This window comes from Sphingobacterium sp. HSC-15S19 (genome assembly GCF_050433745.1).
GTDB lineage: Bacteria > Bacteroidota > Bacteroidia > Sphingobacteriales > Sphingobacteriaceae > Sphingobacterium > Sphingobacterium siyangense.
This window is the reverse complement of record NZ_JBNPWQ010000016.1, coordinates 56,580-114,250: the sequence shown is the minus strand read 5'-3', so window position 1 is coordinate 114,250 and position 57,671 is coordinate 56,580. Positions and strand designations below refer to the sequence as shown.

The window sequence follows — 57,671 nt, the reverse complement described above, 5'->3', positions numbered from 1 at the left end:
GGTTTGGATACTGTTTGGGCGGAAAGGTTCAATTTTATCAATAAAGCTGACTGTCGAGAATTAAAATATCTTGATCTAAACAGCCCAATGGATATTGGAGTGGATTTCGGTAATATGATATCTTTGGTTATTGGACAACATGAAGTTCCTAAAAATATTTATAGACTTTTAAAATTCATGTATGTCATTCCTAAAGAATGGATACCAGAATTGGCAGCAAAATTTAAAGAATATTTTGAGCCACATCGAAATAAGACAATCTACTATTATTATGACCGCTCTGGAAATAACTATCAAAAACAGGGTGTCGATCACGCATCTGAGTTGGCGCATGCTATTGAATTTAATATCGATGATAATGGCAAAGAAGTGCCGTCTGGATGGCGCGTAATAGCAATGTCTAAGACACAAGGTGTAATCCCACAACAGGAAGAACATTCTTTTATGCAGAAAATAATGTCTGGCGCCGTTCAAGGATTACCAACATTGCTAATTGATTTTTGGCAATGCAAGGAAATACGGCTAAGTATGGAACTTACCCGAACAGTCTACGTGACAAACAAAGCCGGAGTAAAGCAGATCAAAAAGAAAAAGACTTCTGAAAAGCTTCCTGCTGAAAAATTGCCAACTGAATCGACCAACCCTTCAGATGCTGCAAAATATATTCTGATGCGCCCTTTGTGGCGGGATATAGCAAAACGTTATAACACATCGAACGTTGGCACGGCTTCCGTCAGAAAATAGGAAATCATTGTCCTTTAATTGGGCTTTACATTGTGGCATATTTGCTTCATGACAGTATACGAAGCCATTAAACAAATGCGTGATCTATCCAAAAAAGGTGAACCTTTCTCGTTCACCTTTGCATCGTATTCCAAAACCAAGGATACCAGCGACGGCAATATCCATGTTTACAGAGCACTTTTAAGGAAAAGGGATTCAGACGCTAATAATCAATATGCAGATTGTCAGGAATCCTATACCAACTTAGATACAGGTGAACCCCGTCGCTTCTGGCAATGCTGTCTACTGGTTTTTAATGGTCAAACCCTAACAATTTCATAACAATGTCCGCAAGCATCGATAAAATAGGTAAAAATTCTGCCGCAATTAAACTTGGAACCGGAAAGGTTTATATGGTTAGCTGTGAATCATACACGAATAGGCATAGTCACTTTTCGGATTTCCAAAACGATTGGGAATCGTACGCATCGTATGTGCAGGGTAAAAAGATAGTTCCATACGGACCTAACGATAATTTGCCACAGGTCATTAGAGATGTAATGGGAACGAACCATATTGCCCCCGGAATTATCGAGCGGCGTAACGGGTTGATCTACGGACAAGGACCCTTGCCTTATGAAACTGTGATCGAAGACGGGAAGCCTGTAAGAAAGTATACTTTCGACAAAGAAATCGATGATTGGTGGAAATCTTTTGATTCCCGTAAGTTTATCGAAATGTCAATGACTGAGTTTGCGCACATGAAAGGTGTATTTGTTCGTAGGCACCAGTCCAAAGGATGGCGTATAGGTAGGCAAAACAGGATCAATGAGTTAGTAGTCGTACCTTCAATTAATGCTAGACTTGCATTCCCCGAAGAGGGCAAAGAACTTCGACTGGAAAATGTACCCGCGATCTATACCGGAGACTTTCCGAACCTGTGTACTACTACGGGAATTACCACCTATCCGATTTACAAAAGTTCAGATCCGTTTAAACATGAGGTTGCGATGAATTATCACAACAGCTACACGTTTGCTTATAACTTTTACTCGATGCCCTCATTTATGGGGACCCTTAAATGGCTTATGCGCTCGTCTGAAACACCAGATATAATCGAATATTTGACCATTAACGGAATTTCAGCTGCTTGGCATATCCATTCACCTGCCGAATATTGGGACAATAAGAAAATTGAGCTATATAAAGAACATTCGGGCAAGCCGGAAGAATTCATAAACCAAAAACTGGACGAACTCAAAGATGAACTTTTCGAATCTATCGCCCGCGCGTTGACTGGTAAAAAGAATGCTGGTAAATTCATTGAAACGGTTGATTTCTTAGATCCTTCTGGAAACCGATGTGAATGGAAAATAGAACCTCTGGATCAAAAGATCAAAGATTTTATTGAAGCCCAGGTGAAAGTTTCCGATACTGCCGTCCATGCTGCTATGTCGGGCATGAACCTTCACCCCTCTTTGGCCAATGTCATGGTCCAGGGTAAACTGTCCAGTGGATCAGAAATGTTGTACGCGTTGAAATTGTTCCTTGCCACAGATGTCAGCATCCCAGAAGAAATAATTTTTGAACCCGTCAACCAAGCGATTGCGGCGAATTGGCCCGGTAAGAATATTAAAATTGGGTTTTATCGTGATCCCGTCAGCTCGGAACAGGAGACCAAACCAAACGAACGCCTTAAAAATTCAGCATAATGAAAAGAAAGTCAACAATAGAAAAAATGGCATTGGCTGCATTCAATAATGATCAAGAATTACTAAATAAATTCAAATCACGAAGCCTGACTGATCTAAAAACAAAGGAAAATGAAATAATTCATTTTGAAAATAATCAAGAACAAGCGAAATATTGGTTAGACATGGCTGATTCTACAGCTGGAACAATGACGTCAATAAACTGCTTGAGAATGGCTGTGATGATAAAATCTAGATCTAATAACAGGTAATTATGAGCGAACTATTAATAAAAGACGGTAAAACACTTGCTAAACTGACAGGTTCGTGGTATGAAAACAATCTTTTTTCCCGGATCGAGACAGATCTTGAAAACGAAACTTTTGAACTCGGTAAAATAATCGGACAGAACATCATCGATCATGCTGTCACAGTAGTAGCCAAACCAAATCCTACTGAGGTCGAAAAAGAATCTTTGCGATTGATACAAGTTTCTATCGGTCTAATGGCTGTATACCGTTACTTCCAGTCAAATCTAGTCAGCCATGAAGGCAATGGACGTAAAATGAAGATTGATAACCAGAACGAAAAGATGGCCTGGGAATGGATGATCGAACGGGACGACAATTCGCACCTGCTCAAAGCACAGCGCGCCCAGGATAGATTGATCGAACATCTGGAAAAAAACAATGTGGAAAGCTTCAACGACAGTGAAGAGCGAAAAGATTTAAAATCGCTATTCCTGAACAATACCCGAAAGTTTGAATACTATTTTCCCATCGATCTGTCTGGAAGATTTTATCACGTTGTCAGTCCATTGATTCGGGAAATTCAAGATACCTATATCGCAGATGCGTTCGAAGAAGATTATCTGCCGTTTTTAGCGCGATTTCAAAAAGATGAACTGAACGAGTCCGATAAATTGCTCATTGGCTTTGTATGTCGTGCAGAAGCGCTATACACCATTGCGCTAGCCTGTAGGCGCTTTTCACTTACGGTACTGCCACAGACGGTAGTTAAGAAGATCAAAGCAGCTATACAGACAACAGAAGCGACCAAGGAAGCTGCAGCAAAGGAAATAGACCGTTACATCTATGAACTGGAAAAAGATGCGTGTGAGCATCTAAATAAACTCAAACGGCAGCGCTACAAGTCAAGCCCAGAATACACAAAGCGGACATTGCTTCCCAAAAACGATCCAAGACAAAAATTCGCGAGAACATAACATGCATACATTATTTATCGAAGAAAAAAACAAGACAATCCAGATTGCGGACTGTTGGGATGAACTTAATCCCGATCAACTTGCGTTTGTCTTCCAGCACGCATTACTCGTAACGGAAGGTAAACTGGATTATACACAGTTTTGTATCCTTGTTTTCAAATATCTAACTGGTTTACAAATAGGTGCGCAATATGTTGCAAAGGAAAAATTGAACTTAAATACAAAGATCAATGAACAGATCTATATGCTGGCAACAAGTTTATGTGGCTGGGCATTTTACGAATCCGACAAGGGTTTGGAACTGGATTACAATTCTTTCGCGAATCCATTTAGAACGATTAAGCTATCTAAATCAATCGAACTATATGGTCCTGCAGACCTGATTGGAGACTTAATTTTCAAAGAATTTAGGTATGCGATAGATCAGAAGGATTATTATGTTGCTGCAATTAAGGAATCCAATTTCGACGAAGCGGAAATGCACTTAAATTACTTTATCGCATGCCTTTACCGTAGGAAAGATGGAAAAAAGAGGAAACCGTTAAATACCGATGATTTGGACGCACTCGCTAAGGATGTGGAAGGTATACCGATGTGGCAGAAACAATGGATTCTAACTTGGTTTTCCTTTTGTATAAGCTATATCAAGACGGTACCCTTTGATATCGAAGGTGCAGAGGTTGAATTGGAATTACTTTTTCCAGAATCAGAAGTAGAATCGATCAAGGGTCTTGGATGGTCAGGCATCTTGATTGATATCACCAAATCACAGGTATTTGGGACGTTAGAACAATGTGATAACTATTCGCTATTCCGTGTGCTGTTATTCTGGTATAAAACCCACCTTGAAAACTTAAAAGAAAAAGCTAGAAACCAATGATACTATTATCCAAATTTGAAGAATTGGCAGAGACCTTCAAAACCCTTTTGGGGCTTGAAGAATATTTTGTCACCAGTACGGCCGAACAAACGCAAAACCTTTTACAAGATCGATCTGGAACCGCTCTTGTTTGCGTTATTCCTTCCACTTTTTTTGAAGGACCAAATGCCGATAGCGCGAAATCGATGGAAGAATCTATCATTTATGTTGTGCAAAAAGAACGGGACGGTCAGGCGCATTCAAATCAGCTACAACAGTATAAGGAAACGCAGGCTGATATTATTAAAATTAAGGATAAACTGTTTGGTACAGACGAGGAAGAATGTAAAACCTTTCCTTTCATCGAAATCAGAACGATGATGATAGATCCCGAATACAATATCTTTGGTGGATGGATCGGATATTCAATTAAATTTAAATTTTAGTACCTTTGGATATGGGAACATTAAAGAAACTAAAACGCAGTAAGTCAATAACTATTGGCGACATATCTAAAGTTATACTAACCATTGATAAGCTTAAAAAAAATGGAGTTTTGAAAACAACTAACCTAGGCTATTTTGAAATATTCCCAGAGATTATCGAAAATAATCAACATAAGCAGGCTTTTTGTAAAAACCTCTACTTTTATGCACGCCAAACCCAACTTATCAAAAAAGGTGAAACGTTAGATCTTATCAATATCGAAGACAATTCACTGATCGCGCTAATCACTGCAGAAGGAACAACTTTCCTCGAATCCGAACAGAAATAAGCTTAATTAAATAGCAATAGAAAAGCCTTGAAATTTCAAGGCTTTTTCTGTTTTCCGGCCGACTTAAAACCAAAAACTACCGATTTTACAGCCTATTTCGGAATAAAAAACATATAAAACACTGAAAAACAATAAAATATAAGGATTTTGAAAAACAAATCTTTGTTTGACACACAACTCTGCCCGGACCACTCAGAGCCTTTTTTGCACTTGCACGGGCCCTTTGGAGGGTGAAATATGAGAAATCCCCCTTAAAAGCCCCTTAAGGGCTGTTTTTGCTATAAATACCGCCTTAACGGCGTCAACAAGCCACTATCCCGCTCTACAGCCGATTTCATGTCCTTTACTACCGACCAAGTGCTGCCTAATTTCGAACATGGATAATAACATCGAACTAAGGTTCATTGGTGATACACTGCGAGACGAAGCACAGCGGCTTCTAAAGAACCAGGCTTTGGCTATGACCAAAGAACTGAAATTCCATACCTCAGACATCATCGACGATCGTAAAGCAGAGGTAAAGAATACGGGTCCGGTGAATGCAACACTGGAACTGGCTTTCACACCCTACACGAGACAGCTTGATATCAAGAAAGAGCGGAATGGTAAGCTTAAGAGCTATCGCATTTATAACCGCTTTGTATGGGGACATTACTATGCTATTGCATACCGCTTAATGTATGACCTTACCGATGAAGTCCGTAACAATATCCGCGCATCATTTAATACCCCTTAAGAATGGCCAGCAAACTTACACAAGAAGACTTGGTGTTAAACATAATCGTGAACGGCAATACTGCTAAATCAGAGATCGGTAAGGTGAGCCGTGAACTGGTTGATAGCAAGAAGAAACTGGAAGCCGTCAACGACGAAATGAAAAAGCTTGAACGGAACAATCAGACCGGATCAGTCCGATATCAAGAACTGACAGCACAGGCCGACGCCTTGAACCAGTCAATAGCTGAACAGAAACAGCGGCTATCCCAATTGAACGCCAGCCTTAAGCTAGAAGAAAAGTCAACGACTGAGTTAACCAAAGCTTATCGAAACCTTAAGATTCAGCGAGATATGGCCGAACCGCATTCGGATAACTGGAAGGCTCTCGACGAACAGATGAAGGCTATTCGTGACCGTCTAAAGGAAATCAATGCGGGATCGGAAGAGACAGGAAATTTTATTACCAATCTAACCTCGAAGTATACGAAGCTTGCTGGGGCGCTAATAGCTGGTGCTGCTGGTCTTACGGCCGCGTGGTCCGGTATCACTAGAGCGACAGACCGCTATGCTGAATTCGATGATAAACTATCCGATGTCATGAAGACCACGGGGCTGACCAAAGATGCTGTAAAAGGTCTGAACGCGGAACTTGAAAAGATAGATACCCGAACCAGCCAGGATGATTTGCTTGGTCTCGGGCGTATTGCTGGTAAGCTGGGGTATACTGATGTTAATGAGATTGCCGGGTTCGTTCGCGCCAATAACGAATTGGTTGTAGCATTAAACGAAGACCTGGGCGGTGATGTTGAAGAAACTGTCAACCAAGTAGGTAAGCTGATTGATATATTCAAGTTGAAGGATATCTACAGTACAGAAGATGCTTTCCGTAAAGTTGGTAGTGCCATCAATGAGCTGGGTGCCGCTGGCACGGCCAATGAAGGATATATGGTTGGTCTCGCTGGACGACTTGCTGGTATTGCTCCTCTTGCTGGCGTTTCGATTGATAAAATCTTTGGTTTAGCGGCGACCCTCGATCAGCTAAAACAATCAGAAGAAGTTGCAGGAACTGCAATTTCGAAGTTGTGGATCAATATGGCTGGAGATGCTAAGACTTACAGCAAATACGCTGGAATGAATGTGAAGGAATTCCAAACCTTACTCGAAAAAGATTTCATGGGTGCCTTTCTTAAAGTACTACAGGGCGTTAAAAACTCATCCTCGGGTATTAACGAATTGGCCGCCACACTTGGAGATCTTGGACAAGAAGGCGGGCATGTTGTTCAGGTTTTAGGGTCATTGTCTAATAACATTGACATGCTTCAAAGTTCAATGTCACTGTCGAACCAAGCAATGGCGGAAGGCACCAGTCTAACAAAGGAGTATAACGTTAAGAATGAAAATGCCGCCGCACAGTTGGACAAAGCGCGTAAAGAGGTAAACAAGTTCTGGCGGGAATTAGGCGAAAAGCTTTGGCCTGTTTTAGTATCTGGAAATAGCCTGTTAACTATATTCCTTCGTTCTTTGATGGTGATAATCAACTTCATTGCTGAACACTATCGAATTATTACAATGGTGGCTACAGCATATTTCGCCTATAACACTGTGATCGCCCTAAGCAACACCAATCTTGCTGCAAATATTGTGCTGGTGAAATTAAAGGCTGCATGGGATAGAATCGCAACTGCTGCAACTTTGTTATGGGCTGCAGCTACTGAATTACTAGCCGGACGAATAGTAGGTGCAAATATAGCATTGAACTTATTTTTCAGAACAATAACCGTTCACCCTCTTGGATTATTGGTTGCTGCAATCAGCGCGATTGTTGCTGGTTTGGTATTATATGGTGACAATCTTAGGGGTATTGTAAAAACTCATGGTGTTCTAGAAAATGCCATGAAAAAAGCGCAGGACAATACCATTAATCAGACCACACAGATTGATTCCCTTAACAGAATCATGACAGACAATACTGTTGCTCAAAACAAACGACTTGCGGCGATGGAACAGCTTAAACAGATCATGCCGGGCGTGTTAGATAGTTATACCCAAGAAGAATTATTAATAGGCAAAGCTACCCGCGCAATCAAAGAGTATTCACAGGCGTTGGTTTTGAAATCACAGATTCAGGCGGCTGGTGATGAACTGGAAGAATTGGCCAAATTGGAACGAAAAATTGCAAAAGGTGAATTGGGATTTTGGACTGAAACATATCGAGAGATTAGAAAACAAATCGTCGGACTACCTGCATCAACCGTTTTTAATGCAGAAGATAATCTGCAGTCTTTGAAAAATATAGCCCAAGGGCGAAAACTGCTAACAGATTCTATACTAGCAAATACAGAAAAACTAAATAGCCTTACTGCTACTAAAACCGGAGGTAATACGGTTACGGGTGGCACCGTAACGCCTGAAGATAAAGAAGCAAAAAAAGCAGCAGAGAAAGCTGCCCGTGAAGCGAAAAAAGCGCGTTTAAAAGAGTTGGAAGAAGCAAAGAAAGCCTATCAATTACAGCTTCAAGCGGCAGGATTATTCCAGAGAGACCGCAAGCAAATGACTTCTGATGAACTGTCTAAACTAGCAGATATTGAAGCGGATTATCAGCAAAAAACGAATGAAATAAATCGAAAATATAACCATTCGCAACAGGAAACCACGAAGGTAGCACTATCAGAATTAATAAAACGGGAAGCAGCTCAGAAGAAATTCCGGGAAAAGCTTGTAGACAAATCAGATCCTTTGCTACAACAGGAAAATGAAGCTTATCAAGAAAGGCTTAAGCAAGCGGGTCTTTTTGGTTTGAAAAGAGAGGAAATGACGGCAGAACAAATTCAATCTGTCGAAATTCTCGAAAATAATCATCAAGCCAATCTTAATAAAATCGACGCCGATGCACTGGCTAAACGGACAGATCAGGTATTAGAAGCTAATAAATCTTTAATTACCGATCTTAAAATTCAGCACATTGATGAATTAAATTCGATCACAAGTTTATCACAGGCAAAAGAAGTTCTTTCTGAAAAACTCAACGCAAAGGAACTGAGCAAAGTAACCAATCTAGCACAGGCTAAAAAGCTGATCCGCAATCAGCAGGAACTTTCAGAACAGGAAGCCACACGCAAGCATCTTGAAGAATTGTTGGACATCCTGCAAGAAACAATGCGTACAGGACAATTAGAGGGCGTTAACCTATCGGATGCCCTTCTTTCCGACGAAGAAAAGAAAGCCCTGTCTAAAAAAATACAGGAATTAAAACTTGAAATCGCGGCTTTAAAAGGTTTAGATAAAACCGACGAATTTAAAACCGACACGAAGGGCAAGACCGATATCCTCGGTATGACTTTCGATGATTGGCAAAACCTCTTTACCAATATCGGCACCAGTGAAGAAAAGCTGCAGCGCATGTTTAATGCCGTTACTGCCGGAACCGATATCTGGAAGCAATATAACTCCTTCGTTGCTGCAGGTGAAAACGCCAAGCTGCAACAGGATGAACAGGCCAACAAGAAGAAGAAAGATAATCTGGACAAACGCTTAAAAAGCGGAAGCATAAGCCAGGAAGCTTACAACGCCCAGATCGAAAAGTTGGATAAAGATCTTGAAAAGAAAAAGTCTGTCATCGCTTACAATCAAGCGAAACGCGAAAAGAGCGTCGGTTTGATGACGGCAATCATCAATACAGCTACAGGGATCACTAAAGCGTTTCCGAATCCGGTCCTTATGGCGCTTGTTGCTGCAATGGGTGCTTTACAGGTCGCTACGATCATAAAAACACCTTTGCCAGTCATAGAAGGCCGCGAAGATGGTGGTTATATCGATGTTCGTCGTAAACAGGACAATAAACCGTTCAGGGCTAAAAATAGACCAAGTATGCGCGGATTTATAGACAAGCCAACTATTTTGGTGTCGGAAGGGGGTACCGAATGGGTGGCAAATAACGATCTTGTCAATAATCCCGTCACGGCTCCGGTTATATCCTGGCTTGATTCAGTTCAACGCAACGGAAATATCAATCCGTCGATGTTGTCATCGGTTATCCAATCGTCGATCACGGGTCGAGCAACAGGCGGCACATTCAGCGGTTCAACGCTCAATATTCCTGCTCCGGCGCCATTTGTTTATGACGATTCGAATATGGTAGCGGTAATAACGAAGCTTAACAATAAGCTCGATAATCTTAAAGCAGAAGTGGTTCTTTTAGGCAAAGGTGGCTTTGTTGAACAGTTCGAGGATCTTCAACGCGACCAGTCTAACGGATCACTCTAATGTCCTTTAAAACAGCATAGCACGAAGGTAATTTCGTGCTATGCTTGAAATTAAGGTCAAAAAATTAAACGTCGATCTTCCGTCGGATATCAGTATTGCAATGACGGTCGAAAATCCTATGATGGTAGAAGAAAGACTCCCTATCCCCTACAGTCTTGCTTTTGATTTGCCGATGACCCCTAGGAACCTGCAGATATTTGGTTATCCAAATCGTATAGGGGCGCATCTGGGCGATAATCTTTTCAAAACGTATTCCTGCCAGATCTATTTTCAGGGAATATTAATACATGATGGAACGGTTAACCTTGTAAGCTGTGAAAACACAATTAAGGTCAATTTTAAGGGCGTTGACTTTAATGAGAACTTAGATGTCGCTATGTTTTCCAAAGATGTTGGAGAAGTCCAATTTGCGGGCAATGAAGGCATCTATGACTTCGATAATACCCAATCTTATTTCAATTCGTATAAAAATTGGGCAACTGGATTAGCCTATAATACAAACCCAAATTATATTGCCGCTCCGATACACGTTCGTACAACCAATAACGAGTATAGGTATTATCAAGACGAAATCAGATCCTATTACGACCGCGTAACGGGTCTTACTTATCGATCGTCTTTAACAAATCCCCCAATATTGGAATTGCAAAAGCAATATCTAAATTGTTTCAACCCTTCGTTACAAAACTTCTATTTCAAAGATTCAAGCAATAGCGATCAGGCACACGGAATTATATTCCCAATTTTTCGGATGAAATATCTTATTGATAAGCTTATTGGCTCCAATCTGATCGAATCACCTTTTGAAACAACCGCTTTGCGCGACATATTGATTCCGACATTTTATCTTAAGAATCTCTTTGTTACGTGGAGTGAACCCAAACCGATTACAAGTAGCCCATTGGGTGAATTGCCTGCTTATCTGACGTTATCCGAATGCTTGCCTAACATCAATGCAAATAAGTTCCTGCAGATGATCCTTAATCTATTCTGCCTTACGCTGGTGGCTCACAAAGGGAAATTTATCGTCAAGGAAAATAAAGAAGTGTTTGCCCAGCCTGTTAAAGCAGACTGGTCAACTAAGCTGCAGGGTGTTTTCAATAAATCAAAACAGGATGCTCAGTATTATGATTATGGCTTCGAAGATCCAAAATACTATGCAGAGGAAAATGTAACGTTTACCGAAGTAGCTACCCATGAAGCCATGCAAGCCAAGGAATTCAATCTGACTGACCATGATGATTCGTATTCGGAAACATTTCTGATTACGTCAACGCAGGAAATTTTTATTAAAAGCGCCTACTACCAATACTACATTGTCCAAAACGTGGAAGGCTATGAACTTGTAATCGGATATGACTTCAAGGGGTATAAAAAACCAAAAGCAAAAACAGAATCTGGGGAGAAAAACAAGTTTAACGCAAAGTCAGATATCAAGCAGCTATACCTATCGCCCGCTGTCTACTGGAATAGCCTAAACGACGATCCGCTATCAAAGAAATTTTGGCTGGTGCCTAAATGGGACCCGGAAAACATGCAAGACATTGCTGTTCGGAACGTACGGCAGACTTATCTATCATTGTTGGTTTATTCGGGAAATCGCACTATTGGAACTAAGACCTATCCGTTTTTAAGCCCCTACGGAAATGCAAACATTTCGCTTTCTTGGGACGGTCCAGACGGTTTGATCGAGCAATATCATAAAGAATTCAAGAACTGGATCGAAAAGCCCCGCTTAAAAGGATCTGGCGTTTTCCTGTTGACAGCGTTGGAACTGAACAGGCTTTCGATTACGGACAAAGTTCACCTGGACGGGCGTAATTTCTACATTGAAAAGCTGCAGTATACCATAAGACGTGACCGAATAGATCCTGTTGTCGCTGATCTGATCGAGGTTTAGACCTGTCCTTTACCAATCTGCCATATAAAAGCATTTTTGCCTAACTGAAACTAATATGAATGAGTTAATTAAAATCCTGTTCGCACCATTGATCCAAGCGCTATCGAAGTATTATCGGCAGACAATCACAGGTATAATGATAATATTGATTTTTTGGCTGATCGACAGTAATCGACAGGATACAAAAGATAATAACGACGGTTGCAAAGAAGATCTGAAGGAAGCCCGGAAGGAAATTTCAGAACTAAATAAAATCCTTTTACAGAATGTGCTTAATGATAAAGAACTAAAAAATCAGACAGCTAAAAACGATTCAATTGTAAGAAAACAGTCCGCACAGGACATTAAACAAGTAATGCCATGAGATACTTTTTATTATGTGTCGTAATTGTGATAGTCGGTATTATCGCATTTACTTTCTACCAGGAAAACAGGTCGCTAAAAGCGGAATATAAACAAATGAGTGACTTAAAAGACAGTGTAAATGCCTATAACACTATCGTCGGGACCACGCACGATAGTTTGGGCCAAAAAACAATTATTCGGTACATTCCAATCGAAACCAACCGAAATATTGGGGACTTCGTTTCCAAAAGCGTAGCGGACACCCTACAGGCAGCGTTAAAAATTGCACTAAAGGATGTCAAGTCGTGGAAATCATTCGCTATTACCCTGCAGGATTCATTGAAAGGAACGCGGTACCAAGATCATAAGGGCGCACAATGGGCGCAATTAAAAGACAAAACATTTGATATCCGCTACAATATCGATTCCAATCTTTGGATACCGAAAGTCACGATAAAACCCGAATTGCTGACGTATCGATCACGTAAATCAATATTCCATCCCTACAAATATTATTCGGCCATCATTGTTTCCGATGATCGGGCGCAGATCAGTTTGGTTCAGGACGTCACAAAGGTTAAACAGCCTTCACGCTGGGGCATTGGCGCTTTTGGCGGACCGATCATGACGCCAAACGGATTTTCCTATGGTATTGGTTTGGGTGTGACGTATGACTTAATATCCTTTTAGTATGCTCTCTATTCGATCAAAACCGGACACCTTAAATTATTCGTTGAGCTTACCCCCTATCGAAGTCGCTTCGACACAAGCCCAGGTCACGGTCAAGCTATTGGATGGGACAACGGAAATCATCGAGGAAAATTACAGCCCTTTAAATCATTTCACTTATTTGGTTTTGAAGTATTCCCTGTTGATCGATGATCTGCTAACAATAGACAGACCTAAAGACGATCTGGTTACAATTCACGAACAGGGATGCCGAACATTTACAGTCAGCATAACCGATGCTGACATGACGGTAAATATCGCTTTTAAAGTATTAAAAGGATTCTACTATAGACAGCCTATTGATCTGGAATTCATCACGTCAACAAACTGGCTAAATATTGCGATCCTTCCCCAGACGGTAAGAACACACCAGCCAGTTTACTTAACTGCTTATCCAGGTGAATCGGTTACGGTTAAGGTCTATTGTTTGTTTGAAGACAATACAACGGCGTTGTTAAGCTATGCCACTCTACAAGCTTTGAAGCTGCAGACGGTAGATGTGTCTGCCTATTTGGTTCAGCGCAATTCCACAAAGAAGCTAAAACAGTACACTGTTTACGCGGTCAATTCTGCTAACAAGATCATACTAAGAAAACAGGTTTTTGTCGTCGAACAATACAACCATGTTGTCGATGAATTTTTCGTTTTTCAAAACCGTCTGGGTGGTTTTGACAGCTTGGTGATGTCTGGTGAACAGAAAGAAACGTTCAAAAATGAAACTTCCACGGCGATCATGCAGGAAGAATACGTCGTGGAATACGCCGGAACCCTTTCACGATCTGTAAAAAAGAATACTGGCTATATCCAGTCACGCCAACACCGACAGTTATTGATCGATTTCATTTTCAGTAAACAGCGGTACCATCTGCTTGATGGTGCTTTCCGTGCTATCAATCTGAAAGATCCGGCTATCGATCCGACAAAGAATGCTTTGAACGACTTCGATATCGAATTCTCCTATCAGGACACTATGCTTGCCTATCCATATATAGTGCAAGCCCCTAACTTTTTAAAACTTTAAAACTTTACAATAATGAGCGACAATATTTTAGAGCCTACAATCAATGGACTTCCCCCTATAACCGACTGGCAGAAGGTATTTTTAGTTCTTCAACAGGCAAACGAAGCATTTTGGAGAGGTGCCACAATGAAAGATTTCGGTAAACAGATTATTGGTGATATCGAAATTCAGGGAGCAGATTTTTATGACTTACCAGTCGCCACTTCCTCCACGCCGGTTGCTCTTCCTATTCCTACGGTCTCAAATAAATTTGGCTTTTTGGCAAATGGCAAATATAGTCAGCAATCCGGAGGAACTTTAGAATATAGCGCCACACAATGGGGATTGGTTCTATTTGATGGTACTAAATGGGTAAAAAGATTTACCTTAGATATGCCGACAGTTCAGGGGGTAGACGTCGTAGTACAAGGAAGTAGTAATTTGCCAACGTCTAAAGCTGTATATGATTTTGTTCCTTTGGACAATACTGGGGTAAACATTTATGATAGAGACAGCCCGGATAATGTGCCCAATAGAGGTATAAACAACGCTACTGGTGATATAGTTACTTCAACAGGCGCTATATTGTCATATCCAATAACAGTTACCGAAAATACACAATACGCATGTCTAAACTTTGGTGTTGCTAGAAGCATACAGTTTCAGAACTCTAGTGGTGCAAAATTATCTTTCATAGTTACTAATGGTGTTTTCACAACGCCAGCTGGATGTACAAGATTACAATTTAGTGCAAAGCTTTCTAGCGAATCATCAATGCCTGCAGGTATAGGTATAGCTAAAGGCACTTCAACAGAGAAGATAACTAAAGCTAGATCAGGATTTAAGCTTTTAGCCGATTCTTTAGTGGCGGGCGCTACATTAGATGGTAATAAGATTTTAAGTAACCAAGACATTAGGGTATTAAACAATGATTTATCTAAAGTTAAATCGACAAATCTTTTTGATAGAAATAGTACTTTAATTGAGGATAATAAAGCCGTGAATGCTTCCGGTGATATAGGTACCTTCAGCGGTTATAAATTATCACATCCCATAGCTGTAGAACCTAACAGTTTAGTAGGTTTTTCAGGGCTTACACCTGGGACAAGGAATGTTCAGTTTCAGGATAAAAATGGTTTAAAAGTTGGGTATTTCAGTGGAACAAGTGCTTTTTCGTCTATATTTACGCCGGCCAACTGTTACAGAATGCAGTTTACTATTAAGTTTGCTACAGAAACAGATATACCACCTATAGAGGTATTTACTTACAATCCTGTTACAACATTAGCTTTTGAGGGCAAAATTGTTGTTCCTTTAGGAGATAGCATAACAGTAGCCAACAATTATGCTACATACCGTAATTTCCTAAGGGATATCACAAAGGCATCAGATGTTAAAATGAAAGGATTATCAGGCCAATCATTTGCAGGGCAACTTCAATCTGATGATGTTATTCAGTCAGTAATTGATGAAAATCCAAGTTTAGTTCTGATACATGGTGTTAACGATCATAGGACCTCACGGCCTATTGGTGCACTCTCTGATACAGCAGGTTCGGCAACATATTTAGGAGGGTTGAAAAAAATTGTAGAAAGACTTATAGCTCATAATAAAAATGTAAAAATAATTTTTTGCACCCCTATCCCTTATGGACGTGTAACAAGTAGCCCATCATCCGATGAGCCTAATTCCCTTGGATTACGAAGTCTAGATTATGCTAATGCCATGAGAAATTTAGCTGATATGTATTCAATACCAGTGGTAGACTTTTCAAGAAATCTTCCATTCAGGCCAAGCGTTGAAGGATCGTCTGAAAGGGTTTATACGTCTGATGGAGTACACCCAATAGACACAGGTTACAGACCTATGACTAATCTAGTAGGTAAAGGTATAAATGCTTGGTTTTAATTTTATGATAAAGATATATTAGATAAAATATATAAGAACAGTCTCCCAAACCATTTTTTTTAAAAGAAAGCTGGAGGGTGGACCTAAACCACCCTCATTTTAGGTATATCACTAAATTCTTCATTGACCTTAAGCGCTAGATCTAGATTATCATCATCATCCAAATGGGCATACGTCATCGTCGTTTCGATTTTCGTATGCCCTAAGATTTTCATAAGTGCTAGTATATTCCCCCCGAATTTCATAAATAGATGTCCAAAAGTATGTCGGCCCGCGTGGCTACTGACCTTTTTATTGATCTGGCACAACTTCATCAGAACTTTCAGCGTACGGTTATACTCCTGTTCAGTTGGAAGATCGAAGAATTTACCCTTATTATTTGAAATGAACTTTTTCGCTATTGGGATCAACGGTATTGTAATAGTCTTAGGTTTATTCTCCGAATTCTTGACCATTAAAAACTGTAGGAAATTATCGGATACCATCCACTGATATGTAGAGTTATATAAATCGGATATTCTGAATCCAGTAAAACAACAAAACAAGAATGCTTTTAGAACTTGATAGTCCTGTGAACCCAATACCCCCTCATCAAGCTTATTGATTAGTCTTACAACCTCCTCTTTTCTCAGATAGACCGCTTCTTTTTTGTGGTATGGGTTTTTAACTTCTTTAGGGCCGAACTCCGGCACATATACACCATGTTGCTCATTCGCTATTGTCAAGTAGGCTTTAATATCTTTTATGCGTGTCCAGACGGTATTGTCGGAAATTGACTTCTTTACAACTTTACCGTCCTGTTTGATCTCCGACTTTAGATAATTGCGATAATCAGTGAACCATTTCTTATCGACCTGGGAGAATTCAGTCAGAGGTCGAAAATCAATTATAGAATTGATCGTACTTAGATGGTTCATGTAAGTACGTTTGACTATTTCTTTGCTTTGGTATCTTTCTTTCCTTGACAATCTCATAAAGGCAACAAGTGAACGCGATGCATCATAGTAAAGCAATTCCCGTTCGATCATTTCATTAGTCAGCATTCGATTCTGTAGACGGAAACGCTTAGCAATTTCATTGATTCGGGATATCTGGTCCCGAATTATCATATTATAATCATTTACGTCCTCGACGTTTTTATAGCGCTGGCGCAATTCATTTTTACCAAAATCAATTTTTGCGTGCGGCCATTCCAAATTAATATTGAATTGCTTACGATCTGCTTTTTTGCCTTTGACCGATATATAGGACTCTATGTAAAGAGCCGACATACCATTTTGCTGAATTCGTGCTGTCCAAGTAAACAGCTTTAAAGAAATTTTGAACATTTGTCCGGGTGATGATATAGGTTTACTCATAACCGAAAATCCTGTATACACGTTGTCTACAAATTTTTCGGCTTGTTAACTAAATCACCCGTGTCAAGGTGTGGTTTTACGTTCCCAAAAGGGCATTTTACTAATAAAGGGCCTTATGATATATAATCTTAAGACCCTTTTAGTACCCGGAGCCGGAGTCGAACCGGCACGGTTTCCCACTGGTGTTTGAGACCAGCGCGTCTACCAATTCCGCCATCCGGGCATATCCGTTTGGGATGATGCAAAAGTAGGTTTTTTATTGAAAAGGAGAAAACTTTTTGAACAAATTTTCAATGAAAACCAATATAGAACTGAAATTCAGTCGAATAATTTTTCATTAGTTACTCAAAAAACTTGCTTTAACCGTGATATTAGCTGTTTTTTTTCTTGAGGTTGTATTAAATGCACCGCCAGAAGAGTACTCTTCGTTGTCGTTTTGTCCTGTTATCTGAAAAATTCCGAGATCGGCCTTTACCAGATTACCTAATCCGGCATTCGATTCCTTTGCAATATTTTCTGCACGTTGATGTGCATTTTTTGAAGCCTGTGAAATAAGTTCTAATTTCAGATCCTCTAGCTTGGAGTAATAATAATTGGGGGTGCTGGAGCTAAGTTCTATCCCTTTGGAAATTAATGTCGATATTTCTCGTGACGCATTGTCCACTTTATTTAAGTCTTTGGATTCGACACTTACGGCCTGCGATAATGTATAACCGGAAAAAGTATTATAACCATTCCCCTTTCCATCTGTATGATATTCGAAATCTTTGGCAATATTAACGGCCTCGAAACGGATTTCGTCGGCTTTAACCCCTTGTTGCACTAAAAAATCCCGCACCAAATCACGATCTGTGGCCAGTTGTGCTGAAGCAGCACTCAATTCATAATTCTTTCGGCTAAAAGTAGCACTCCATTTGACTAGATCAGATTCGAAATCTTTTTTGGCATTACCATTAACAGTGATTGTCTGCGTCGATTTAAACTTATAACGATAAGCTGTACCCAATATCCAGGTGCCAAGCAAGAGCACAGCGCCCATTATAATCGAAATAATAACAGCGGATGATGATTTCATAACCAGTTTTTTATGTTTACGTAACAATGAATATACCAAAAAATCGATGTTTATTTATTTTTTATGAATAAATTGCGACAAAAAGGTTTAAAATATGAATAAGAAAAGTATCTGTATTCCATTTTGTTTTCTGGCAGCATTCGCTGCCCATGCACAAAAGAAACCATTGGATCATACGGTATATGATAGTTGGCAAAGCGTATCATCGCCCTATATCAGTAAATCGGGAAAATTTGTCCTGTTCCAGGTCGTTCCACAAGAAGGCGATAATAAGCTTTTTCTAAAAACCAAAGAAAACAAAGAACTCATTCAAATTCCCCGTGGATATAATGGAAAACTGACAGATACCGAAAACCATCTGCTAAGTTTGGTCAAAGCGCCATTTGCCGTAACCCGAGAAGCCAAAATCAAAAAGAAGAAAGCCGAAGAACTCCCAAAAGATTCATTGGCGATCTACAATTTAACAACTTCATCCCTTGTCAAATTTGCGCAGGTAAAATCCTACAAAATTGCCGATCAAAACAACAATTTCGTCTCTTTTCTTTTCGACAAGGAAATAAATGAGAAATCTGAAACAAAAGCGGTTAATGATGCCACATCAGCAAAGAAAAGCAGCGATAAAAAGAAAAAAACGGTTGCAACGCTTGCTTTATATGATTTAAATTCCGGTGATTCGGTACAATTTTCATCCGTAGATCAATACGAATGGAATAAAAACGGATCAAAAATTGTTTTTTCAAAAAAAACGGATTCGAAAGATAGCCTGTCAAAAGAATCTGGAGTCTACCTCTACGAAATAGCAACTAAAAAGCTTAAAAAAATATCAAATGGAAAAGGCAATTATAAAAATTTCAAATTTGATGAATCAGGCAATCAGCTCGCTTATCTAGGGGATCTCTCCAATGAAAAGGCATTGCTGAAAAATTATAATTTATATTACTATTCAAATGGTATAGATACAGCCCAATATCTTGCAACAAAAACCAGCAATGGTATACCTAAAAACTGGGCTGTTAGCGGGGATGGGGATATCCGTTTCAGCAAAAATGGAGAGAAGTTATTTTTCGGCATAGCACCAATACCGCGTGTTAAAGACACCACTTTGGTTGATTTTGAGCATGCTAAAGTAGACGTTTGGAACTGGCAAGACGATTATTTACAACCCATGCAGTTGGTAAATTTAAAGAAAGACCTTGCAAGAAACTTCTTAGCGGTCACTTACCCCAAATACAACCGTAACATTATCCCCCTGACGGATCAAACATTCAACTCCACCGCACTTACACCGGACGGAAATGAAGAGTATATCTTAGCGCGTACTGATTTTGGCAAGCGCATCGCAAGCCAATGGGAAGGTAGAACAAGAGATGACATCTATCTGGTTTCGACAAAAACAGGAAATAAAGAGTTAATCCTTTCAGACTTTTCGGGAAATGCAATCTTAAGTCCTGACGCAAAATACATCGTATATTTCGACCAAGATAAAGGAACCTGGAATTCCTATCAGGTTAGTTCAAAGAAAAAGACAGTTCTAAACGACGGTATACCTGCGTCCTTTGCGGACGAAGAAAATGATATGCCTACCTCAGCACAAGGATACGGCATGGCAGCATGGAGCCCAGACTTTAAAGGGATTTACGTCAATTCGAGATATGATATCTGGTATTTTAACTTGGACGGTTCCAGCAAATCCATCTTGACGAACGGCTATGGAGCTGCATCACAGACAACTTTCCGCTACTTGCCTTTAAAAAGAGAAGAGGATCGCGAACAAGCCACTACACTTGACTATAAAAAGGGTGGTTTTCTAACGTCTTTTGACAATAAAACCAAAGAGTCTGGTTTCTACCAGTTCAAGGGACAGCATAGCGATCCTAAAAGTCTTTTGGTAGAGGCAAAAGCGTTCAAGAATATCAGCTCTTCTGCAGATCAACAAACGATCCTGTACAGTAAAGAGGATTATATGAATTCACCGAATATCTATACCAATACCATCAAGTTCAAAGACGAATTACAGCTATCCAATATTAACCCCCAACAGGCTAATTACAATTGGGGTACAGCAGAACTTGTTCATTGGACAACGCCTGAAGGAAATCAGGCTGAGGGAATTCTTTATAAACCAGAAAATTTTGATCCTGCAAAAAAATATCCCATTATAGCTTATTTCTATGAAAAGCTTTCCGATGGATTATATACATATCAACCTCCTGCTCCTACGCCATCACGTTTGAACATCCCCTATTTTGTAAGTAACGAATACCTTGTATTTGCACCAAATATAAGCTACAAAACAGGTCACCCTGGTCAATCAGCTGAAGAATACATCAATTCGGGGATGAAATACCTCGCTCAGAATGCATGGGTTGATAGTACGAAGATGGGAATACAGGGTCAAAGTTGGGGCGGCTATCAAGTTGCTCACCTCATTACACGGACCAATATGTATGCTGCAGCTTGGACTGGTGCTCCTGTTGTCAACATGACATCTGCCTATGGCGGAATACGCTGGCAGACCGGTATGTCGCGTCAATTCCAATACGAACATACACAGAGCCGCATCGGAAAAACGCTATGGGAAGCTCCGGAACTGTACATCGAAAATTCACCTTTATTCCATTTAGATAAAGTTAAAACTCCTGTTGTCATTATGGCCAATGACAATGACGGGGCCGTGCCATGGTATCAAGGCATTGAAATGTTTACTGCATTGCGCCGATTAAACAAACCCGTATGGATGCTGAATTATAATGGTGATGAGCATAACCTCATACTCCGACAAAACCGCAAGGATATACAAATTCGCGAGCAGCAATTCTTCGATCATTTCCTAAAAGGTGCCCCCGCCCCTGCCTGGATGAAGAAAGGAGTACCTGCCACCGAAAAAGGAATAGACTGGGGATTTGAATTATAACACAAAACAATAAAAAAGGTGTGATTTATATAAATCACACCTTTTTTATTAGCTAAAAACCATAATTTTTGAATTATTTCACAAAAAACATCAAAAAAAATTTCAGTTTTCAATAAAAACACAATATTTTTGAAAAACAAAATCAACAAAACTGTAATTTAACTACAAAATACAAATGTCGAACCTAAGATTCAAAGCAGTAGAAGCAGCAGGCTCACGCCAAATTGCTTCATTTGAAAAAGTTGAAACTAAAAAAGCAACTGACATCTACGGAAAGAATGTTTTTTCCGTAAACAAAATGAAAGACTACCTTCCTAAAAATTCATACAAGGAGTTAGTTGCATCCATTGAAGAGGGACAGATTATTTCAAGAGATTTGGCGGAACACATTTCACAGGCCATGAAAACTTGGGCACTTAACCACGGCGTTTCTCACTACACACACTGGTTTCAACCGCTAACAGGTTCGACTGCTGAAAAACATGATGCTTTTTTTGAGCCAGACGAAAACGGTGAAGCAATTGAAAAATTTACAGCTGACGCATTAGTTCAACAAGAGCCCGATGCATCTTCTTTCCCAAATGGTGGTATCCGTAACACCTTCGAAGCTAGAGGTTATACAGCTTGGGATCCATCTTCTCCTGCCTTCATTTACGAAACAGGCGCTGGTAAAACATTATGTATTCCAACAGTTTTTGTTTCCTATACTGGTGAATCATTAGACTATAAAGCTCCTTTATTGAAAGCGATCAACGCAGTAGATAAAGCTGCAACAGATGTTGCTCAATATTTTGATAAATCGGTCACTAAAGTAAACGCTTCTCTTGGTATCGAACAAGAGTATTTCTTGGTTGACCTTTCCTTATATAATGCTCGCCCAGATCTTCAGTTAACTGGCCGTACGTTATTTGGCCATATGTCGGCAAAAGGCCAACAATTGGAAGACCACTATTTTGGTGCGATTCCAGAGCGTGTATTAGCTTACATGGTGGATTTGGAAAATGAAGCTTTAAAATTAGGTATTCCTTTAAAGACTCGTCACAACGAAGTTGCACCTTCTCAATTTGAATGTGCTCCAATGTACGAAGAAATCAACTTGGCTATCGATCACAACCAATTGTTGATGAATGTCATGGAACAAGTTGCTTTAAGACACAACTTCAAAGTATTGTTGCATGAAAAACCATACTCCGGTGTCAACGGATCTGGTAAACACAACAACTGGTCTTTAATCACAAATACCGGTGTAAATTTATTATCTCCTGGAAAAACGCCTAAAAACAATTTGATGTTCTTGACTTTCTTTGTCAACACCATTAAAGCTGTTTATGAATATGCTGATTTGATGCGCGCTTCTATCGCTAGTGCAAGCAACGATCACCGCCTAGGTGCAAATGAGGCTCCACCAGCAATTATTTCAATTTTCTTAGGCTCTCAATTGGATGAGCTTTTGGAAGAAGTTGAATCTGCTCGTGTTGCTAAAAAAGTAAAAGCAGAGGCAAACTTATGGCATGGTATCCCTAAAGTTCCTGAGTTAAAATTGGACAATACAGACCGGAACCGTACCTCACCATTTGCTTTTACTGGTAACAAGTTTGAATTCCGTGCTGTTGGTTCTTCTGCAAACTCTGCTTTACCGATGACTGTGTTGAATGCAATCGTTGCAGCACAATTGATCGAGTTCAAAACGGAAGTAGATAAACAAATCAAAAAAGGCATTAAAAAGGATCTTGCGATCTTAAATGTTGTCCGCAAATACATCAAAGATTCAAAAGCAATCCGTTTCGAAGGCAATGGATATAGCGAAGAGTGGGAAAAAGAAGCTGAGGCACGTGGTCTTTCTAACATCAAATCTACGCCTAAAGCATTAGATGTTTATGTAAAAGAAGAATCTTTAGCCCTGTTTGAATCACTAGGTATTTATACTAAACGTGAATCAGAAGCTCGCCACGAAATCTTGCTTGAAAACTTCTATAAAAAATTACAAATTGAGGCGCGTGTCATCGAAGAGATGGTTAACAACCAAATTGCTCCTGCATGTTTCATTTATCAAAACGAATTGATTGAAAATGTCAAAGGATTGAAAGACCTTGGTCTAGCGCAGGCGGCGTTCAGCTCTCAATTGAACTTTGTAGAACGTATTTCAACACACGTAAATACCATTCTGGAGCAAGCTGAAGCAATGCGTCAGGAACGTAAAAAAGCAAACCAAATTGATGACGTACGTGAAAGATCAATCGCTTACGATGAATCGGTTAAACCATATTTCGATGTGATCCGTTATCATGTCAACAAATTGGAGAAAATTGTTGATGACAAAAAATGGCCTCTTCCAAAATTGAGAGAGATCTTATTTTTAAGTTAAGATAACTTCCCTAAAACAAAAAGAGCCTGCGATATCGCAGGCTCTTTTTGTTTTAGGGAAACCTTCGCTATCTCTCGCTCCTTCTCTCCCCATACAACAGTAGCTCCTATTTTTTTAATCGATTATCTTCATCATTATTACCAGCCTTCTTATTGACTGACTTAATATTCATATTACCAAAACGATAAGAAACTGACAATCGGATAACCCGACTATCATATCCATTTCGTATACGATAGTATCCATTTTCCTGATAACTCGACAATCTGCGCTGACCTCTTGTATTCAACACATCATTTACAGCCAACTTCACATTCAATTTTTTGTCGAGAAATGTTTTTCCAGCCCCTAGATCGATACCATAGTAAGACTGAAAACTAAATACCCCATAAACTGCTGGCGAAAAATAATTGGCTGTCAGCTCCAGATTTGTTGTTTCCCCAATTCGAATATCATGATTGGAACTTACCTGGAAAGATAACTTTTCCAATTGGCGTTGCGCTCCGGAGTGCTCATCAAAACTAAACTTATTATAAAAAGCGCTGGCATTGTTAGAAATACTCCACCATTTAAAAAGCTTAACTGGTATATTGACATTCATGTTGTAATAATCAAAATAAGCCAGGTTTCGGTCTGTCTGTGCAATAGCTTTGGTCTCCGAATTGCTTTCTATGACCTGGGTGATGGCATCGTTGGTCCTCTTGTAGCCCAAACTCAATAAATAGCGATCTTTAAAAGTATAATTTACTTCATACGAATTAGTATATTGTGGATTTAAATAAGGGTTGCCATACTGATACGTGTATTGATCCAAATAATACACAAAGGGATTCAATGACCCATAATCAGGGCGGTCAATACGCCTGCTATAACTCGCACCAAGCTTGTGATTATCATTAATCTGTTGCTGTACAAATATTGATGGGAAAAAATCGGTATAGGTCCGTTTTGTTTGTTGCCCTAGCGTAACTGAATTTCCCAGGGAGCTCGTATTTTCAACACGCAGTCCAGTTTGTACCGAAAACTTTCCGAACGATTTATTTAGGCTGAAATAAGCTGCAGCTATATTTTCATTATACAAAAACTGATTACTTTGACCATTATTTGGCACAAACTCGCCTTGCTGATCCTGATCTTCATACAACAAATTATTATCTGTTTTTACGCGGCTATATTTTAGGCCCGCCTCAAGTTTCGTCGTTTTATTAAAAGGATGCGCAAAATCGGTTTTAAAAACTAATATTTTTGTCTTAGAAAGCATATCATTCCGGAAAATATTCGGTGATTTAAATTCCGCCCAATTTGCGTCCAAAAAACGGTTTCCAACAGTGCTATTGTCATTATTTTTCGAATATGAATAATCCCCATTAATGGTCAATTCAGTCCCTAAGGTATCAAATGTCTTTTTATAGTTAAGATTATAAGTGAGGTAATGGTATTTAAAATCTGACAAATTGCTTCCTAATACAATCGAATCAAGCTTTCCTTTTTGAGAGGCGATCAGATTGCTTCCCTCGCGTGTTGAATGGCCATTACTTACGTTACCGTTAACCACAAATCCAATAACCTCCTCTTTCCCCAGGTTAAAATCTGCCGCAAATTTGAAATTATGGCCTCGATAACGGAATTTCGAATAAGAATCCGAATTAAAAAAAGTCGTCCCGGTTTTGGTATCTACAGCCCTATCGATATCTAAATCATTAAATCCTAAGGCATTTGCGTAGTTATAAGAAGAAAATAAGTTTACCCAATTGTTACGATGGTTTATTAGAAAGCCACCATCCGCCTTTGTATATTTACCTTGCCCTAAATTGAGGTTTAAACTAACATTACTTCCAAATTGCGTATTCTTCTTTGTCTTAATATTAATGATTCCTGCATTCCCTGCGGCATCATATTTTGCGGGTGGATTGGTCAGTACTTCGATCGACGCTATTGCATTGGAAGCCGTATTTTCCAATAATCGCGATATTTCATCAGCAGAAAGATAAGTAGGCTTACCATCAATCATGATAATCACATTACTTTTTCCACGTAGATTGATCTTTTTGTTGTCTAAAGTTACTCCCGGAACCTTTTGCAGGAGCTCCAATGCGTTATTCCCTGTTGCCAAAATACTGTTTTCGACATTGAGGACAACTTTATCGAGATGACTTTCAATCAATGGCTTCTTACCGATCACCTGTGCCTCACTCAACACTTTACTTTCCATTTGTAAACGAATCGTATCCAGCACCTTGAGATCTCCCGTACTTACAACCATTTCAGCAGAACGATAAATAGCATACCCTACCGTGGACACCTGTAGGCTATACTTGCCCTCGGGAATCGCAGATAACACAATTTCTCCATTTTCGTTGGATAAAGTTCCTTTTAACAAGATATCATTGGGCTTCCGAAATAGTGAAATATTTGCAGCCACAATAGGCTGGTTGTCTTGTCCAACAACGACTGTACGTAATCTTCCGCCGTCAGACTGTGCTGAAACGGGTCCGGCAATAGAAAACAGGAATAAAATAAGAGAAAATAAGAGCAATTTAATTTTTTGTGGTTTCATAATGTAATTTCTTTAGGCTATCGATTAGATAGTCAACTTCATAATAATGACAACAAACCTCGTGTATTCATTACACGTTGACTAGTAGAAATAGATAGATCGTCCGATTCACTCGGTAGACAACCAAATAACATCGGTAAACCATATCCCTCACTGATCGATGCTAAAGCTGATACAATCATCCCAGCTAATCTTGAATCTCCAAAAAGCACAGCGCAAGAAAAGCACATCGAATCAAAATAAAAATTCAAAAAATAAACAAAAATCAAAACAAATAAATTGTATACAAAAAATATTAAGCATAATATTTGTATTTTTACACAGAAAATTAGTAAACTGATTAATGAGCACTGTATCATTGAAGAAAAGATTCTACCGTATTTATATCCTTATGATACGATTTATGCATGGCGAGCATTCTGGAGACGCATTACGTAATGTTTCCATCAGCATCTTGCCAAGTTTAGCGATCTACTTATTGGGAGCGCAAGCGAGCACGGCAATTGGAATCGGTGTCGGATCGTTATTAACAACACTCACAGATCCTCCTGGAAACAGAAAGGATAAACTTTCTTCTGCTCTCGTATGTATTCCCACCTTTTTCGTTGCATCATTGTTTACAGCGATTGTATTTCCGTATCATTGGCCCTTGGTTATATTGCTAGCGGCGGCCGGTTTTATATGTACGTTATACGGTATTTTTGGAGCTCGTTATGCTGCAATTGGAAACATGACATTGATTCTCATGAGTTTTGTGATCGGAATGGCCCCGCAACACCCCCTTGCAGTTAGTTTACAGATTACAACAGGATCCATTATATATTACTTTTTTAGCCTTTTACAGGCCTATATACAACCTTATCGCTCGCTAAAACATGCGATGGCCAATGGTTTTCATGGATTATCCCAATTTCTATTGATACGATCCCAGTCTTACGATCCCGATATTCCTTTGAATATAACGTACAGTCGCGTAGGCAAAATTCATGGCCAGATCAGCGAACAGCAGGAACAAATCAGGTCCCTTCTTTTTCGAGAAAAAAAAATCATAAGCCAACAGTGGCATAAAAGCAATTATTGGCTCAGTCAAGTTTATGGGTTAATTGACCTCCATGAGTTAATTATTGCACTTGATCACGACTATGATGCGATTCGCAAAAACCTTGCAGACACGGGCAGCCTCCCTTTAATCCGTCAAACAATCAAATTATTAGCTTTAGAAATTGATAGCTTTTCACAACCTAACAAGAGGTTTCGGTATGCACATCAATTATATCACAATAACTTTAAAATTAATGCCCTCTTACAGGATTTAAAAGAAATTCAAGAAGAGCAGGCCGGTCAAGCAAAAAGTATATTATATTCGATCATAAGCAACATCGAAGCAATTATTGAAGTGCTCAACCGAATTCAGGTGGCTTTTTATCAAAATCAGGAAATCCAGGATAAGATTGACAGCAGTGAGTACCAACAATTTATCAATCGACCTTTGCGCAATCTTGCTGATCTAAAAAGTAAACTCCATCTGAATAACCCGCTTTTTCGATTTGCCGTTCGGATGGCTCTTCTTTTTGGAACAGGCGCATTGATCGGTATTTTATTTTTAGATTTTAAATATACCTATTGGATCTTACTGACGATCGCTATTGTTGCCAGACCAGCATTTTCAATGACAAAAAAGCGTAATATAGAGCGTATTGTAGGCACATTCTCGGGTATAATCGTTGGCATATTCTGCTTAATTGCTATTCATTTTCTCCCGGCTCTTCTTACCATAGCTGCATTAGGTCTTTTCGGATTCTTTTTATTCAATCGATCTAATTATATGGTCAGTGTCATCTTTATTACCTTGGGAATTGTGATTGCACTCAATTTGTTTGAAGGCAATATCAATCTCATTTTAGGCAGCCGAATGCTTTTTACACTTATTGGAGCATTCTTGGCTATAGCAGGTTATTTCTTGATCCCTGTACGCCAGAGCACAGGCATGGTTCAGCTGGCAAAAGAGGTATCTCTTTACAACGAACATTATTTCCAGATCATCAATAACCGTCTGTCGGACGAGAGACAAAGTTCGTTTGATATACGGCTGGCTCGCAAAAAAGCGCAGACTGCCATGGCCCTGTTTTCAGACGCTATCAATCAAATGAAAAAAGAACCCGAACACAAATGGATGGATTGGTCACATATACACCATTTTCAGGCACTCTCTTATCAGGTCAACTCCCATTTGGTGGGTCTTTCGCTATCGTTAAGCAAAAAGACGAATCGCCACCTGACGTATGATATCCATAGTAGAATTGATGCACTTAAACCTCTTTTAACAGATTTAAATCAAATTGCAGAACGGATCAACTTAAAGAAATCATAATACCCGATTGGCAGTTACTTATCAAGTTTCATCGAACAATATGCGATCCGATCCGTATGTTATTCAAAATTCCTTTAACTAAAAAACAGCTTTTCTTTTGCTTTAATAAAAAAAGAGTTTATATTTGTATCGTCTTCGAAAGAAGATTTCTAATCAACACCTCCCTTAATCAGTAGGTCTTGATTTATAAAGAAGTGGCGAGAGACTGGCTCAATGACCCACTGGCAACCTTCAATTTGTTTGAAAAGGTGCCAATTCCTGTCCAAAACAATATCGTTTTGGAGCATATAAATAACATAAGACAATGATTATTAAACTACTGAAGTCCATTAAAAATTCAGGTTCAACACAAGTGAGCCGCACGATAAGCGAAAGTGTAAGCCATCATACAACTGTATTGATGCGAATGCGTATGCATATGCACTTCCACGCTTGTTAAGAATCATTTCCTTTTTCTTGGATAAAGATTTAACAGACCCTTCAAGGAGGTGTGTATGCTTCTCTTTTTACTTAGCAATTTCTTTTTGAACCCTTAAAATCTGATATATTATGTCTTCAAACAAAAATTTAAAATTCGAAACTCTTCAGGTTCACGCTGGCCAAGTCGCTGACCCTACTACGGGATCTAGAGCAGTTCCTATATATCAAACAACATCTTTTGTATTTGAAAATGCCGAACACGGCGCAAACTTATTTGCATTAAAGCAGTTCGGCAATATTTATACACGGATTATGAATCCTACCACGGATGTTTTCGAACAACGTATTGCGGCACTGGAAGGTGGAGTCGCGGCTGTTGCTGTCGCATCTGGCCAGGCGGCACAGTTTATTGCATTAAATAATATCTTGGAAAGTGGTGACAATTTTGTTGCCGGATCCAACTTATACGGCGGTACATTCAACCAGTTTAAAGTTTCTTTTAAACGTCTGGGCATCGAAGCTCGATTTGCAACGGACGCCGAGGCAGATAAAATTGAAGCCCTCATTGATGATAAAACAAAGGCCATCTATGTTGAAACAATTGGAAACCCAAGTTTCAATATTCCAGACTTTGAGAAAATTGCTGCAGTAGCAAAAAAATATGACTTACCGTTAATCGTCGATAATACTTTTGGAGCTGGGGGATATTTATTTAAACCTTTGGAGTATGGTGCGAATGTGGTGGTTGAATCGGCTACTAAATGGATCGGTGGACATGGTACAAGCATAGGTGGTGTCATCGTCGACGGCGGAAACTACAATTGGGGCAATGGAAAATACCCTCAATTTTCCGAACCATCTGAAGGCTATCATGGCTTAGTTTTTTCCGAAGTTTTCGGTGAAGGCGGACCGTTTGGAAATATTCAATTTGCCATTCGGGCACGTGTGGAAGGGCTTCGGGATTTCGGACCAGCACTCTCCCCTTTCAATTCATTCTTATTACTACAAGGACTTGAAACCCTGTCTTTGCGGGTGCAACGCCATGTAGACAACACTTTAGAGATAGCTAAATGGCTTGAGGCGCATCCACAGGTAGAAAAAGTAAACTATCCGGGCTTAAAAAGCTCTCCGAGCTTCGCTAACGCACAAAAATACCTTAAAAATGGCTATGGTGCAGTGCTTTCTTTCCAACTCAAAGGTGACGCAGCACAAAAGGCCAATAGCTTTATCGACAACTTAGAATTGATCAGTCACCTGGCCAATGTTGGCGATACGAAGTCATTGATTATCCATCCAGCAGCGACTACTCACCAACAATTGAGTGATGAAGATCAAGCCAATGCTGGAGTATTCAAAGGTTTATTACGTCTTTCTGTAGGAATAGAACATATTGATGACATCAAAGCTGATTTACAACAAGCTTTTGATAAAATTAAATAATCAGATTTTTTCGGCTTAAACTTAAACGTAAAATGAGTAAGCATATTTATCTGCACCCGGAGCCTTTTGTATTTGAAAATGGAAGAGAGCTTACTGATTTACAAATCAGTTATGAAACATTTGGCAAACCCAACGCTGATCGCAGTAATGTGATCTGGGTTTGCCATGCACTAACGGCCAATGCAGATGTACTGGATTGGTGGTCAGGTCTTTTTGGAACAGGTGAATTATTTGATTCAAACGATTATTATATTATCTGCGCCAATGTCATAGGATCAGCATATAATAGCAGTAATCCGCTATCTGTAAACCCAGCTACTGGACAGCCTTACTACCTATCTTTTCCTGAATTTACAGTAAGAGATTTGATCAAAGCACATCAATTTCTTGCAGACCACCTGGATATCAAACAAATAGAGCTCCTTATTGGGGGCTCATTGGGCGGTCAACAAGCATTGGAATGGGCCGTATCACGCAGTATAGCCATCAACCATCTAATCGTCGTTGGAACAAATGCCGTCCATTCACCATGGGGTATTGCATTCAATGAAAGTCAACGTCTTGCCATTACTACTGATCGAACCTTTTATGCGAATCATCCCGATGGCGGAGCTAAGGGTTTAAAAGTTGCACGCGCTATGGCACTGTTGTCTTACCGCAACTATACAACGTATGCCAACACACAAAAGGAGGATGATAACGAAAAACTCGATCATTATAAAGCATCCTCCTATCAAAACTATCAGGGTGAAAAATTGGTAAAACGCTATAATGCGTACAGCTATTACTTCCTAACCAAAGCAATGGACAGCCATAATTTAGGTCGTGGAAGAAAATCTATCGAATCCGCTTTAGCGAGCATCGACTGTCCAACTTTAGTGCTGAGCGTCAATACAGATTTGTTGTTTCCTCCACAAGAGCAACAATTCATCGCTCAACATATTCCGAATGCCCACTATCAGGAGATCGAATCTACTTATGGCCACGATGGGTTTTTGATCGAAACAAAAAAACTCACGAAAATCATCAGCAGCTTTCTGCGGGAACAAAAAGAATACATCAACGAATTAGTATAAGAGAATAAATAATATATAAGAGAATTTAAGAAGAGATATGAGTAATAAATTAACAATAGGGATGTTTGGGTTTGGTGTAGTAGGCCAAGGTCTTTACGATATCATCAAAACCAAAAATCTTAATCTGGAAATCAAAAAATTTGTCATTAAAAACGGAGATAAAAAGCGCTCGCTACCAGCAGATCTATTTTCTACCGATGCCGAAACAATTTTAGGTGACCCAGAAATTAATACTGTTGTCGAACTAATAGATGATGCCGAAGCAGCCTATCAACTAACTGTTCGTGCCTTGAAATCGGGAAAAAATGTGGTATCTGCCAATAAAAAAATGATTGCCAGCCATTTGGAAGAGCTGGTTGATATTCAACATGAATACGGCACCAGTTTATTGTACGAAGGTGCCGTTTGCGGAAGTATTCCCATTATACGGAATTTAGAAGAGTACTATGACAATGAATTACTTCATTCTGTCAGCGGTATTTTTAATGGATCTTCCAACTATATTTTATCTAAAGTTTTCAATGAAAACCAGCAATATACAGATGCTTTAAAGAAAGCGCAAGAACTTGGTTTTGCAGAGACAGATCCTACCCTTGATGTAGGTGGATTTGACCCAAAATTTAAAGTATGTATTGTTGCTTCCCATGCGTACGGGATCTATGTCAAACCAGACGATGTCTTTAATATTGGTATTGACAAATTGGGACAGCAAGATATTCGTTTTGCTAAAGAAAAGAACCTCAAGATCAAATTGATACCAACAGCAAAAGAAATCGACGGCAACAAAGTTGTACTTTATGTATTACCACGCCTAGTAGGCAAAGACAGCATGCTCTATAATGTAGAAAATGAGAACAATGGTGTATTGGTAAAAGCGGCCTTTGCAGACGAACAATTTTTCTATGGTAAAGGAGCCGGTGGCCACCCTACGGGTTCTGCTGTACTATCGGATATCGCTGCCCTGCGCTATGGATACCGTTATGAATATAAAAAACATTTAGAATCCAGCACATTAAATTATAGCCAAGATTATTTAATTAAGGTTTATTTGAGATACACCGATGATACGCTGATTGAAAAGTTAAATTTCAGTGAAATCACAGAACGATATTACGCACCAGATTTCAAATATGTCATAGGACATATTAATCTTCAACAAATCGCAGCTCACAAAGCCGATTTGGATCAAGAGGGCAATTTTATTGCTGAAATCGCGTAGGCAATCAACAAACCAACCTACCTTGAAAATAGCCCCGAATGGGGCTATTTTTTTATTGCTTAAATTTAGTTGCCTTTCAACTTGACATCTAAAATCCCACCTTCTACCAGGCGTTCAAAAGGAAGCTGCCAACCTTTCCACAGGCGGTTATTCAACCGAACCTGATCAACAATATAACTATTGGGTTGCTCCTTCTTCACCTGAATGATAAATTTATTTTTTCTTAATTTCTCCGGTAATTGTATCGTTACCCGATCGAAAAGTGGCGAGCCAATCTGAAGCGCGGGCTTCTCGGTGGTGAGACTTCGCACATCGAATAGACCGATACTCGACAAGACATACCATGCTCCAAGCTGTCCTTGGTCTTCGTCTTGTCCGTAGCCATAGCCATGTATTGCATCATTACCATAAAACTCATTGCAAATTGCCCGTACCCATTTCTGACTTAAATCAGGTCTACCAGAAAAATAGAACAGCCAGGAGATATGCAGGTTCGGTTGATTACCATGATTATAAAGACTTTCAATCCCTGCGAAAGCGTCAATTTGTGTACCGCCTCCAAACACATTCTTCTGCGACACCGTAAAAATACTATCCAACCGTTGATTAAACAGGTCCTTTCCAACCAGTTTAACCAATTCCTGTGGGACATGCGGAACATAGAAGGTATACTGCCAAGCATTTCCCTCCTGAAATCCACGCCATGGTTCATACGGGTTAAAGTTTGAAATAAATCGTCCAGTACTATCCTTTGGTCGCATAAACTTCGTCGTGGTATCGTACAGATTGCGCCATCCATCGGATAATTCCTGAAATTTAATGTAGTCTTTTTGATGCCCCAATGATTTTGCAAATTGTGCGGCGGCAGCAGCAGAAAAAGCATATTCCAAGGTATGCGAAGCACCAAAAGGAGATCCATTGGTCATTAATTCGGGACTACCATTATCATCTTTTATATAGGGTGAATAGCCCTTGCGAACGAAAACTCCTACATCTAATTTTCCTGCCCCAGGCAGGCGGTCCTTCGCTTCCAATTCATTTTTACGCACCGCAGCATAGGCAAGATTCAGATCATAGTCACGAATACCCACATTATACGCCGATGCAATTGCCAAACCTGTGAAATTAGTTCCCACACCGGAAACGTATTTACTGTTGGCAATACCGTCTCCTAACCAACCTGCATCGCGATAAACCAACAATTGACTCTGAATCCAGTCGTTGTAATAGTCCGGATAAGCAATGGACCACAACTGTGTCAAATTCCAAAATGCACCCCAGATCGCATCGGTATTATAATGATGATGAATAGGTTGCCCTTGTTTATTTAAGGTAATCTGCCCTACCGAGCCATCATTTTTGGGATATGCACCATTGACGTCGCTTGCAAGCCCACGACCAAGTAAAGCATGATACAATCCAGTATAAAATTTAATGCGGTCGTCCACTTTGCCCCCTTCCACCAAAATTCTTCCCAGTTCACTATTCCAGGTTTGCAAGGCATTTTTCTTTGCCGCATCAAACGACATATCTTTTGCTTCTTTAAGCAAATTCAGCTGCGCATTTTCCACAGATGTATAAGACAAACCGGTCTTGACTTCGATAGATTCCCCTACCTGGGTATCAAATTTCAGGAACAAGCCAGCCCCTTTTCCCTTTATACGACTATGTTGATCGAAAGTCGTGGAATCTCTAAATGTCCCAAAAGATTTAGGCTGTTTGTTTATCTCCGCGAAGAAAAACATCTTAACTTGAGCACCCTGCTGATATTTTTGTACGTATACAGGGTTGGTAACCACATATCCCCAGACGTGCTGTTTGTCATAATTCACTTCAGCATCAACGACCGGACCACTTTCCCCCATAACATGGCCAATATCGAAAATAAGGTTGGCTTCTTCAGTTTTTGGAAAAGTATACCGATGAAAACCGACGCGCTTGGTCGCAGTGAGCTCCGCAAGTATATTATAATCTTTTAACTTGACGCGGTAATAGCCAGAAGTAGCAAACTCATCTTTCTTATCGAAAGCAGAACGATAGCCGCTTTGTGGACGATCAAGGTGACCAGGGGTTGTCTTCAATTTTCCAACGGATGGTGCAAATACCACTCCACCTACCTGGAATTCGTGAAAATTAGCGAATCCTTCTATTGACCCATGCCTATCATCGTACCCCACAGCTTCCCAGCCTGACTTGTTCCCATAGCTTCCATTTGTGCTCGGAGCGAGCTTAGCCATTCCAAAAGGCACTGCTGCTGGTGTATAAAAGAAATACCGGCTATGGACGGATCCGATATTAGGTTTTACAAAAACGGTCAAATCTGTTTTCTGCTGTGCAAAAACAGCTGCCGTACTAACAAATAAACTACAAAAATAATAAATGATACGCTTTACCATTGTTCTCAATTAGGTTCTACAGCAAACTTACAAAAAAATAGAGTATGTATAAACATGAACTCCATTTTCTTACTCAATTTAACTACGAAAAAAGAGGGCCCACAACACCTAAATTTGTAAAATTTTAAATACTAATCAAATAAAGCGTTATCAAAGCTTAAATACTGACATTTTTCCATAACTTTGATTGTACATACATACTAAAATATAACCAGTAAATAAATTCAAAAAAAATACACATCAGACGGCTGATCTTCGATCAAAACCCTGAAGTAGATGAAAATTAACCCTGAAATAGATACAAATTATTGACAGATACACTTGTCAAGCCTAATTAATTACAATAAAACCACAATGAAAAAAAACACCCCATTTTTTAGTCTAATACTTCTGTTACTGGGAACCCAACTATCAGCACAACAAACAAAACCCGACGGTATAACTCAACTTAAGTTGGCAAAAAGCATTCTAGCGGATCAAAACTTAAAATATGTCGACAGTCTTGCCCGCGAGGTCATCAAAGAAGGTTTCAATGCTGGAAGTGGCTACTCACAGATTTGGGCCAGGGATCTCAATACATTTATTGAAACCGCCTTGGAAGAGCGGTCCCAAGCGGACATTAGGGGGGCCATTTTAGTATTCTTTCAGATGCAACAGCCCAATGGTGAAATGGTAGACGGCTATGTCCTTAAGAAGGATTTTACCTGGCACGATGACACACCTTATTATTCAGAAAATGCGCCCGGCCATGTTGGATTTAAAAATACAGTAGAAACAGACCAGGAAACGTCACTCATCCAACTGCTCGGTAAATATATCCGGAACACAAAGGATTACAGTATCCTGGAGGAGAATATTGGTGGAATTTCCGTCAAAGATCGAATCCAACTCATGTTGGATTATTTGAAAAGAGAACGGTTCAACCACAAGTATCAATTGCTTTGGGGTGCGATGACCGCAGATTGGGGAGATGTACAACCCAACGATAGCTTTGGTTGTGACTGGAATGAGCTCTCCAATGAGGCGATCGATATTTATGATAATGCGATGTTTATTATTGCATTGCAGACATTGATTGATATTCAGCCCAACTCTCCGAAGGTGACAGAATGGAAGGGATTAAAAAAGAGTCTCGAAACAAACAGTAGACGTCATTTATGGGATAAAAAAAAACAAAAATTCATCCCTCATATCTACCCTAAGACATCTCCTATCCCAAAAGGATTTGATGAAAATACGATTCATTATCATGGGGGCACCGCCATCGCGATAGAAGCCGGGTTACTTTCCCTTTCAGAAATAAAAACAGTTAATACGCAAATGCTGGAAAACGTGCGGTTATCTGGCATGCCGAGTATTGGATTGACCTTATACCCGACCTATCCGGTTGGATTTTTCATCGGAGGAATGGCTCAGCCTTACCAATACCAAAATGGTGGTGATTGGACTTGGTTCGGCGGACGGATGATCCAGCAACTCGTTTCAAACGGTTTTTATCAAGAAGCCTATGCAGAACTTCAACCGATGATCGATCGGGTTGTGAAAAACAAAGGATTTTACGAATGGTATGGTCAAAATAACGTCCCTAGCGGATCAGGAAAATTCAAAGGTTCAGCAGGAGTGCTCAGTAAAGCAATAGCGCTCTTAGAAAACTGGGCAGAAACTACCGTAGAAAAGAATCATTAAAAGAAAAGAATAAATAAATGAGCTATTCACACATCCTATTATCCATTCAAAAAGGATGTGTGAATCACTTAATAATCTCTTCTGCTTTCAACAGTATAGGTAAAACTTTCCGCACGGTAGAACCCTAAATTATATTCAATTGGCTTTCCAGATTGGTCAAATACAAACCGCTTGCGGGACAAAATAGGATCACCGATATTAATCTCCAATTTATCCGCTATAAATTTATTTGCAGCCATTGCATCCAGTTCTTCCTGAGAAAGATCTGCAACGACATGATAATCGGCTTCTAAGATTTCATATAGAGGCCGCTTAAAATCTTCATCGCCGTTTAAACCTATACGTGGATGGAAATAAGAGATAAAATAAACAAATGGGTCATCTTTCTTTCCTCTCAGACGTTCTAGTTTTAACAGCTTCTGATCCTCATCTACATTAAAAAACTTCGAAACAGCTTTATCCGGAACAACCCAGCTGACGTGAAGTTCAAAATTCTTCACCTCAATCCCACGATTTTTCATCTCTTGTGAGAAACTCAACCAATTTTTGGATTTTGAACTGAATTTAGAACTAGCCACCTTCGTTCCTATCCCCTTCTTTCTAATTAGCAGCTCCTCATATACCAGTTTATTGATCGCTAAACGCAAAGTAGAACGGGAAATTGCCAATCTTTTTGCTAATTCAATTTCATTGGGTAATAATTTCCCCTCTATATATTCAGGCTGCTTAATTAATTCGCGTAACAAATTCTCAGCTTGTATATGCAGCGGAACAGGACTTTTATGATCTATTTTTAAATTCATCATTTGGATTGCTTGTGCTAAAATAAGATTTTTTGCATAATTAAAAAAATAGACATATGTTTGTATGTATATACATACTAATATAAACCGCAGATGTCAAAGAGATTTATCATCATTTTATGTATCGTTTCACTTGGAGGACTCCTTTTCGGTTTCGATATGGCTGTAATTGCCGGTGCTTTGCCGTTGGTGAAGCAATTTTTCGGGCTATCTCCTGCTCAAGAGGGCGTTTTTGTCAGTTCAGCTTTGCTAGGCTGTATTGTTGGTGTATTTTTCACAGGACCATTAACAGATAAATACGGCCGAAAACCAGCCTTTGTTACTGCGGCCCTGCTTTTTTTATTCTCAGCAATTGGCTGTGGATTCAGTCCTTCTTACAGCATATTGATTGCGAGTAGAAGCATTGGGGGCCTGGGTGTTGGGATAGCCTCAATTGTTGTGCCCTTATATCTCGCGGAAATATCGCCAAGCAAATTTAGAGGAAGATCAGTCACCTGTTACCAGCTCGCTATTACATTCGGTATCTTATTTGCCTATATCAGCAATTACCTGATTCTTGAATATACCTCCGCCCAGCAAAATGAACTGTGGCGAACTATGTTTTTAGTTGGCGCAATACCGGCTTTATTGTTATGCATTGGAGTTTACTTTATTCCTGAAAGTCCGCGTTGGCTTTCTAAAAATGGACGAGACACTGAAGTTGCAGCGATCAGTGCCACATTAGGACTATCGGATATGCAAGAGGTCAGCCATGTTTCCTCGAAAGGAAATCTACGTGATCTGTTCTCTCCTATTTATCGCAAGGCCTTTCTATTGGGCTTATTCCTCCCTTTATTTTCACAGCTCAGTGGAATCAACGCAATTGTTTATTATGGTCCGAGCATATTGCTTGAATCAGGTATTTCATTAAACAATTCCTATCATGCCCAGTTATTCTTTGGAGCCGCCAATGTGCTATTTACTTTCTTCGCAATCTGGAAGGTTGATAATTGGGGCAGACGTCCCTTATATCTTTTGGGAACTGTGGGTGCTACCGTGAGTTTGCTGGTTACTGGTTATCTTTTTAATCAAGGTCAAGTCAATAATATCGCATTGATTATCGCGATACTTTCATTCTTATTTTTCTTTGCTTTTTCCATTGGCCCACTAAAATTTGTCGTCGCAGCCGAAATTTTCCCTAATGCCATCCGGGCTCGTGCCATGGGTATCAGTATTATGGTGATGTGGATTTCCGATGCGATCGTGGGGCAACTAACGCCTATTCTTCTCGCTTCCTGGGGCGCCCGCTATACGTTCTGGTTGTTTGCATTTTTCTGTGCCATCGCATTCCTTGTTGTACTTGGATTTCTTCCAGAAACGAAGGGCAAACCTTTGGAGGAGATCGAAAAATTCTGGATTGAAAAACACAACAAAAAATCAACAAACAAGTAAGCAAAAAGCTATTTACTTCAACATCATTCATTTGCAATAAAAAATTACATCAATATGTATTCTAATACTCAAACAAAACCTTTTCAGTACGAAATCGCACCGACGTTTCCAGTTCAAGGATCCTTATCAAATTCTTACCAAGATCTTGTTGCACATCTCATTACACATAATATACATAGCATTGATGGTTTTGTAGGTGTTAACTGGGGCACAATCATCCCCAACCTAAAGCAAGAATTTGAAAAACAGGGCATAGCCACACGATTTATTGCGATGGATTCTGCCTTAAAATCGGAATCAGCCATCCAGGATATTGTCTCCCCCTACCTAGGCGGCAAAGACCCATTGTTCGGAAAAAAGGCCGGGATTCAGCTCATTGAATACTTTGATACTAAAAAGCTAACGGATTTTCAAACAATATTAGCGAACTCCAATTCAAAACAAGGTGAATATACCATCTTTTATGGTCCTGGCGCATCATTAGTCGATACGTCTAGTCAACTGATGTTTATTGATCTGCCCAAAAATGTGCTTATTCAACGCATGCGGGCGGGCGAAGCTTTAAATTTAGGCTGTTCAACACAAACCAATCAAAAGGAAACCTATAAGCGTTATTATTTTGTCGACTGGGAAATATTGAACCGACATAAAAGATCCATCTTGTCCCGTGTCGAAATTCTTGCCGATCAACAATCATCACACAACTTACCATGGATTACAGGGAAAGATCTACACAATACTTTGCAAGCCATGTCCAAAAATTACTTCCGCGTACGACCAACTTTTGAACCCGGAGTATGGGGTGGACAATGGATGAAAGAGCACCTTACAGGCATCGATCAGGATGTCAAAAACTATGCGTGGTCCTTCGAAATGATTGTCCCAGAAAATGGTATTTTGCTCGAAGCAGATGGACATACTCTCGAAATTTCATTCGATCAATTGATGTTTCAAGAAAGTGCCAATGTACTCGGTCATGCACAGCAACGTTTCGATGTTGAATTCCCAATACGCTTCAATTTCCTGGATACCTTTGATGGCGGCAACCTATCCATTCAATGTCACCCCAGTCCAGCTTATGCAAAAGCAGAATTTGGAGAAAACTTCACACAGGACGAATCATATTATATCGTTGATAGAAAAGAAGACGCGCAAGTGTATCTGGGCTTTCAGCAAACAATTGATGCAGACAAATTTCGCTCAGCTTTAGAAGAGAGCTTCCATAGCGGAATAGCTATGGATATCGAGCAATACGTTCAAAAATTCGAATCCAAGAAACACCAGTTATATTTGATTCCACATGGTACCGTACATTCTTCCGGCGTGAACAATCTCGTACTCGAAATCAGTGCAACACCTTATAATTATACCTTTAAAATGTACGACTGGGTGCGTCCCGATTTAGATGGGAAACCACGTCCATTAAATATCGATAGAGCATTCGCTAACCTCAATTTTAGCCGGAAAGGTGATGTCGTAAAAAACACACTGCTATCTCAGCCCAGTGAAAAAGTCCTTGATGCGCAAACAACAAGAATACATTTGCCAACGCATGAAGATCATTTCTACGATGTTTTTAGATACGAATTCGATCAGAATGTTTCGATTGAAACGCAGGGACAGTGTCATATCATGATGCTTGTCGAGGGCGAGGCAATTGAGCTGACGACAGCAAATGGCATGAAAAGGGTCTTCCATTATGCCGAGACTTTTGCCGTTCCTGCTGCTGCTGGGTCCTATACATTGCGTAATTTAGGAAACGGTAAGGCCAAGGTTATCCAATCTTTTGTCAAAGAATCCAAATGTTAATCAAACCATTTATTATAAACAAACAGCACAATGAGAACTATATTTTTTGCATTATCTTCATCGCTCCTATTACTGTCCTGCCAAAACGCGGGCAGTAAAGTTTCTACGAACAATTTACAAGACAGCATCCAAAAAGATAGCAGTTTCCATATTGTCAAAGATATGGCTACGAACATCATCAAAAGCGGATTCAATGCGGGGGATGGATACAGTGAGGTATGGATTAGAGATTACAACACATTTATCACCTTAGCAACAAAAGTACATCCCCATGAACAGATCAAAGATCAATTGGCTTTGTTCTTTAAACTACAAGGTTCTGATGGTAATATTGCCGACGGTTTTGTCAAAAAGTCCAGCTTAAAAAATGGCGTATCGGACTATTACACAATCACCAGCTCCTTGGCTCCTGATTATGCTGCACATAAAAACACCGTTGAAACAGACCAGGAATCTTCTTTAATTCAAGCGGTACACAAATATATCGTTGCTACTAAAGACAAAGCTTTTCTCAATGAAAAAATTGGTGATGCAACTGTAAAGGATCGCATGGAACATGCTTTGCAATTTTTATTGGACAAACGTTATAATGATACTTATGGTTTACTTTGGGGTGCAACCACGGTTGATTGGGGCGACGTTCAACCCGAGCATGACTGGGGTGTACATCTAGATGAAAATTCGCATATTGCTTTGGACATCTACGACAATGCGATGTTTTTGATCGCCCTTGACAACTACATGGATCTACTTCCTGAGAAAAAAGAAAAATGGGGAAAAATCAGAGCTTCCATAGCAAGTAACACCATGAAACACCTTTGGGATGAAAAGAACCAAAAGTTTATTCCCCATATTTATATCAAAGGCTCTCCATTTTCGGCTGATTTTGATGAAAATCAAATCTATTATCATGGAGGAACAGCTATCGCTATTGAGGCAAATTTACTCAGCAAAGAGCAAATAAAAGTTTCATTGGATAAAATGATTAAAAATGTAAAAGACGCTGGTGCGGCAACAATTGGACTCACCGTGTACCCAACTTATCCTGCAGGTTCATTTAAAAACAAGGGCATGTATCCGTATGGTTATCAAAATGGTGGGGACTGGACCTGGTTCGGTGGGCGTATGATTCAGCAGCTCGTTAAAAATGGTTTTCAACAGGAAGCTTATGAGCAAATACAGCCGATGCTTGCCCGTGTTATCAAAAATAAAGGTTTTTATGAATGGTACACAAAAGATAATAAACCAGAAGGTTCAGGAACTTTTAGAGGTGAAGCAGGCGTGCTTTACGATGCTATCGAATTACTAGAACATGCTGGCACGAAATAAAAACAGCTTATCGCGATGTAAAAAGAGCAGCAGGAAATTTCCTGCTGCTCTTTTTTCTGAAAGTGTCTAATCTTATTGGCCAGAAAGAACCTTCAGTTTGCTTTCATTGCTGTTGGTGTCTACGAAGTCATGAAGGTTTTATTTGAAATCGTCACCTTAGCATTCCTATTTTATATTACGCTAAAGCCTTTTCCGCATTCTCCTTTGTATACTCGTTTCCTATCCGCTAAAATATCCTGTTTATTTTCCTTAAATTACTTGTCTATGTCGCCAAGTTGTTAAATTGTACAAGAGCATTCCATTTGGATCGCGGATTTTCATCGTGTAGCCGCCAGGTCCAATAACAGCTCAAAACCTGATTGTATCGGTTTCAATAAAAGGCAAACTATAATTACCAGTATCTGCCTTAATCTTAGCATTCAACTGCTTTATTGCAGCGACTTCCTGATTTAGCGTCTTATAGAGATAGAGGTTCTTTAAACTCGGAAGCTCGTTCAGTTTTGATAGACCTTTTGATGTAACTTTTGTGCCTGTCAGATTCAAGTACGTTAATTTTGACAGGCCTTTCAGCTGGCTCAATCCAGCATCGGAAATTTTTGTATTTTCCAGATGTAGACGGGAAAGAATTGGCATTGCCGAAAGTGTTGAAAAAGCAAGATATGTAACAGCCGTATTTCCTAATTTCAGCTGTACAATATTATCCTTAATGGCCAACAACTCCTGTAGGTCCTTGTCATTAAATTGAGGATAATTAATCGCATTAACCAACACGAAGTTATTATCTCTTGCAACTTGGATGATCTTAATCCCCTTAGCCTGCCAAGCATCAACTTTATCTTTTGGCAAAGAAGGTGCTGCTGGTAGATCAGCATACAATACAGCAGACTCCTCTTTTTCTCCTGTTTCCAATTTTTTCAACAAATGAGCTATTTCCTCCGTTTGTGGTATTTCATGCACTTTTTTATCAAAATTGGCTCCTTGATCAATCCACCAGGCAATCAATTTTATCTGATCAGCAGTTATCGGTGTACGGCCTTTAGGGGGCATACGTTTCTTATGTCCCTCGGGCAACACCAATCGGGCATATAATTCACTCTTTTTCGAATCATTTGCATTTAGTACTGTACCGTTCTCTCCTCCTTTTAACAAATTCTCTTTTGTATCCAATGCCAGCCCCCCTTCCTGCTTTCTTTGCCCGTGGCAGCTTTGACAACGCTGTTTTAGAATAGGTTGAATAATTCCCTTATAGGCTTCTGCTTCCTGCGCATTTTGAACGATAAAAACCTCCTCTTTATCTTCTTCCGCTTTAAACAGCTTTTTAAGTGCTACTGGCATCGCTTCCACAAAGTAACCCTTTCCATGTGTCAGTGTTCCACCGTAGTGTCCGGTCACCCCAATTAAGAGCACCAGGATGAAAAAAAGCCAAAAGCGAAATGCACCAGAAGATTCTTTACGATAAAGAAACCAAAGCCATAAACCACTGATAGCCACGGCAATTCCCAGCCACTTGTGATAGCTCAGGACATCCTCCTCATAACCTCCATTTCGTGAAAGCAGATAACCCGATAAAGCAGCTACTATAGCAGCGATAGTCCCTAGGAATAAGGAGAGCTTAATAGCAGGCAAATACATATCACCGCCTTTAAACCGAGTCCTAATTGCCATAACAAAAGCCAACAATAATATGCCGATCGGTAAATGGACCAAAAGCGGGTGAAATCGTCCCAAAAAGCCCAATAATTCATCAAAGAAAACTATCATTCTTTATATCTGTCTTTGAGTAAATGCAACATATAAACATTGATTGACCATTGATCGGCCACCGGTTGTTGTGTAAATGGTAATGTGGGTAAATAACCCGCTGGACCAAACTCGGTCGTTATGGTCAATAACTTCATGCCATTTTCCTTGTGCTTAGCAACAACTTTATCCCACCAGGTCAAATGTTGCGCAACAATACTCTTCCATTCAGGAGCCGCAGGGTCATTGACTTGCGGTCCTTCAGGATGCCCAATTCGTGCATGAATGTGCTCCGTTCTGGAAAGCGCTTTTGTTACAGCCTCGGGCTGATCAGAAAGCATTGATTCGTGCACATTGCACCAATGCGAGATATCCAATGCAAGTTGTAAGGTCGGAATCTTCTCTAAATATTCCTTTGTCACATGAGCTGCAAAACTAAATCTTCCGCGATGAGTCTCATGATAAACGGGGATATGGTACTTATTTTTAGCTGCATCAGCAAGCTCAATCAATGTTTTATTCTGCTCAAACGAGTAATAATCTTTACCTGTATGGCAATTGATATAATCGGGTTTCAGCTGTGCTGCTTCATCCAAATTACGCTTAAAACTTTGTTTATATTCCTCGTAAGTTCCGCCTGATCCGCCTGAAAGCAATCCTAAACTCAATCCATATTTATGTAATGCATCAATCATCTCCTTGCGCTCATTTGGACTACCAGGCAACCAGGATTCAACACCATCGTAACCAGCATTTTTCACCCGGAGACAGAACGCATCCCAGGAATCGCTATTTCCCCAATTGGTGCAATAATATTTAATGTGTAACTGCTGGGCAGTCATGGATAGAAAACTGCTCATAAATAAAATTAATACTAGAAATTGTTTCATATTTTTAAATTATAGCTTGAATAAGTTCACCCTCCACATCTGTCAATCGGAATGGCCTTCCTTGAAAATCGTAAGTAAATTTCTCATGATCAAAACCCAAAAGGTGGAGCATAGTCGCATGGACATCGTGTACAGAACTGCGCCCCTCTACCCCCGCGAACCCGATATCATCGGTTTGACCGTAACTTATGCCATTACGAACTCCCCCGCCTGCCATCCAGATGGTATAGGCGTCTGTATGATGATCGCGTCCCAGGAATGGCATATCGCTGTTGTCCCTATTTTCTTGCATCGGTGTACGTCCAAATTCCCCTCCCCACACGACTAGTGTTTCTTCCAGCAAACCACGTTGTTTTAGATCCATAATCAATGCGGTCATTGGTCGATCTATCTCCCGGCATTTATTTTTAAAGCCAAGATCAATCGAATCTGCGGGATTTGTACCGTGACTGTCCCAACCCCAATCAAATAACTGAACGAATCGTACCCCCTGTTCTACGAGTTTCCGAGCCAAGAGGCAATTATTGGCAAACGATTCTTTACCCGGCTCAGTTCCGTACAATTCGTGAATATAAGCAGGTTCATTATTGATGTCCATCACTTCAGGAACTGCAACCTGCATTTTATAAGCCATCTCATATTGTGCAATCCGCGACAAGGTTTCTGGGTCTCTAAAGGTATCGTATTCTGTTTTGTTGACGTTATTTATGGCATCAATCAAATCACGCTTCATATCCCTTCCCATCCCTTCAGGATCGGCAATATATAATACGGGATCACCTTTTGAACGACATTGAACGCCCTGGTATACCGATGGTAAAAATCCACTTCCCCAGACACTTTTTCCTGCATCCGGTGTTTTACCTCCCGATGTTAACACAACAAATCCGGGTAAATTGCTATTTTCAGATCCCAGGCCATAAGTTACCCATGAACCAATGCTTGGCCGGCCGAGACGGGCACTTCCCGTATGCATAAACAATTGCGCTGGACCGTGATTGAACTGATCGGTATGCACGGCCTTCAGAAAACTCACTTCATCAACAACTTTACTAAAGTGAGGCAAATGATCTGATACCCAAGCTCCACTTGCTCCATACTGTTTAAAAGTAGCCTGTGGCCCCAACATTTTTGGAACCCCACGAATAAAGGCAAATTTCTTTCCTGCGAGTAAGGACTCCGGGCAAGGTTGATTATGTAATTTCTGCAATGCAGGCTTGTAATCAAATAACTCCAATTGCGACGGAGCACCGGCCATATGCAGATAAATTACACTTTTAGCCTTACCTGGGAAATGAGGAGGTTTGGGTACCAGCGGATTGAGAGCATTCAGATCCAACTTTTCTGCTGATTTTGACTGTCCCCATCCATTACAACTCGTCAGCAAACTACCCAAAGCAATACCTCCGATACCTGCCACACAATCCTTTAGGAAATGTCTTCTTGTGACAGCCTGCAATTCAAATTGTTGCGCTTCTTTTATTAGCTTATTTAGATCTTTCATCTGACTATCATTACATATGAACGGGCTGTGTCGCTAAATTTTTAGTCTGCAGCTTTAGCTCATTTCGGTTTATATTCTTATTATTTCATAGTCCTTAACCTTCTTAACAAAAGACTTCGTTTTCATACGAAAGCCCTTATTCAGAAGTTTCAGTCCATATTTATGATTTCGTTAAAAATTCGTCCAGATTCAACACGGCATTGGCAACAAGCATGTAGGCAGCTTTTGAAGGCAGGACCTTTACATTGCTTTTTGCTAAATCTTCATTCAAAAATTTGGCTGCCGAATCAGGCTTTTTGCTGAAATCAATCAACGCTTTTTGATAAAGATGTTCCAGCTCTTTGAGTTTCTTTTCATCGGCATCCTTCAACATTGCACGTTTATAACCGACACGGATACCATTTCTAAGGTTTCCATTTCCCTCCTTTTCCATAATAGCCCCCAAATGTTTAGCCGCTTCGAGGTAAACAGGATCGTTTAATGTAGCGAGCGCTTGTAGCGGTGTATTGGTACGGATACGGTCGACCAAACAAACCTCCCGACTAGAAGCATCGAAAGAAACAAAGGAAGGATAAGGACTCGTACGCTTTAAAAACGTATAGATGCCTCTTCGGTATTGATCTTCTCCAGCACTTTTCACCCAGGACTCACCGCTATATACAGTCATCCATACCCCATCCGGTTGGTATGGCATTACACTTGGTCCGTACATTTTATTGCTGAGCAATCCACTTACGGCTAAAGCCTGATCACGAATCTGTTCGGCAGATAATCTAAAGCGAGGTCCCCTTGCCAAATAATAATTCTGTGGATCCATTTCAAAATTGGAATTGTTCAAGCTAGAGGACTGCTTATAAGTTCCGGATAATACCATCTCGCGGATCAATTTTTTTATACTCCACTTTTTGGTATTCATCAGATCTAGGGCAAGATAATCTAGTAATTCTCGGTGAATCGGTGGAATACTCTGTGTGCCCATATCTCCCAATGGTTCAACAAGCCCCCGACCAAATAGTTGAGCCCATACGCGATTAACTAAAGTTCGCGCTGTCAATGGGTTTTCCTTGCTGACAATCCACTGCGCAAAACCCAAGCGATTGCGTTGAGCCCCCTTAGGGAAACTATTCAGTGATGCCGGAACCGTGGGCTGCACTTCCGCACCTAGCGACAGGCGGTTACCGCGTATAAATACATTGGTCTTACGATGCATGTCTTTGGGATTTTCAATCATGATTGGTACCCCCTCAGGTTGCATATTGACCAACTGGAGAAAAGTCTTTTGAAAATTCATATTATCCAGTGACTTTTCATGTGGAAAGTTCTCGCGAAATGCAAACCATTCAATCATGCAGATCGGCTGTCCATGAGCGACAGATGGATTGTTGAAAACCAGATATAAGTCATGTACACCACGAGTCGCACTTATGGGAGACTGAATAACCTGTCTTCCATTCGTACTCGGCAAATCAATAACGGCAAGTATTGGTCCGCTAAGTTTATCCAAGTGAATTTCCAATTTTCCACCTACCGCACCTGTCCAGAAATTCATGAAGAATTGCTGTTTATTATCCAGGTTTATTGCCCTTAATCGAGCCGATCCTCCAGTTCGCACCCCCAACCATTTCGTATCATAAAGCGCACCATCTACTATTTGGTCGCTGTAATGCGCATGGACTTTGGGCTCAAGGGTGTGAAGGAATAGATCTGTTGATTTTACCAAGCTTGCATTTCCTGTCGTCGACAACCACCTCTTTATACTGTCAATTCGCTTTTCATCCTGTGTAGTATAAAAACGCAGTTTAGGATGATCACCTTGGGTATCTTCATCTCTGGTGTTGTTAAAAAAAGCTAACGATTTATAATATTCTTCAAATTTAAACGGATCATAAGTATGACTATGACATTGCACGCATTCGAAGGTCGTACTCAACCATACTTGATAAGTTGTATTTAAACGATCCAAAACCGCAGCCATCCGAAATTCCTCGCTATCGGTCCCGCCTTCATCATTATTCATGGTATTGCGATGGAAGGCGGTTGCGATAAGCTGATCCTTGGTTGGCTCCGGCAGCAAATCCCCGGCAAGCTGTTCAATCGTAAATTCATCATAAGGCATGTCCTTGTTTAAGGCCTTGATGACCCAGTCCCGATAAGTCCATATCGTGCGCGAGCCATCCTTTTCGTAGCCCTTCGTATCGGCATATCGTGCCATATCCAACCACCAACTCGCCCACTTTTCGCCATATTTCTGAGAAGCCAACAGACTGTCTACCCGCCGGGTATAAGCATCATCACGCTGGTCTGCTTCAAAGGCTTGAATCTCCGCCAACGAGGGTGGGATACCAATTAGATCCAAATACACTCTTCGGAGCAACAATGCTTTATCGGCTTCATCTGCAAAGGACAATTTCTTCTCCTTCATCTTATCCAAAACAAAAAAATCTATCGTATTGTTCACCCCTTTGGGCTTTACACCAAATATACTGAGCAACGAAAAAGGTTTAGGGACCTCCGTTTCCTTAGGTGTTGTATAGGCCCAATGCTCTCCCCACTTAGCTCCTTCATCGATCCATCTTTTGAGTATATCAATTTCATCGTCATTCAGTTTAGGGGCATTGTAAGGCATACGCAATTCAGGATCATCGGAAATCAGTCTCTTTACCAGTTCACTGTGTTCGCCATCGCCACGAATAATTGCTGATTTGCCTGACTCGGCTTTGGCGAATGCCTCATTTTCAAAAAGAAAACTTAAACCACCATTTTTTTTAACCCCACCATGGCACGTGATACAATGTTTATTCAATATCGGTTTAACATCAGCGCTAAAATCAACTGGCTCTTTTTTTCCAAAAGTCAAAATGCTTGTACCAATAAGCACAAGCGCCAATAATATTAGCACCAAAATCTTTTTTTTCATAGCCTGGGGATATATCTATTCTGTATTATTTTAGGTTTATGCACTAAACGAAATGAATAATGATTATTTTCTTCGTTAAGTGGAGCCGAAACTATTCCATAAATGTGCTCGTTTCGAGTAGGATAAAATTAGAGAACAACACTGGATTATACTAAAACTAGATTAACAGAAACATAAACAATATTACCCCTTGCCCTTGCGAGATTTTCTGGACACTATAGACCCACCTGCTCAAAAGGTTGATTTAAGACAGCATAACGTACTTTCCTTGGTTAAACAGCAGACAATAAAACAACACTTTTGCGACATATTTATTCGAATCAAAAAGTATAACAATTTCGATACGAATTAACTTTTTTAGTTTTCTGCACTGCATACAACCACCGCTAAATCTGCTATTAAAATGATTTCAACAGGCTCAAGGGCATCGCATAGATAAAATAGTATGCAAAAAAGTAACAATAGTGTCAGTATCTCCCCTTCCAGAGTTTTAAATTTACAAGCTAACCCTTTCAATTATGAAATATCTTTATTTAATACTCTTCTGTTCGTTTACAGTGTTCTCTTTCGGTCAACCGACACCGGACAACAACCTCCATTTCGATCAGTTAGCTTCGCGGTGGGATGAAGCCATTCCGTTGGGAAATGGTCAATTGGGTGCACTGATTTGGAAAAAAGATAATACGATTCGATTTTCACTTGATCGCGCAGATCTATGGGATGAAAGAAAGGCCTTTGCAATAGAAAACCACAATTTCAATTGGGTCCAACAACAAATAAAAAACAACAGCTATGGCATTGTACAAGAGTGGGGAGACGCTCCTTACGATAGATCCCCCTATCCCACCAAGCTTCCAGCAGCGTCGCTGTTCTTTGACTTAGCGAAATTTGGCCCTGTCGTTTCGAACGTACTTGACCTGGAACAGGCCACCAATATTCTTAAATTCAAAGATGGTCGGATATTAAGAACCTTCATACACGCCTATAAACCCTTTGGCTATTTTGAAATTACAGGAAACAATGTGAGTGAACTTGTTCCTCAATTAATTCCCCATCAATATGAAAATAGCGCAAACAAAGATGAAAACAAAAGCGTTGTAGAAGGTCAAGATTTAGCAAGATTAGGATATAAGCAAGGAAATATAACCAGAACCAGCAATTACGAAGTGCTGCACCAAAAAACTTATGACAATCATTTTTTTGAAGTTGTATTGAGATGGGAAAAAATATCAGCTAAAAAACTGATTGGATATTGGACAATCGTCAACGATCAAAGGGCAAACCCTTCTGAACTTTCCCTCAAAAAATACACCGAAGAACAAGTAAGCCATTTGCATTGGTGGTCAAACTATTGGTCCAAATCAAGTATAACTATTCCTGAAAAAAATCTTGAAAAGCAATATTATCTTGATATGTACAAGCTCGGTGCTGTCGCAAGAGAAGGCGCTCCAGCAATTACGCTTCAGGCCGTCTGGACGGCAGATAATGGTGGCCTCCCCCCTTGGAAAGGAGACTTTCACAATGACCTTAACACCCAATTGAGCTATTGGCCAGCCTATTCGGGGAATAGATTAGCCGAAGCCAAAAGCTATACAGATTGGCTCTGGAAGATCCGCAAAAAAAACCGCGACTTTACAAAGCAATATTTCGGTGTCGATGGGCTGAATGTACCCGGTGTCCTTACTTTAAATGGAGACCCTATGGGTGGATGGATTCAGTATTCTCTTTCTCCTACGATTGGTGCATGGGCGGCCCAACATTTTTATTGGCAATGGAAATATAGTATGGATAAAACCTTTCTAAGAGAACAAGCCTATCCCTATATCATTGAGTCTGCGACTTACCTTAAGAATATAACCACATTAAAAAATGGACTCCGTTACCTGCCTTTGAGTAGCAGTCCCGAATACAACGACAATAGTGTATCAGCGTGGTTTGACAACTGGACCAATTTCGACCTTAGCTTAGCGCATTTTCTATTCCAGGCTGCTACTGAGGTGAGCACAGCAATGGGAAAACCGCAAGAAGCGCAAGCTTGGTTAAAATGTAAGGCCCAACTACCTCATTATGCGACGGATAAAACCGGACTACAAGTTGCTGTAAATCTTCCAATGAAACATTCCCATCGGCATATGTCTCCCTATATGGCAATTTATCCATTGGATTTATTAGACATCAATAATCCGCAGGAAAAAGAGCTCATCGAAAGTTCCCTAGATCATATTGAAAAACTGGGTACCCGTGCGTGGGTAGGTTATTCCTTTGCATGGATGGCTTGTTTACACGCGCGAGCTAAACAAGGAAAGGAAGCCGTTAGCAATCTTCAAAAATTTGCACAGAACTTTTGTTCCACCAATTCCTTTCATCTGAATGGCGACCAGAAAGGTGGGCAATATTCAGACTTTACGTATCGACCATTTACGTTGGAAGGCAACTTTGCATTTGCGCAAGGAATACACGAATTGCTTATTCAGAGCAAGAATAACTATGTAGAAATCTTTCCAGCCTTACCTGCTGAATGGGCAACAGCATCTTTCAAAAATTTAAGAACGATGGGCGGATTTATCGTAAGCGCTGAGAAAAAAGGAGATAAAATCGTTATGCTGAAAATAACTGCGACCGAAGATGGTACCTTTCGAATTTTTGAACCCAAGACGCTCATGCATGTCAGTACGAAAAAGACCTTACAGAAAGATAACACCATACAATATGTGAAACTAAAAAAGGGGCAAACAGTAAACTTATGTAGTCTATAAAGACGGTCCCTATGTAAGTTGGAGGCAACTATAAAAAAAGCGTTTCAACCAAGTGTTGAAACGCTTTTTTTAATACTGTTCTGCAATTTATGCGAGTTCAATCAAAAATTCCTCTTTCGGAAGTCTAAATTTTTTCAGCTTCAGCAACCAATCTTGTTCTTCCATCCGATAGCCTAAAGGAAGCATAACTGCACTCTTCAATCCCAGTTTATCTAAACCAAGAAGTTCATCCAATTCGGCATTTGAAAAACCCTCCATTGGAGTTGCATCAACGCCTAATTCTGCAGCCTGAGCAATTGCCAGACCAAAAGCAATATAGGCTTGTTTAGCCGCATGGGCTGCTTGTTGCTCACCGGATAGGCTCGATAACTGTGCTTTCAATCTATTTTTATACTCGTCAGTGGTGTCTAAAGGTAAACCTCTCAACGCATTCATCTTGTCGAAGGTATTATCAATACGTTCGTCCGTATAGCTATCCCATCCAGCGAAGACCAATAAATGTGAGCTATCAGCAACAATTTGTTGCCCCCAAGCCACAGGTACAATTTTTTCTTTTAATTCCTGATTCGTAATCACAATCACACGGAACTGTTGAAGTCCAGACGAGCTCGGAGCCATACGTGCTGCCTCCAAAATCTTATCCACATCTTCCTGAGCGACCTTTCTTGTAGGGTCGTATTTTTTTGTGGCATAACGCCATGCTAGGGTATCTAATAAAGCCATTTTATTCTAATTTAAATGATCAATAGCAACATCATAAAGTTATGTAAAGATACATAAAAAAATAAATGTCTAAACATCAAAACAAAGGACTAAAACAATAAAAACTAGGACAAAAACACAATGCTTTTCGGCATTTGTTACTAGACTTTTAATGCCCAAACACAGTATATTTACTTGTAATCGCAAGCAAATGCCTATTTTATTCAAATTTATTAAGACCTTTGTACTGGTTTATATCCGATTAAAACAAAATGACCTTTAATCATTGTTCCCGGTAGTTATAAATAACAAAATAAAAAACAGAGCTCACCTGCTCCACAATAAAAACATCAGCGATGTCTATAACGAATGAAACAGAACTAACAGGCATACAAAAAGCGAGCGATGCCGTTGCCATCACCTTAAAAGCTATGATAGCACATGCTCAAGTGGGTATGTCCACGAAAGAGCTTGACGAATATGGAGCCGAAATATTAAAAAGCATGGGTGCAAATTCTGCTCCTGCTCTTACCTATGGTTTCCCGGGCTACACCTGTATCAGTATAAACAACGAGTTTTGCCACGGAATACCTACCGCGGAAAGGCTACTACAAGAAGGTGATTTGATCAATATCGATGTATCTGCCGAACTGGATGGGTATTGGGCTGATAATGGTTGTTCTTTTGTTATAGGAAAGGACATATTTCAACACGAAAAATTGGTAAAAGCATCAAAAGAAATTCTTCAAAAAGCAATCAATAATATTCGTGGTGGTGTGAAAATAGCCGATATTGGGCATCTAATAGAAACTGAAGCGAAAAAAAGAGGCTATAAAGTCATCAAGAACCTTGGCGGACATGGTGTAGGAAAAAGTCTGCATGAGGAACCCGATGAATTGCTTAACTATAAAAATCGCTTCGACCAACGAAGATTTCGAAAAAATACCGTTGTTGCTATTGAAACCTTTATTTCAACGACCTCCACATACGCGACCGAACTCAACGACGGCTGGACAATGGTTGGGGACAAAGGTGGATTCATGGCGCAACATGAACATACAATTCTCATTACCGATGGCGCTCCTGTTATATTAACGGCACAGAATGCAATTTACTAAGCAGGAATAAGAAGACACCTATAGGTCTTTTCGAACAAGTTATTGAAAGCTGTCGAAAAGACCTATTTTCTTTAAAACAAGACTTCAAGCTTGCGGTGGCGTACATAGTCCCTTCATCTCAGAACTAGAGGTTGTTATAAAAATTAAGGGGCCTCTCATAACGAGAAAACCCCCAAATAATATATTTTTATGGCTAAATAATTTTTGTCGATACCAAAGACTAATCTTACTGGATAAATGGCTACGGCAGTAAATGTAGCGTATTCTTCCCAACAAAAAAGTGATGAAAATCACTTTTACCAAAAATTTTATTTCCATTTTCAAAATTCAGCTTCTCTCATAACATCCCCCCCAACTCATCTATTCTCCATGAACTGTTCTGATTACTGTTTTGATTACTGTTTTGAAAAATACCCAATAACAGAAAACCTTTTTACCATTCAAACACTTCGCCTCCAATCCTTATTCCCTGCTTAGTTGCGGCAATGAACATGAGACTAAAACGGTACGATAATATTTGTATTTAGGCTGGTGTAACGTATAAAGTTTAGTATTTTTGGTTCATTAAAGTAATCTAGATTGAGAACAATAAAATTCCATAAGGGTGAATGCGGTGTTGAGTTTTTGTTGAATGTGCTCAATGAAAAAGAAACGGATTATACACATCAAGATACTTACCATAAAGATTTTTTTGAAATTCTATTTTTCAAAAAAGCCAAAGGTAGATTAATATTGGGGCAAGAGATCCTCTCCTTGTCCGACAATTCAATCATCTTTATTTCGGCTTTTCAAAAACATACCTGGGAACTGGATCCAGAACACCTTGAATTTACAACATTGATTTTTCAGGAAGACTTTTTGAATGATTTCTTTTCAGATAAACTATTCACATATAAACTATTATATTTCTACCAGCTTAGTTATGTTCCCCAAATTATAGCAGATGACACACATATGTCAAAATTCTGTGGTCTTCTTGCCGAAATTAAACTTGAACTTATCGAAACCCAAGCAGATAGTGCCCATATTATCCGTTCTTTACTTTATTACCTATTGCAGACTTTAAACCGAAAATATGCCCGCTTGAATAAGCTGCCAAACCAAAAAGCGGAAAATAACTTCGCCTATCAATTTAAAGAACTTATGGAACAGTTCATTCGGGAAAAACAACGGGTAAACGAATATGCGACACTCATGGGAATAAGTAGGATTACGTTAAATCAGGCCGTTAAAGCACAGTTTAATACCACAGCGACACACCTACTTCGGCAGCGTTTACTATTCGAGATTCAGGACCTTCTTATCCATTCTGACCATTCCGTTAATCAAATTGCTTTTGACCTTAACTTTTCAGAACCCAATCATTTAATGCGGTTTTTCAAAACTCAAACTGGAAAAACCATTGGTGCATTTATTCAGGAATTCAAAAAATAGATGTTGAATTACATATACAAATTGACGTTATGAAAATCGAGCCGTGCAGATCGGCAACCACATGGCCCAACTTTCATTGAAATCAATGGCGTTCCAAGTACGTCTCGGTGTCCTGAACCTCCGCATAAAAGAATGCCAATGCAGCGAGAAAGGCATGCTGAACCTCCAGTGTACCAACTACTAAGCCATTGATCTCAAGATCGCGCGTCGCACAGGCATCATCAATTACCGTACATGGAAAGCCCAAATCGACAGCAGCACGTACCGTGGCATCAATACACATATGGGTCATCATGCCTACGACAACAAGTTCCTCGATCTTATTTTTGCGAAGGTAATCCAATAATTCTGTCTCTCTAAAGCTGTTGGGAAAATGTTTACGTATGACAAGCTCATTTGGCATTGGACTTACGCTTTCATGAATTTCGGCAGCTCTTGTACCATCAATAAAGAATGGCATTGCTTTGGGATCTGAAGAAATATGTTGGATATGAACCACTGGCAATTTTCTTCGCCTAAATTGGTCGATCACTCTTCTTGCATTCTTACCTGCTTTCAACGGATCGACAAGTTCCATTCCGCCATCTTCAAAATACTCATTTTGAATATCAATGACTATTAACGCGCTATTGCTCATCTATTTTATGAATTAAGTTTACACAAAATTAAGGTGGACATGGCGGCGATGAACTACCAATAAATCACCAAATACTACCATTTTGATAAGAGCGACAAGATGGGATCAACTAGGAAGTGATGTAAATGTTTTACATAATTTCGATCAAAAAATCACCAACAAAAGCTAACTTCGCTGCATATACAGATCACAGAGAGGTGATAATTGCAATAATAGATAGCATGGCATTGAAAGAATTACAACACAGCAAAATATATGGCGCAGATAACGGTGGCACTCCATTAATTGTTCTGCATGGGCTTTTTGGTATGGCAGACAACTGGGGATCCTTTGGTCGTAGTTTCGGAGAGAAAAGACAGGTACATTTACTCGATCTTCGTAATCACGGACGAAGTTTCCATAGTGAAGATATGTCGGTGGAAGTTATGGTAGAAGATCTGCTGGCCTATATAACATCCATTGGAGCAGATAAAGTCCTCCTATTGGGCCATTCTTTGGGCGGAAAAGTAGCGATGCAATTTGCTATTGATCATCCCGGAAAAATTGAAAAACTGATCATCGCTGATATAGCCCCAAAAGCTTATCCGCCACATCACGAGGATATCTTCGATGCGCTATCTGCTGTGGATATCACAACACTGGATAACAGGAAAGATGTACAAGTAAAGATTGAACACTATTTGAGTGATCCGGGAGTTATCCAATTTTTATTGAAAAATGTATATATCAGAGAAGATCGGAAATTAGATTGGCGCTTTAATCTGGATGTTTTAAAAAATAAATATACGGAGTTCATCACTGTCGGGGTAAAATCGGGAATATTCAACGGTCCCACATTATTTCTACCTGGAGAGAAATCAAGATATATATTACCTGAAGATAAAATTAAGATCAGGGAACAATTTCCTAATGCCGTGTTTAAAACAATTCCCAATGCCGGTCACTGGGTTCAAGCCGAAAATCCACAGGCATTTGACGCATTTGTTGCCGAGTTTTTAGATCAATAAAATTAGATACATTGAATGTCCGCTCCTACTTGTTGGTCCTTAAAACCGCTCGTAAGGAGCAGACATTCAATACCATTATTTCAACGCCTTTGCGTAGGTCTTTATCGCACGATCACGGGCAAACTGATGGTCAACAATAGGCTTACAATAGTCTAAAGTGTTTAATTCAGGAACCCATTGTTTTATATATTCCTGATTTTTATCGAACTTCTCAGCCTGGAGCGTCGGATTAAAAACCCTAAAATACGGGGCTGCGTCACAACCACTGCCTGCGGCCCATTGCCAGTTACCATTGTTGGCTGACAGCTCATAATCATTTAGTTTTTGTGCAAAGTAGGCCTCCCCCCATCTCCAGTCAATCAAAAGATGCTTACAAAGAAAACTGGCTACGACCATTCGTACGCGATTGTGCATATAACCCGAACTATTCAATTGGCGCATACCCGCATCGACCATAGGATATCCGGTCTCTCCGTTGCACCATTGCTGGAATTCAACTTCGTCGTTTCGCCATTGTATGGCATCGTATTGCTTTCTAAAGGACTCCGTAACAACATGTGGATAGTGATAGAGTATCTGCAT

41 protein-coding genes, 1 tRNA gene and 1 riboswitch (2 of these 43 cut by a window edge) are annotated in these 57,671 nt (G+C 39.9%); of the genes, 29 read left to right on the top strand and 13 right to left on the bottom strand.

All coding sequences use genetic code 11. The annotated features are described in order from the left end of the window. The 15 genes from L1283_RS14870 to L1283_RS14800 form a co-directional block, all read left to right on the top strand. Positions 1-744 carry the final stretch of a hypothetical protein gene (locus tag L1283_RS14870; protein ID WP_429626301.1) on the top strand. The gene continues 1,029 nt to the left of window position 1, outside the view, so only the last 744 of its 1,773 coding nucleotides appear in the window; its start codon lies beyond the left edge, outside the window; the stop codon is at positions 742-744. Between the two features lie 48 nt (positions 745-792). Then, the gene (locus L1283_RS14865; protein WP_429626300.1) at positions 793-1,065 is read left to right on the top strand and encodes a hypothetical protein; all 273 of its coding nucleotides are present in this window, start codon (positions 793-795) and stop codon (positions 1,063-1,065) included. Between the two features lie 2 nt (positions 1,066-1,067). Further along, the gene (locus tag L1283_RS14860) at positions 1,068-2,435 is read left to right on the top strand and encodes a hypothetical protein (protein ID WP_429626299.1); all 1,368 of its coding nucleotides are present in this window, start codon (positions 1,068-1,070) and stop codon (positions 2,433-2,435) included. Next, a complete protein-coding gene (locus tag L1283_RS14855; protein WP_429626298.1) occupies positions 2,435-2,686 on the top strand; it encodes a hypothetical protein in 252 nt (83 codons plus the stop codon). The genes L1283_RS14860 and L1283_RS14855 overlap by 1 nt, the downstream gene beginning before the upstream one ends. Before the next feature lie 2 nt (positions 2,687-2,688). After that, on the top strand, positions 2,689-3,639 hold the full coding sequence (locus L1283_RS14850) for a hypothetical protein (RefSeq protein WP_429626297.1): 951 nt from the start codon (positions 2,689-2,691) through the stop codon (positions 3,637-3,639). 1 nt (position 3,640) lies between these two features. Continuing rightward, positions 3,641-4,519: a hypothetical protein gene (locus tag L1283_RS14845; protein WP_429626296.1), complete on the top strand. Its 879-nt coding sequence runs from the start codon at positions 3,641-3,643 to the stop codon at positions 4,517-4,519. Next, on the top strand, positions 4,516-4,944 hold the full coding sequence (locus L1283_RS14840) for a hypothetical protein (protein ID WP_294186966.1): 429 nt from the start codon (positions 4,516-4,518) through the stop codon (positions 4,942-4,944). Before L1283_RS14845 ends, L1283_RS14840 begins: the two co-directional genes overlap by 4 nt. A gap of 11 nt (positions 4,945-4,955) precedes the next feature. Continuing rightward, complete coding sequence (locus tag L1283_RS14835) at positions 4,956-5,273, top strand: hypothetical protein (protein ID WP_429626295.1); 318 nt, start codon at positions 4,956-4,958, stop codon at positions 5,271-5,273. Between the two features lie 376 nt (positions 5,274-5,649). Continuing rightward, entirely contained in the window at positions 5,650-6,009 is a 360-nt protein-coding gene (locus tag L1283_RS14830; RefSeq protein WP_429626294.1) for a hypothetical protein, read from the top strand. 2 nt (positions 6,010-6,011) lie between these two features. Beyond that, positions 6,012-10,253: a phage tail tape measure protein gene (locus L1283_RS14825; protein WP_429626293.1), complete on the top strand. Its 4,242-nt coding sequence runs from the start codon at positions 6,012-6,014 to the stop codon at positions 10,251-10,253. A gap of 40 nt (positions 10,254-10,293) precedes the next feature. Then, complete coding sequence (locus L1283_RS14820; protein WP_429626292.1) at positions 10,294-12,153, top strand: hypothetical protein; 1,860 nt, start codon at positions 10,294-10,296, stop codon at positions 12,151-12,153. Between the two features lie 55 nt (positions 12,154-12,208). Further along, on the top strand, positions 12,209-12,517 hold the full coding sequence (locus tag L1283_RS14815) for a hypothetical protein (protein ID WP_294184771.1): 309 nt from the start codon (positions 12,209-12,211) through the stop codon (positions 12,515-12,517). After that, the gene (locus L1283_RS14810) at positions 12,514-13,188 is read left to right on the top strand and encodes a DUF6808 domain-containing protein (protein ID WP_429626291.1); all 675 of its coding nucleotides are present in this window, start codon (positions 12,514-12,516) and stop codon (positions 13,186-13,188) included. Before L1283_RS14815 ends, L1283_RS14810 begins: the two co-directional genes overlap by 4 nt. Position 13,189: 1 nt before the next feature. After that, entirely contained in the window at positions 13,190-14,248 is a 1,059-nt protein-coding gene (locus L1283_RS14805) for a hypothetical protein (RefSeq protein ID WP_429626290.1), read from the top strand. Positions 14,249-14,260: 12 nt separating this feature from the next. Further along, complete coding sequence (locus L1283_RS14800) at positions 14,261-16,135, top strand: SGNH/GDSL hydrolase family protein (RefSeq protein ID WP_429626289.1); 1,875 nt, start codon at positions 14,261-14,263, stop codon at positions 16,133-16,135. Between the two features lie 83 nt (positions 16,136-16,218). On the opposite strand, the gene L1283_RS14795 is transcribed toward L1283_RS14800, so the two are convergent. The 3 genes from L1283_RS14795 to L1283_RS14785 all read right to left on the bottom strand — a co-directional run bounded on the left by L1283_RS14795 (position 16,219) and on the right by L1283_RS14785 (position 18,568). Continuing rightward, positions 16,219-17,493 (bottom strand): tyrosine-type recombinase/integrase, encoded by a 1,275-nt coding sequence (locus L1283_RS14795; protein ID WP_429626288.1) that lies wholly within the window; start codon positions 17,491-17,493, stop codon positions 16,219-16,221. Positions 17,494-17,636: 143 nt separating this feature from the next. After that, positions 17,637-17,716 (bottom strand) — tRNA-Leu (locus L1283_RS14790). Between the two features lie 114 nt (positions 17,717-17,830). Further along, positions 17,831-18,568, bottom strand: coding sequence for an SIMPL domain-containing protein (locus tag L1283_RS14785; protein WP_088162030.1), 738 nt, complete (start codon positions 18,566-18,568; stop codon positions 17,831-17,833). A gap of 94 nt (positions 18,569-18,662) precedes the next feature. On the opposite strand from L1283_RS14785, the gene L1283_RS14780 reads away from it, so the two are divergent. Together L1283_RS14780 and L1283_RS14775 are read left to right on the top strand one after the other, a co-directional pair. Further along, a complete protein-coding gene (locus L1283_RS14780) occupies positions 18,663-21,482 on the top strand; it encodes a S9 family peptidase (protein WP_088162031.1) in 2,820 nt (939 codons plus the stop codon). Between the two features lie 175 nt (positions 21,483-21,657). Beyond that, complete coding sequence (locus L1283_RS14775) at positions 21,658-23,847, top strand: glutamine synthetase III (RefSeq protein ID WP_088162032.1); 2,190 nt, start codon at positions 21,658-21,660, stop codon at positions 23,845-23,847. Between the two features lie 106 nt (positions 23,848-23,953). On the opposite strand, the gene L1283_RS14770 is transcribed toward L1283_RS14775, so the two are convergent. After that, the gene (locus L1283_RS14770; protein ID WP_088162033.1) at positions 23,954-26,404 is read right to left on the bottom strand and encodes a TonB-dependent receptor; all 2,451 of its coding nucleotides are present in this window, start codon (positions 26,402-26,404) and stop codon (positions 23,954-23,956) included. A gap of 343 nt (positions 26,405-26,747) precedes the next feature. Between L1283_RS14770 and L1283_RS14765 the strand changes: the two genes are divergently transcribed. From L1283_RS14765 to L1283_RS14750, 4 genes are all read left to right on the top strand, one after another. Beyond that, positions 26,748-28,775, top strand: coding sequence for an FUSC family protein (locus tag L1283_RS14765; RefSeq protein WP_088162034.1), 2,028 nt, complete (start codon positions 26,748-26,750; stop codon positions 28,773-28,775). Between the two features lie 181 nt (positions 28,776-28,956). After that, a riboswitch (SAM riboswitch) is annotated at positions 28,957-29,069 on the top strand. A gap of 255 nt (positions 29,070-29,324) precedes the next feature. Next, complete coding sequence (locus L1283_RS14760; RefSeq protein ID WP_429626287.1) at positions 29,325-30,635, top strand: O-acetylhomoserine aminocarboxypropyltransferase/cysteine synthase family protein; 1,311 nt, start codon at positions 29,325-29,327, stop codon at positions 30,633-30,635. Between the two features lie 32 nt (positions 30,636-30,667). After that, entirely contained in the window at positions 30,668-31,711 is a 1,044-nt protein-coding gene (locus L1283_RS14755) for a homoserine O-acetyltransferase family protein (protein ID WP_145327099.1), read from the top strand. A gap of 37 nt (positions 31,712-31,748) precedes the next feature. Beyond that, on the top strand, positions 31,749-32,930 hold the full coding sequence (locus L1283_RS14750; protein ID WP_088162037.1) for a homoserine dehydrogenase: 1,182 nt from the start codon (positions 31,749-31,751) through the stop codon (positions 32,928-32,930). A 65-nt stretch (positions 32,931-32,995) separates the two neighbouring features. Here the strand turns inward: L1283_RS14750 and L1283_RS14745 are convergent, their stop codons facing one another. Further along, on the bottom strand, positions 32,996-35,326 hold the full coding sequence (locus L1283_RS14745) for a GH92 family glycosyl hydrolase (RefSeq protein ID WP_088162038.1): 2,331 nt from the start codon (positions 35,324-35,326) through the stop codon (positions 32,996-32,998). A gap of 354 nt (positions 35,327-35,680) precedes the next feature. On the opposite strand from L1283_RS14745, the gene L1283_RS14740 reads away from it, so the two are divergent. Then, on the top strand, positions 35,681-37,012 hold the full coding sequence (locus tag L1283_RS14740; protein WP_198385929.1) for a hypothetical protein: 1,332 nt from the start codon (positions 35,681-35,683) through the stop codon (positions 37,010-37,012). A 68-nt stretch (positions 37,013-37,080) separates the two neighbouring features. On the opposite strand, the gene L1283_RS14735 is transcribed toward L1283_RS14740, so the two are convergent. After that, complete coding sequence (locus tag L1283_RS14735) at positions 37,081-37,818, bottom strand: GntR family transcriptional regulator (RefSeq protein ID WP_232475551.1); 738 nt, start codon at positions 37,816-37,818, stop codon at positions 37,081-37,083. A 90-nt stretch (positions 37,819-37,908) separates the two neighbouring features. Between L1283_RS14735 and L1283_RS14730 the strand changes: the two genes are divergently transcribed. From L1283_RS14730 to L1283_RS14720, 3 genes are read left to right on the top strand one after another with little or no spacing between them, the layout of a single operon-like run. Continuing rightward, positions 37,909-39,246 carry a sugar porter family MFS transporter gene (locus L1283_RS14730; protein ID WP_088162039.1) on the top strand — a complete coding sequence of 446 codons (1,338 nt, stop codon included), beginning with the start codon at positions 37,909-37,911 and terminating at the stop codon, positions 39,244-39,246. 54 nt (positions 39,247-39,300) lie between these two features. Then, positions 39,301-41,055 (top strand): class I mannose-6-phosphate isomerase, encoded by a 1,755-nt coding sequence (locus L1283_RS14725; RefSeq protein WP_145327098.1) that lies wholly within the window; start codon positions 39,301-39,303, stop codon positions 41,053-41,055. Between the two features lie 30 nt (positions 41,056-41,085). Continuing rightward, positions 41,086-42,384: an amylo-alpha-1,6-glucosidase gene (locus tag L1283_RS14720; protein WP_145327097.1), complete on the top strand. Its 1,299-nt coding sequence runs from the start codon at positions 41,086-41,088 to the stop codon at positions 42,382-42,384. 348 nt (positions 42,385-42,732) lie between these two features. Here L1283_RS14720 and L1283_RS14715 read toward each other — a convergent pair whose 3' ends face one another. The 4 genes from L1283_RS14715 to L1283_RS14700 form a co-directional block, all read right to left on the bottom strand. Then, positions 42,733-44,145, bottom strand: coding sequence for a c-type cytochrome domain-containing protein (locus tag L1283_RS14715; protein ID WP_286849308.1), 1,413 nt, complete (start codon positions 44,143-44,145; stop codon positions 42,733-42,735). Continuing rightward, positions 44,142-45,014, bottom strand: coding sequence for a sugar phosphate isomerase/epimerase family protein (locus tag L1283_RS14710; RefSeq protein WP_145327096.1), 873 nt, complete (start codon positions 45,012-45,014; stop codon positions 44,142-44,144). The genes L1283_RS14715 and L1283_RS14710 overlap by 4 nt, the downstream gene beginning before the upstream one ends. Positions 45,015-45,018: 4 nt before the next feature. Next, positions 45,019-46,518 carry a DUF1501 domain-containing protein gene (locus L1283_RS14705; protein WP_145327095.1) on the bottom strand — a complete coding sequence of 500 codons (1,500 nt, stop codon included), beginning with the start codon at positions 46,516-46,518 and terminating at the stop codon, positions 45,019-45,021. Between the two features lie 160 nt (positions 46,519-46,678). Then, positions 46,679-49,435 (bottom strand): DUF1553 domain-containing protein, encoded by a 2,757-nt coding sequence (locus L1283_RS14700; RefSeq protein ID WP_429626286.1) that lies wholly within the window; start codon positions 49,433-49,435, stop codon positions 46,679-46,681. A gap of 518 nt (positions 49,436-49,953) precedes the next feature. Between L1283_RS14700 and L1283_RS14695 the strand changes: the two genes are divergently transcribed. Then, entirely contained in the window at positions 49,954-52,191 is a 2,238-nt protein-coding gene (locus tag L1283_RS14695) for a glycosyl hydrolase family 95 catalytic domain-containing protein (protein WP_429626285.1), read from the top strand. 87 nt (positions 52,192-52,278) lie between these two features. Here L1283_RS14695 and L1283_RS14690 read toward each other — a convergent pair whose 3' ends face one another. Next, on the bottom strand, positions 52,279-52,914 hold the full coding sequence (locus tag L1283_RS14690; protein WP_145327093.1) for a nitroreductase family protein: 636 nt from the start codon (positions 52,912-52,914) through the stop codon (positions 52,279-52,281). A 335-nt stretch (positions 52,915-53,249) separates the two neighbouring features. Here L1283_RS14690 and map point away from each other — a divergent pair, with 335 nt between their 5' ends. Both map and L1283_RS14680 read left to right on the top strand, forming a co-directional pair. Then, positions 53,250-54,011, top strand: a complete 762-nt coding sequence (gene map / locus L1283_RS14685; protein ID WP_088162047.1) for a type I methionyl aminopeptidase — start codon at positions 53,250-53,252, stop codon at positions 54,009-54,011. A 579-nt stretch (positions 54,012-54,590) separates the two neighbouring features. Then, positions 54,591-55,445: a helix-turn-helix domain-containing protein gene (locus L1283_RS14680; protein WP_198385930.1), complete on the top strand. Its 855-nt coding sequence runs from the start codon at positions 54,591-54,593 to the stop codon at positions 55,443-55,445. 82 nt (positions 55,446-55,527) lie between these two features. On the opposite strand, the gene L1283_RS14675 is transcribed toward L1283_RS14680, so the two are convergent. Then, positions 55,528-56,082 (bottom strand): cysteine hydrolase family protein, encoded by a 555-nt coding sequence (locus L1283_RS14675; protein WP_145327092.1) that lies wholly within the window; start codon positions 56,080-56,082, stop codon positions 55,528-55,530. 221 nt (positions 56,083-56,303) lie between these two features. On the opposite strand from L1283_RS14675, the gene L1283_RS14670 reads away from it, so the two are divergent. Next, positions 56,304-57,089, top strand: a complete 786-nt coding sequence (locus tag L1283_RS14670; protein WP_088162049.1) for an alpha/beta fold hydrolase — start codon at positions 56,304-56,306, stop codon at positions 57,087-57,089. A 75-nt stretch (positions 57,090-57,164) separates the two neighbouring features. On the opposite strand, the gene L1283_RS14665 is transcribed toward L1283_RS14670, so the two are convergent. Further along, a protein-coding gene (locus L1283_RS14665; RefSeq protein WP_145327090.1) for a cryptochrome/photolyase family protein crosses the window boundary here: on the bottom strand, positions 57,165-57,671 show its end. 792 nt of this gene lie beyond the right edge of the window; 507 of the gene's 1,299 nt are visible here — the last part of the coding sequence; its start codon lies beyond the right edge, outside the window; the stop codon is at positions 57,165-57,167.

What these genes read in the sequence shown, in the direction of transcription:
- L1283_RS14840 (WP_294186966.1), top strand. Translation starts at nt 4,516, where the DNA reads ATGATACTATTATCCAAATTTGAAGAATTGGCAGAGACCTTCAAAACC.
- L1283_RS14720 (WP_145327097.1), top strand. Translation starts at nt 41,086, where the DNA reads ATGAGAACTATATTTTTTGCATTATCTTCATCGCTCCTATTACTGTCC.
- L1283_RS14745 (WP_088162038.1), bottom strand. Translation starts at nt 35,326, where the DNA reads ATGGTAAAGCGTATCATTTATTATTTTTGTAGTTTATTTGTTAGTACG.
- L1283_RS14770 (WP_088162033.1), bottom strand. Translation starts at nt 26,404, where the DNA reads ATGAAACCACAAAAAATTAAATTGCTCTTATTTTCTCTTATTTTATTC.
- L1283_RS14825 (WP_429626293.1), top strand. Translation starts at nt 6,012, where the DNA reads ATGGCCAGCAAACTTACACAAGAAGACTTGGTGTTAAACATAATCGTG.
- L1283_RS14855 (WP_429626298.1), top strand. Translation starts at nt 2,435, where the DNA reads ATGAAAAGAAAGTCAACAATAGAAAAAATGGCATTGGCTGCATTCAAT.
- L1283_RS14695 (WP_429626285.1), top strand. Translation starts at nt 49,954, where the DNA reads ATGAAATATCTTTATTTAATACTCTTCTGTTCGTTTACAGTGTTCTCT.
- L1283_RS14765 (WP_088162034.1), top strand. Translation starts at nt 26,748, where the DNA reads ATGAGCACTGTATCATTGAAGAAAAGATTCTACCGTATTTATATCCTT.
- L1283_RS14810 (WP_429626291.1), top strand. Translation starts at nt 12,514, where the DNA reads ATGAGATACTTTTTATTATGTGTCGTAATTGTGATAGTCGGTATTATC.
- L1283_RS14865 (WP_429626300.1), top strand. Translation starts at nt 793, where the DNA reads ATGACAGTATACGAAGCCATTAAACAAATGCGTGATCTATCCAAAAAA.
- L1283_RS14690 (WP_145327093.1), bottom strand. Translation starts at nt 52,914, where the DNA reads ATGGCTTTATTAGATACCCTAGCATGGCGTTATGCCACAAAAAAATAC.
- L1283_RS14760 (WP_429626287.1), top strand. Translation starts at nt 29,325, where the DNA reads ATGTCTTCAAACAAAAATTTAAAATTCGAAACTCTTCAGGTTCACGCT.
- L1283_RS14725 (WP_145327098.1), top strand. Translation starts at nt 39,301, where the DNA reads ATGTATTCTAATACTCAAACAAAACCTTTTCAGTACGAAATCGCACCG.
- L1283_RS14670 (WP_088162049.1), top strand. Translation starts at nt 56,304, where the DNA reads ATGGCATTGAAAGAATTACAACACAGCAAAATATATGGCGCAGATAAC.
- L1283_RS14715 (WP_286849308.1), bottom strand. Translation starts at nt 44,145, where the DNA reads ATGATAGTTTTCTTTGATGAATTATTGGGCTTTTTGGGACGATTTCAC.
- L1283_RS14780 (WP_088162031.1), top strand. Translation starts at nt 18,663, where the DNA reads ATGAATAAGAAAAGTATCTGTATTCCATTTTGTTTTCTGGCAGCATTC.
- L1283_RS14830 (WP_429626294.1), top strand. Translation starts at nt 5,650, where the DNA reads ATGGATAATAACATCGAACTAAGGTTCATTGGTGATACACTGCGAGAC.
- L1283_RS14785 (WP_088162030.1), bottom strand. Translation starts at nt 18,568, where the DNA reads ATGAAATCATCATCCGCTGTTATTATTTCGATTATAATGGGCGCTGTG.
- L1283_RS14820 (WP_429626292.1), top strand. Translation starts at nt 10,294, where the DNA reads ATGCTTGAAATTAAGGTCAAAAAATTAAACGTCGATCTTCCGTCGGAT.
- L1283_RS14850 (WP_429626297.1), top strand. Translation starts at nt 2,689, where the DNA reads ATGAGCGAACTATTAATAAAAGACGGTAAAACACTTGCTAAACTGACA.
- L1283_RS14795 (WP_429626288.1), bottom strand. Translation starts at nt 17,493, where the DNA reads ATGAGTAAACCTATATCATCACCCGGACAAATGTTCAAAATTTCTTTA.
- L1283_RS14845 (WP_429626296.1), top strand. Translation starts at nt 3,641, where the DNA reads ATGCATACATTATTTATCGAAGAAAAAAACAAGACAATCCAGATTGCG.
- L1283_RS14735 (WP_232475551.1), bottom strand. Translation starts at nt 37,818, where the DNA reads ATGATGAATTTAAAAATAGATCATAAAAGTCCTGTTCCGCTGCATATA.
- L1283_RS14805 (WP_429626290.1), top strand. Translation starts at nt 13,190, where the DNA reads ATGCTCTCTATTCGATCAAAACCGGACACCTTAAATTATTCGTTGAGC.
- L1283_RS14705 (WP_145327095.1), bottom strand. Translation starts at nt 46,518, where the DNA reads ATGAAAGATCTAAATAAGCTAATAAAAGAAGCGCAACAATTTGAATTG.
- L1283_RS14750 (WP_088162037.1), top strand. Translation starts at nt 31,749, where the DNA reads ATGAGTAATAAATTAACAATAGGGATGTTTGGGTTTGGTGTAGTAGGC.
- L1283_RS14860 (WP_429626299.1), top strand. Translation starts at nt 1,068, where the DNA reads ATGTCCGCAAGCATCGATAAAATAGGTAAAAATTCTGCCGCAATTAAA.
- L1283_RS14675 (WP_145327092.1), bottom strand. Translation starts at nt 56,082, where the DNA reads ATGAGCAATAGCGCGTTAATAGTCATTGATATTCAAAATGAGTATTTT.
- L1283_RS14835 (WP_429626295.1), top strand. Translation starts at nt 4,956, where the DNA reads ATGGGAACATTAAAGAAACTAAAACGCAGTAAGTCAATAACTATTGGC.
- L1283_RS14730 (WP_088162039.1), top strand. Translation starts at nt 37,909, where the DNA reads ATGTCAAAGAGATTTATCATCATTTTATGTATCGTTTCACTTGGAGGA.
- L1283_RS14755 (WP_145327099.1), top strand. Translation starts at nt 30,668, where the DNA reads ATGAGTAAGCATATTTATCTGCACCCGGAGCCTTTTGTATTTGAAAAT.
- L1283_RS14740 (WP_198385929.1), top strand. Translation starts at nt 35,681, where the DNA reads ATGAAAAAAAACACCCCATTTTTTAGTCTAATACTTCTGTTACTGGGA.
- map (WP_088162047.1), top strand. Translation starts at nt 53,250, where the DNA reads ATGTCTATAACGAATGAAACAGAACTAACAGGCATACAAAAAGCGAGC.
- L1283_RS14775 (WP_088162032.1), top strand. Translation starts at nt 21,658, where the DNA reads ATGTCGAACCTAAGATTCAAAGCAGTAGAAGCAGCAGGCTCACGCCAA.
- L1283_RS14815 (WP_294184771.1), top strand. Translation starts at nt 12,209, where the DNA reads ATGAATGAGTTAATTAAAATCCTGTTCGCACCATTGATCCAAGCGCTA.
- L1283_RS14700 (WP_429626286.1), bottom strand. Translation starts at nt 49,435, where the DNA reads ATGAAAAAAAAGATTTTGGTGCTAATATTATTGGCGCTTGTGCTTATT.
- L1283_RS14800 (WP_429626289.1), top strand. Translation starts at nt 14,261, where the DNA reads ATGAGCGACAATATTTTAGAGCCTACAATCAATGGACTTCCCCCTATA.
- L1283_RS14710 (WP_145327096.1), bottom strand. Translation starts at nt 45,014, where the DNA reads ATGAAACAATTTCTAGTATTAATTTTATTTATGAGCAGTTTTCTATCC.